The following is a 57671-nucleotide window of genomic DNA, read 5'->3' on the forward strand; positions in this document are numbered from 1 at the left end:
GTCGAATATCAGCAGCCAGACATCATTCAGATGCAAGTGAATGAAACAATGGGCATGACGTATGTGTTTCTACTAAAAAAACTCTTGCTTCATTTATAATAAAGTTTTGATTAAACAAATAAAGTCTTGATTCTTTACAATCCTACATCCCAATAGTGTTTTTACTTATAAAAAGAAAAAACTGAGAAGGTATTCAGAATACTCTCAGTCTCTAAATTAGCTATATATTAAGTTCTATTTATTCTTCTTCATTAACCCTAACATCAAGTTGTTTCTTCTCTAAAAGGCTAAGAACAAGGTTGGTATAATTTTGGATAAACTAAGTTCCTTTGAATGTTGGGAAAAAAGTTGGACTAAAGGTGGTGTGTATGTTTCGTTCTCACCTGGATGGCAGCGGGAATTTCTTTGATGGCAACATCGTAATGTTAAGTGATAATAAAGTTCTGCTTTTTCAGCAGTAACCCGCGTTTTCCCTAATTTTTCAGAAGCAAAACTTTATTCTCACGGAAACCGCAGAAAACGTGGATGTTCTTGGGCTGATGGGTATTTTAGTAGGAAGCAGGACTTTATTATTACTCAACAGTATGATGTTGGGATTAAAGAGATTTTACGTCATGATCCCGATGTTATTATCATTGGTGAAATTCGAGACAGTCAAACAGCGAGACAGGCTCTACGTGCCGCTTTTACGGGTCATTTGGTGATTTCCACGGTGCATGCTAAAAATGTGCTCGGAACGATTAACCGTCTACTTGATTTAGGCATTACTCTTCAAGAACTAGAACAAGGAGTCATTGGTGTAGCGAATCAGCGTCTCATTAAATTTGATGATGAACAAAAGGCTCTTTTTGAACTTTGTTTTGATGATCATCTTGACGTCTTATTCCATCATTTAAATGAAGGAAGTCCAGTTCAACCATCCTATCTCACACTAGATGAGGAGTTTTCACAATGCCAACAACAAAGAGCCTAAAATCATATTGGAACTTAAGTATGCAACAAAAATTTTTATCCCGCTTTAGTCAACTGTTAGAAAATGGCTTCTCGATTGCCGATGCCCTTGCTATCATGAAAACTCTATTTAAAAAACAAGCCGTTGATCCTATGATTATTGCCTGCTTACAAGGTCAAAACTTTGCCGACACCTTAGAAGAGTGCCACTTCGAACATCGGATTATTTACATGATTCGTAGTAGTGAGCAAGCAGGAGCCTTACTACAAGGCTTACAAAAGGCCGCTGATTATAGTGACTTCCATCTTAAAAATCGGTCAGACCTCTCTAAAAAAATTCGCTATCCCCTCACCTTATTTGGCCTCATGAGTCTCATTTTAATCGCCGTGTTTATTCTCTTCATGCCAAAAATTCAAAGCTTTTACGATAGTTTCAATTTATCCGGCAATACTGACTTCTTGCAAACGATCTTTATCATCATTGGATGCTTGATCGGAGTCATCGCTTTACTAACCATCCTCATGACCCTCATTTTGAAATGGCGGTCTATCCCCTTTCAAGCCCACGTCAAACAATGGTTATTTAAACTCCCCTTATTACGTTCTCTCATGCAAAAAATCTTTAGCTACTATTTTAGCAGTCAATGGCTTATCTTCTTAACCTGTGGCTTATCCTTAAAAGAAAGTCTTGAGATGATGCTAAAATTTGAAACCATCCCCTTTATCAAACTCATCATCAAAGAATTCAATCAAACCCTTGAAGCTGGAACACCACTAGAACTTGCCTTCCATCAATCTCCGTATTTTACCCCCTACTTCAGGCTCACGATGGCTCATGCCCTAACCCTTGGAAGTATTCAAGCTGAGCTTGCTTACTACTCTCACTCAGAATTCAAACAGTTATCTGCCTTGCTAAGTCAAAGCTTCAAAATTCTTCAATTCAGTCTGTTAATGCTCATTGGCATTATCATCATCTTGATCTACTTAAGTATCTTACAACCCGTCTTTCAAATGATTGACATCATCTAAAAACTCTAGGAGGAACAACAATGAAAAAATTAAACCAAAAAGGATTTACCCTAATTGAAATGATGATTGTTTTAATAGTGGTAAGTATTCTAACCCTACTCATTATTCCAAATGCAGCTAAATACATTACAAAGGCCAATGAAGATGGATGTGTTGCTTACAAAGCATCTATTGTAGCCCAAAACACAGCAAATTCATTTATTGGAGAACCTACAGTAAGTGAAGATCCTAAAATAATTCAAAAACTTTGTACTAGTGATTCTCTTGTGGATACTAACGATGGTATTGAATAGTAGATAGCGATGCTTAAAAATCAAAAAGGTTTCACCTTAATTGAAGCACTCATCGCGCTTTCTATTACGAGTATCCTTATTTTAGCGACTTCAACCTCTTTCATGAAACTCTATGATTACATTAATCTGAATCAAACGTTAGCCACCATCCAAGCGGATCTCGCTTATATTCGTCAAGCGAACATGATGCCAAAATCATCACAGCTCATCCAACTAAAAATTTATCGACAACAAGGTTACTATGATGTTTCTTCCACCGATGAAAAAACGATCTATTTTCGTCGCTATTTGCCTCCAGGTGTCAGCCTTAATGCTTCTGAATCCATTATCACCTTATCATTCAATATTTTTGGTCATATTGATAAAGGTCAAACCATTGTCGTCAATAGTCGTCATTTCAAAAAATCGATTGTCTTTTCAATCGGCGCAGGAGGTGTAGATATTAGATGAAACTTAAGCGTGAATCAGGATTTATTTTATATGAGTGCTTAATCAGTTTGATTATTTTGGGTGTCGTGTTGAGCACCTTGCTTCAAATGCTTCCGAATCTTTTAATGGCCCGTCATCAACTCACTCAAGAACAACTTATTTTCAATCAAATCTATCAACTTAAAGATGAACTTTTATATCAACAAAAAACATTTCCAGACACCCTATATTTTGACTCCCCGCTTCCTTATAAAATAACCTTTTCACCCCATCAAGTTTGTGCCCATTATCCCTTAGGAGCAACTTATGAAAAAACACTTTGTTTGTAAGCTTAATTCAAAAGGATTTCTATTGCTTGAACATTTAATTGCACTCATCATCACCTCACTATTACTTATTACCTTACTTAGCCTTATTCAAGTCACAAAATTATATGCCTCGAATACTGATGCTGTTTTATTAAATGAACTAGAAGCTCTCGCCACACAAATCCAAATTGAAGCTCGACTTTCCCTTTATTTTTCTTCTCCTAATCATCAAATCCTTAATCTTCACCAATCAAATGGAGACACTATTTCTTACTTTATCTCCGATGAGCGATTGATGCGTCAGGTCAATGGAAAAGGCGGCGAGATTGCCTTGTATCATTGTAAAACCTTAAATGTAAAGGATCATCAAGCTAATTATGCCACCATTCATTTAAAAACCTCTTCTCAAAGTATGACTGTATATTTAAACACCTTTAATCTTCCGCTTCCTACTATTGAATTACTTGAAGATGAGGAGCTTTTAGAAGAGCTAGATGATCTCTCATTCCCTCTAGAAGAAAATAATAATCATTCATTACTAGACAAAGAGTTCTCTGAAGACAGTCTCGATGTCCCCTTTCCAAATGAGGAGTTCTTTGAAGAAAGAGATGATGATCTAATCGTTGAAGATGAAATGATTAATGAGGAGTTGATGTCTGATGATTAATAATGAAAAGGGAAGCATTCTTTGTCTTACGCTTACCATTGCCTTGATTATGGCCACCCTCTTGCTAACCTTATCGCAACAGCTTCAAAGCCAGACCTTACTGTTTGAAAAAAGAAGAGAGTATCTCACGTTGACCTTACTTGAAAAGGAATGTCTGAAATTCGTGCTTGATGAAATCACAGATCCTTTGCAAACAATTCCTAAATATGAATCTTCTAAAACGATTACCCTAAGTAATGGGTCAAGTGCGATGCTAAAATATTCAAATTATACCCAAAGCCTTGATGTCACTTATCAGGTCTACTATAATGAGTATTTAGGTAAAGCAAAAGTATCTTACGATAAAAAAAGTAAAACCTATACACTAGTACACGGGTGATTATTCATGAAATCAATCATTTTAATTGGGATGATGGGCAGTGGCAAGACAACAATTGGTCAAGCATTAGCGGCTGACTTATCTAAATCCTGGGTCGATACCGATCAATACATTGAAGAAAAAGAACAACAAAGCATTTCTTACTTATTTGAACATCACGGTGAATCTTACTTTAGAGATTGTGAAACTCATGCCCTTTCAGAGCTTCTATCACATGTTGATATCATTTCAACGGGTGGTGGAATCATTGTAACTGAGGCTAATCGTCACCTGATTCAAAATGAGGCAACCGTCATCTATTTAAAAGCAGAAATTAAAACCTTAATTCATCGCATTAATCCAACAAATCGTCCACTGCTTCAAGATGAAGACATTCAAACAAAACTTGAAACCCTATATAAAAAACGACATCAATGGTATGAGTCTTGCGCTCATTTAACGATTGAAATTGATGAACTAGGAATTTTAGAAACTGTTGATTATATTAAATCTGCGTTAAAACTTTATTAACCTCCAAAAAAGCAATGTCCAGACGGTTCATTGCTTTTTATTTAGGCACAAAACCTCCCACTTAGAATAAATTAATACTATAACCAAGCTTAAATCAGGGAGTGAAAATATGAGTACTTTAAACGTCCCACATCATTACAAAACCATACAAGCCGCTATTAACGCTGCTCATAGTGGCGATACCATTAGGATTAAACCTGGTATCTATCATGAATCACTTCAAATCATAAAAAAAGAACATCTCTATCTGCTGGCCCACCCTGGAAGCGTCATCCTTGACGGAGAAAATCAAGCTAATATTGGCATTGAAATCGACTCACATCACATCCAAATCCAAGGAGTGCAAATCATTAACTTTATAGCAGGTATTGTCTCAATTGGAAATTATAATACCTTTTACCAAATCACGTGTGCTAATCATCAACAAAGTGGTATTTCGTTTATAGGACACCATAACCAACTTCTGCACTGTCACCTCATGGATAATAAAAGTAGCGCCATTTCATTTTCGGGAAACCATAATATTTTCAAGGCGAATCGAGTTCAAAACTGTTCCCGTGGAGTGGTCGCCTTAGGTCCTTCTTGCCATAATTATTTCATCAAAAATCTTTTAACTCATATCGAAACGTATGCTCTTGGGATTGTCTCAAATGGATCAAAACATCATATTTTTTACAAAAATACAATTGATGATTCGAAATATGGAATTTTAGTTCAAAACGGAAGTTCGCAGCTCGTTAAAAACAATATTAGCCACTGTCATGCTTGCGGGATTTTAATCGGTCACAATCAAGCCACCATCTGTCAAAATACCTTAAAAGCGAATGAAACCGGACTTGATTTATATACTGACTACAGTGAGATTACAGGAAATACCATTCAAAGCGGCCATCAAACAGGTATAAATCTTAATGGTAGTCACAATAAAATCTCTCAAAACGTTGTGGTTCATTACAATAGTATTGGAATCTTAATGAATGGCTATCATAACTTACAAAGCCATAATATTTTACAAGGAAATCAAATCAATCTCATTGAAAATGATTTAAAAGAACCCTTGATCGACGTTCCAAAAGATTTAGAAGACTAAAAAAAGTCGCTATATGAGCGACTTTTTATTTTAAAAATGGATTATGATTTGTTTCTTCTTCAATCGTTGTACAATCACCATGCCCTGGATAAACAAGGGTATTTTTGGGTAATGTTAGCAGCTTTTTCTTAATACCAGTTACTAACTGATCATGATTTCCATAAATAAAGTCGGTGCGACCAATGGATCCTTTGAATAAGGTATCCCCTGTAAAGAGCATGTCACCTTCTTTAAAATAAAAACACAAACTTCCTGTTGTATGTCCTGGCACATGGAAAGCTTGAATGTTTGTATCGATGCAATCAAATTCGGCTCCATCTGCTAAAAATTGATAATCAAAATTAGGATTTAACACAAGACGTTCATAAATCATAGGTGATAAATTAACATCTGGATTTTCAAAATATTCTTTTTCTTTTTTATGCGCATAAATGGGAACTTGGTAATGAGTTGCTAATTCATTGACTGCTCCAATATGATCAAAATGACCATGTGTCAGTAAAATAGCTTCAAGTTCTAATCCTTTCGTTTTTAGGTGTCTAATAATCGTTTGCGCATTCGCAGCCGGATCAATGACGACGGCTTTATTGCCATTTGAGACAAGGTAACAGGCTGTTTGAACAGGCCCTAAAATAAGTGGGAAAACTTTCATTTTTAACACCTCATTGACGACGGAAGCACCCTAATAAATAGGGTGCTTAATCCGAAGTGATTATAATGTTTTTGCTAAATAAGCTGATCCGACGATTCCAGCGTCATTTCCAAGTTCAGCTAATACAAATTCTGTTTCACGAACCGCACTGAATGCGAAGGCTTGGTAATGTTTTTTAATCGTTTCAATTAAGATATCTCCTGCTTTTGAAACTCCACCACCAATAATGATTTTTTCAGGATCCGTTGTTGCTGCTAAGTTAGCCGCTGTTAATCCAATGTAGCGTCCTAATTGATCTACCATTTTGATTCCAACTACATCTCCTGCTTTAGCTGCATCGAAAACGTCTTTTGCCTCGATTTTTTCTAAATCGCGTAACGTTGATGCCTCTTCAGTTGCTGCTAAATATTTTTCTGTTTCACGAACAATTCCAGTTGCTGAAGCAACCGTTTCTAAACATCCTTTTTTTCCACAGTTACATTGATTTCCATCTTCTAAAACAACTGCGATATGTCCAATTTCTCCACCAGCACCGTGAACACCTGCAATCACTTTACCGTCGATGATGACACCACCACCCACTCCTGTTCCTAATGTGAACATGATAGCATCTTTAGCACCTGCTGCTGCTCCTAACCATAATTCTCCTAAAGCCGCAACGTTTGCATCATTTCCAACAGCCACCGGTAAGTTAACTAACGATTCTAACTCTTCTTTAACATTTTTTGTCGACCAACCTAAGTTAACAGCGACTACTACAATTCCTTCATTATTAACAGGACCAGGTACTCCCACCCCTACTCCTTCAACTTCATCTTTGTTAATTCCTTTTTCAGCGCATTTAGCGTCAATTGTTTTAGCAATATCTGAAAGAATATTTTCACCATTATTATCTTTGTTCGTTACAATTTCCCATGCTTCTAATAATTCACCTTTAGAAGAGAATAATCCACACTTGACTGTTGTCCCCCCAACATCAATTCCGAATACGTATTTTTTCATCTCTTTTGTCCTCCTTCTAAGTTTGAATGATCTTACGTTCATTTATGAATATGATTCAATATCTGTCGAATCGAGATTTAATATTTTCGAATAATATTTTAACATAACTCTTCTCAAATATAAAGATGAAACCCTTCCATCCTCAAAAGCTAACCCGTTACATATCATTAAAAAAAACACACTACTTCATAAAAGTAGTGTGTTTAAGGTAACGTTAAATTAACGTACAGAGTCTAACGTTTCTTTTAAAACAGCCACTGATTTAGCTAATTTATCGCGTTCAGATCCTGTGATATTTAATTCAAATACTTCACGTACTCCGTTACGGTTAATGATAGCAGGAACCCCTACGAATACATCATTTTGTCCATATTGTCCATTTAAGTAAACAGATACTGATAATGAACTGTTTTCATCACTTAAAATAGCTTTAACAATACGAGTTAATGCCATACCGATTCCGTAGTAAGTTGCTTTTTTACGATCGATGATGTGGTAAGCTGCGTCACGTACATTAACGTAGATTTGTTCTAAATCTTCAAATTTATATTGTGGGTTATCATTGATGATATCTAATAATGGCATTACCCCAACTGTTGTATGAGACCATAATGGGAACTCAGTATCTCCGTGTTCTCCAACAATATATCCGTGAACGTTACGTGGGTCAACATTTAAGTATTTACCGATTTCATAACGTAAACGAGCTGTATCTAAAGTTGTTCCTGATCCGATTACACGGTGGCGTGGTAATCCTGATTCTTGCCAAGCTACATAAGTTAAAACGTCAACTGGGTTACTTGCAATGACTAAGATTCCGTTGAATCCTGATTTCATGATGTCACGAACAATTCCACGCATAATACGTGCATTTTTCTCAACTAAATCTAAACGTGTTTCACCTGGTTGTTGTGCAGCTCCCGCTGTGATTACAACGATATCAGCTGTACGGCAATCTTCATATGTTCCTGCCCAAATATCCATTTTATGTGGTGCGAAAGGTAACCCGTGGCTTAAGTCCATTGCTTCCCCTTCAGCTTTGTCTTTGTTTACATCGATTAAGACGAATTCTTCTAATCCACCTTGGTTTAACATTGAATAAGCAAAGCTCATTCCTACAAATCCTGTTCCTACTAAGACAACACGTCTTACTCCAGTTTTCATGGCTGTCACCTCTATTTATGTTATTTGAGTGCATCATTTATTTTTATGACTTGAAATCACCTTATTTGAAAATTCAAGATGTAACCGATGCCTCATTTAATTCCATTATATCCTATAATTCATTTATTCACAAACATTATGACCTCTTTTTTTCATTAAAACGTTTTCGTCTTATTTCGATACGTTTTTTGACATTTTGACATTTTTCATTTTCTTCTAAAACATATTTCGTTTAAAAGTGATTCATCGACTTCTTAAAGATTATAACCTTTTAAATTTGAAACCATTTTCTTTTACATGGAACGAAATTCAGCATACTGCTCATTTTATATCGATATCTTATTAAGCCTTCTGTTTTAGAATGAATCTCATACGAAGAAGTTTAACCTCTCTATTGAATCATTCTCTTTTTATTATGCTTCAATTTTCTCCATAACATTCTCGTTCATCTCAAATAAAGCCTTTTTCTAAAAATGAGCAAAAAAAAATCCTGTATAAACAGGATTTTGAAAAAGGAATAGCTCCTTATTTTTTCTCGCGATGAGCAGTTGCTTTTTTACAACGTGGGCAATATTTATTCATCTCAAGACGTTCTGGGTTATTACGTTTATTTTTTTTAGAAATGTAGTTTTCTTCACCGCAAACTGTACATTTTAATGTAAGATTTACTCGCACTAAAATCCCTCCAATCTAATAACAACTTCTACATTATAGCATGCACCACGAAAAAACACAAAGTATTTTTTAGTTTTTTCACACTATAAGGCGAATTATGTTTTTTTTACTCGTGTGTAAAAATTATAACAAATGCTTGTAGATGACTCAAGCATTATTTTTCTGTAATTTTTACTAAAATGCACTTAATTCCAAAATAAAAAAAGAGCATCTATGCTCTCTTTTCATTTTTAACCATTTTTCATGATTTATTCATCTAAAACGGTATTTTCTAGTTCTGATATTCAATCTTCTGAAATATTTGGTGTGCTAGGCTGATCTTGCGTTGGTGTTTCCTCTACTTGATCAGTTTCAGCTCCTCCTTCTGTTTCTCCAACTGGAATTGAGTCTTGATTTTGCGGTGTCGGAGTTGTTTGAATCCGTTGCTTATTTAAGTCAAAATAAGCCTTTAATGCTTCATATCCAATGTTAAGTGACGCTGCATCCGATTGAGTCGGTAATTCTGCCTGTGGAATGACCACTGCAATCGCTACTTCCGGATTGTCAGCAGGTGCATAGGCAATTAAGGTACGATTGTAGACCTCAATAAAATCGCCATTTTCATCTTTTACATAACGCCCTGTTTCAGTATCGCGAAGATATTCCTGAGCTGTCCCGGTTTTTCCGGCTGGATTAAAGTCTGCTTTATAAAAGACCGAGTAACCTGTCCCGCCTGATTCTTGTAAGGCGCGTTTAAATCCTTCATGAACACGATCGTAATATTTTTGATCCATTTGAACGATATTTAATAGTTTCGGTTCAAACGACTTCACCAATTGCTTTCCATCTACTTCCTCATTTGAAGGTAAATACACATCTTTGACAATTTGAGGTGCATAACGACGGCCACTTGTCGCAATAGTTGAGACATATTGTGCTAATTGCATCGTCGTATAAATATCCGCCTGTCCAATTGAAAAGTCAAGCAATTTCCCTGATGTCTTATTCGTTTCAATTAACCCAATTGATTCATTTGGCAAATCAATTCCTGTACTGACTCCAAGACCAAATTGATTAAAGAACTCGCGATACTGATCAAAAGCACTAACGTCTAACACTAATGGTCCTCCTGGGACGTAAGTTCCACCTCCAAGACGAATTGTTTGTAACATGAAATAAACGTTACTTGAGAACTTTAAGGCGTCTGAATCATTAATATAGCCGAGTGTTTTCCATGACTTTTTAATCAATCCACCTTTAAATGATAATGGACCGTCTGTAATATATTGATTGATATCCGTTACTCCGTAATGATAACCTGCTAATAAACTTGCCCCTTTGACAACTGATCCCATTGTAAAGGCATTTTGAATAGTTCCAAGAGAATTATCATATATCTCATATTGTTTTGTTTCTTCGTTATATTCAATGACTTTTCCCGTCATCGATAAAACTTCACCTGTATTTGGATTTAACATGACCACATATGCTTCACGTAAATACTGTGTGGCAACCGGGCGATTCGTTTTAGCCGCTATCAACTCATCTTCAACAATTTTATTGAGCGCTGCTTGAAGCTCGGCATCAAGTGATAAAACTAGCTCATAACCACGTTGTCCCTCATAAATTTCTTGATAGTTTGAAACCTCATTCTCATTTTTGAGTACATATTGAGATTTGCTTCCACGTAATAAAGCTTCGTAATAAAGCTCTAATTGTGAGAGCCCAACGCGGTCATTTGATTGATAATCATGCGCTTTATAATAGCCTGACAAATTGGCTGGTAACCCTTGCTCATACGATGAAACACGTCCATAAATTGGACTTATTCCCGCGACACTTGGATAAGTGCGATCCCAATCGACATCTGTATTCACACCTGGTAGTGATTCTAGATGCTCACTTACAATGGCAATTTCATCTTGAGTGGCTCCTTTTTTAATGATATTAGACGTTAAATTCGTCCCCTTATTCATATTAATATAAATGGCTTGCGTCTCTTTATCATGATCACTTAACTTTTCAAGCATCTCATCTGTAATACGACTTAATTGTAGTTGATAAATTTCATTATCATCTAACTCTTTGATTTCTTTAGCAGTCACTAATTCATTCGCTTCCTCTTTGAAAACCTCAAGATATAAGTCTTTTAAATCACGAGAGGTTAGTTTTGAGAAATCAACCTCGATTAAATTCGCTAATTGACTCGCAATGTCTTTCATTTGTGACTTAGAAACATCTGAGTAAAGTTGATACGTAATGGTATTAACGGCCTCATTATCCACTAAAACATCAAAGTTACGATCATAAATAACCCCACGTGGGACATTTTTTTGGAGCTCAACCGTCGTCGAGCGTTCAATATAATTCGTGTAATCCGGTGAATACGTAACTTGAATTGAATATAGTCGAAAACAAATCACTAAAAACAAAACAATACTGACAATCTTTAAAATATGTATTCGAAAAACTAATGACTTGATTAGCTTTAAAATCTTATCTACCATATGACGCACCTTTCTAAACTCCAAATCTAAACTTCCTCATTATTATATCACACTCACAAAAAGCCATTTGCATTTTTTATGTAAAAATAAAACTAATTTTGACTTTATCTGCGTATAATAAAAAACTGCCTCTAAGTGTGGCAGTTTCCTAATTTTCCTTACTTTTTCAATGCTTCTTCATAGCGTCTTTCCACTTCATCCCAGTTAATAACGTTCCATATGGCTTCCACAAATTCAGCTCGGCGATTTTGATATTTTAAATAATACGCATGTTCCCATACATCAATCAGTAAAAGAGGCGTTTTTCCGATACTCAAAGGTGAGTTTTGATTTAATGTATTCATCACCTCTAACTCTTTGTTTTCAGTTAAAACAAGCCATCCCCATCCTGATCCAAATTGACTGATAGCTGCCTGTGAAATTAATTTTTTCATCTTATCGCAACTACCAAACGTCTGTTTTACGTGTTTAGCTAATTTTCCAAATGGTTCACCCCCACCATTTGGTGAAAGAACGCTCCAATACATGTTATGATTTGCGTATCCGCCACCTTGATTAATCACGCCTTGACGAATATCAGCTGGAATTGCCTCAACATCACTTAGAATTTCTTCAATTGTTTTTCCATCAAAAAATTCTTCATGTCCTTTAACTAAGGCATTTAAATTATTCGTATACGTTTGATGATGTTTCGTGTAATGAATTTCCATCGTTTGTGCATCTAAATAAGGTTCTAGTGCATTATAAGAATAAGGCAATGGTGGTAACATAAAATCAGCCATCAAAAATCAACTCCCCTAAATTTAAGTATTATGGTTTGAAAGACTTCAGAATTATTATATAATGATTGATGGATAGCGTTAGTTTTTCGATAATTTATCCAAAAAAGAGATAAAATGTGGGGTGAGCCCGATGTCTTTAATAACACATCGTCAAAATACAAAAAAAGTTCAAGTAGGTAATCTCTTTATCGGTGGTGCAAATGAAGTCATTATTCAAAGTATGACCACCACTAAAACGCACGATATTGAAGCAACGGTTGAACAAATCAACCGATTAGCTGCCGCAGGATGTCAACTCGTCCGCGTCGCTTGTTTAGATGAAGAAGATGCAAAAGCAGTCAAAGCGATTAAAGAACGTATTAGCATTCCTTTAGTTGTTGATATTCATTTTGACTATCGCTTGGCGTTAATCGCAATTGAAGGTGGCGTTGATAAAATTCGCATCAATCCAGGTAATATTGGAAATGAAGACCGTGTGCGCCAAATTGTTGAAGCAGCTAAAGCGAAAAAAGTTGCGATTCGTATCGGTGTGAATGCCGGTTCATTAGAAAAAGAAATCTTAAAAAAATATGGGAAACCAACGGCGGAAGGAATGGTTGAAAGTGCCAAATTCCACGTTGAAATTTTAGAAAAACTAGGGTTTGAAGATATTATTATTTCACTTAAAGCCTCAGATACTGACTTAGCGATTGAAGCTTATGAGTTAGCCGCTAAAACATTCCCATATCCATTGCATTTAGGAATCACAGAAGCCGGAACGGTCTTCTCTGGAACCATTAAAAGTGCTATTGGACTTGGAATTTTATTAAATCAAGGGATTGGAAATACGATGCGTGTGTCATTAAGTGCAGATCCGGTGGAAGAAATTAAAGTCGCACGCGAAATTTTAAAGAATTTCGGCTTAATTAAAAATATGGCAACCTTAATTTCTTGCCCAACATGTGGTCGTATCCAATATAATTTAATTCCCCTTGCACAACGCGTTGAAGATTATTTAACAACGGTTCCTCATGATATCAAAGTTGCTGTCATGGGATGCGCGGTAAACGGGCCTGGTGAAGCTAAAAATGCTGATATTGGAATTGCAGGTGGACGCGGTGAAGGACTTCTTATCAAAAATGGAGAAATCGTTCGTAAAGTTCCGGAAGCTGAAATGTTTGATACCTTAGTTGAAGAAATTCAAATTTTAATTAAAGAACGCGAAAGCTTAGCTTAAAAATGAAAGGTGATATCTCTTGATATCACCTTTTTATTAATGGGAGAATTGGACAACAAGAAAGATACGCTCTCCTGCCTTGCTAAAAAAGAAACGTTTCGCTTTTTTGCTTACCTCCCCATATCAACACGCAGATTATTTCAGCGTTTTTTTATTAGGCTTGATGAATGAACGTTTCAAGTTCAACTTGTTTACTAATGATATCAGATTCAACCTTATTCTTCATCGACGATAGTTGCGATAAAACTTGGCTCACCTGTCTTTTAACTGAAGAAATGTCATCATAGGAAGCATTAATTTTGGATTGAACTAAAAAGCCCATCAAGAATCCATTAAAAAAGAAATCAGCAACCTTCGTAAAGCCGTCCATCTCAATTTGAAAATTCGTCTTCAATTTAACCTCTGTGAGCTCTCTTTTGAAGCGATTCATTAAGGACTGAGTTTTGCTAGCATTATCTCGCGCTTGATGAAGAGATGAATGTTTGGCAATATCAGCAACCACCCCGCCGCCAACCATGTCAAATACACCAAAACTCTTAGCACTCTTCTAACTGACGCTTTGCCTGAGCATATCTTAATTTTGCTTCTAAAACCTCATTTTCTTCTTTTTTAATTTTTGCTTGATAATTTCCAAGCAATTGATAAAACGTCTTGATAACCTTGTGATGTGTCAAATTTTCAACGTCTAATTGCTCAGCTCTTAATTTTGATTCTAACTCACGCATTTGACCTTCTAATTCCCGTTGACGCTGCTTTAATCATTTTAAACAATCTTCATTTCGTTGATAAGTCGCGACTTGTTCTTGTAATTGATGTCATTCCCTATTGATTCGTGTAAACATTTAACTCCTCCCCCTAAAGCCATTTATATTAAATTCATTATATCCAAAGCGTCTCTCTATTAATATATAATTTCTCTATTTAAAACCCTTTCATCAATGACGTAACCGTTGTCTTAAAAAAAAACGTCATTTTTTAGAACCTTTTGCAATAAACTGCATAGTATAAATGAAAGCTTACATCATTTATACTTAAGGGGGGACGCATGATGTATGATAACATTAAAGCAACCTTAATGAAATTGACCTTCGATGAATTGCAATCTTTGAATCAAAAAAATGATTTGCGCATTGAGGGTTCTGACTTAGAGATTTTCCATCACTTGTTAACCGAACATTGGCAAGAGTTGATGGATGAATCCTCTCTATCTCTGATTGACGATACGCTTAGCAAACATTGCAATCTATATAATCTATCAAAATATCATGAACTCATTACGTCTATCAAACGAAATATCATTTTTAACAAAAGATAATAACAAAAAAGACAGGATAATCCCAATGAGGGTTTCCTGTCTTTTTTGTTATAAACGTCCTAAAATGCGTTCTAAGTTCTTTGGATCAAATTCACCTTTTTTAAACATTTCAATTTCTTGTTTATACGGTGGGACTTTATCTTTCGAACCTTCCATCCCAACATAAGGTGTTTCTAAAATTTTAGGAACTTTCTCAAAATCTTTATGATACATAATATATTTTAACGCATCAAATCCGATTTCACCAAATCCGATGTTTTCATGGCGGTCTTTTTTAGCGCCAGATATATTTTTACTGTCATTGATATGAAAAGCAGCGATTTGTTTTTTTCCAATCAAACGATCAAATGATTCTAAAACGCCAGCGAAGTCATTCACGATATCATAACCTGCATCATGAACGTGGCATGTATCAAAACAAACGCGTAATTTTTCATTATGAACGACATGTTCAAAAATATAGGCTAATTCTTCAAAACTACGTCCAATTTCAGTTCCTTTACCGGCCATTGTCTCAAGTGCAATCGTAATCGCTGTATCTTTTGTTAAGACTTCATTTAATCCTTCAACAATTTTATCAAGTCCCGCTTCCACGCCTGCACCAACATGAGCACCAGGATGTAAAACAATCGTTTTCGCACGCAAGGCAACCGAACGCTCAATCTCTTTAGCTAAAAACTCAACCGCTAATTCAAATGTTTCAGGCTTTACAGTGTTCGCTAAGTTAATAATATAAGGCGCATGAACCACAATATCAGAAATCCCATGTTCATTCATATAGTTCCATCCCGCATCGATATTTAACTCTTCAATTGCTTTACGACGTGTATTTTGAGGAGCACCCGTATAAATCATAAACGTATTCGCTCCATATGAATGAGCTTCCTTAGCAGCTCCAAGTAACATCTCTTTTCCAGCCATCCCAACATGAGATCCGATTTTTAACATCTAGCTCACCTTACTTTCTTTTACGACGCTCTTGACGTTTTACTTTATCCATTTCAAACTTCATTTTCTTTTTATAACCTGGTGTTACTTTTTTCGGTTTACGAACTTTTGCCTTTGCAATTTTATCAATTTCATTTTCTTTCTTTTCACGCTTTTGGCGACTATTACGAGCATTAACCGTTACCAATTCACCGTTTTTTAATTCTTTATAGTTGAATTTAATTCCACGTTCTTCTAACTCTTGTAATAATTCTTCTTCGGCTGAATCATATAATGTAATAGCTACTCCATCATAATTTCCACGCGCTGTACGACCAACACGATGGATATAAAACTCTAAATCCTGAGGAAGTTCATAGTTAATAACATGGCTAACTCCTTCAATATCGATTCCACGTGCTGCAATATCCGTTGCCACGATGTATTGGAAATCTAAATTACGAATACGTTGCATCATTTGACGGCGTTGACGTGGTGTTAAATCCCCATGGATCTGCCCAACTTGTAGCCCTTGTGATGTTAAAGCATTCGAAACTTCTGTGGCATGTTGTTTGGTATTAACGAAGATAATCGCTAAGTATGGATTAATGGTTTTAAGTAAATTTGCCACAATATTAACACGGCTGCGGTGTTTCGTTGGATATAAAATATGATTGATTTTAACCGCTGTTTGTTGACGTGGTTGAATGTGAATATGAGTTGGAACTGTCATATATTTCTTTAAGAACGGCTTTAATGCTTGAGGAATTGTTGCTGAGAAGACCATCATTTGTAAGTCTTTTCCCATTGTACCTGCAATTTGATCGATATCTGTTAAGAATCCTGTTTCAAGTGTCATATCTGCTTCATCAACGACAAACATTTTAGCTGTATGAACTAATAACGCACGTTCATTGATGGCTAAGTCTTTAATACGTCCTGGTGTTCCGATCACGATTTGAGGTTGTACCCCTAATCTTTCAATCGTTTGCTTTTTATCCGTTCCCCCCACATAACGTCCAATTTTAATTGGTGTTTCGCTAAATGACGCTAAATGACTTGCTACAATATAAATTTGTTCAGCAAGTTCGCGTGTTGGGGTTGTAATCACCGCTTGCACTTGTTGCACGTCTTCTTTTAGTGACTCAAAGATTGGAATTAAAAACGCATGTGTTTTTCCACTCCCTGTTTGAGACTGACCAATAATATCTTTACCTTCTAATGCTAATGGGATAACTTGTTCTTGAATTTGAGTTAACTCCTCAAAGTGTAAATCTTCAATCGCTGCCTTTAAGTATGGCTTTATATTTAAATCTTGAAAACGTTCAGACATTAATACCACTCCTTCAATTGTTAGTATGACTAACTTTAATCATTCATAAACCATGATTTCTATCTAAGTTGTAATTCCTTTTTACGCACAAATTCTATCTTACCAAAGTTTGACCACCAAATTCAACCTATATTCTTTATTATTAGGAGATAAACACTAAAATATGATATAATAAGACAAATTATAAAAAGAGGTGACTATCCATGAACGTCATTAAAATTGCTCCACGTGGTTATTGCCAAGGTGTGATCAGTGCTTTAAATATAGTTCAAAGCGCGGCACATGATGAGACACTTCCACGCCCAATCTATGTTTTAGGAATGATTGTTCATAATGAACATATAACAGATGCTATCAATCAACTCGGGGTGATTACCATTGATGATAAGAAAAAAACACGTGCTGAGCTTCTTGATCAAATTGAATCAGGAACCGTTATTTTCACAGCACATGGTATCTCTCCCATCGTTAAACAAAAAGCAATTGACAAAGGACTTTATGTCATTGACGCTAGCTGTAAAGATGTGATTAAAACACATACGTTAATGAAAGAACACATTGACTTAGGGTATGATGTCATTTATATTGGAAAAAATGGTCATCCAGAAACAGAGGGCGCACTTGGTGTTGATGAACATCACATTCATTTAATTTCAAATGCCAACGAACTTGAAAACTTACAAATCTCCAATGATAAAATCATCATTACCAATCAAACGACGATGAGTTTATGGGATGTTTTTTCTCTTTCTGAAAAAATCAAAGAAAAATTCCCAAAAGCGATCTTCATTAAAGAAATTTGTAACGCAACTCAGGTTCGTCAAGAAGCGGTAGCAAATCAAGCAGGTGCAGCCGATTTAACAATTGTCGTAGGGGATCCACACAGTAATAATACGGCCCGTTTATCACAAATTTCAGTTGAACGTGCTAACACACCATCCTATCGAATCGCAGATTTAAGTGATTTAAATTTAGCGTGGTTAAAGGGCGTTGAAACAGTTGCGATTACGGCAGGAGCTTCAACTCCAACTCCAATCACCAAAGAAGTCATTGATTTCTTAGAAGCTTATGATGAATTAGATGCCTCAACGTGGGATACAACCTCACACATTACAAGTGATAAAGTGTTATTTAAACGCAAATAAAGCCAGGATTGTCCTGGCTTTATTTATTTTTCAAAATGTTGATAATCTTTAAGCGATGTCCAATCTCCCCCCCATGTCCAACCATATCGCTTAAAAATCTGATACACACAATCTCCCTGTTTAATCATTCCTTGGATGCATTGATTTCGGTCTACAAAGCTAACCCCATTGCTTGGCAATACAGTGCCTGATTTAATATACGGATTAATCCGTGGGTTTAAATCAATTGCAAGTCCAAGCGCATGCTTTGATAACTTCCCACCATCTGTTATTTCTCTAAAATTAAATCCACTGCTGTTGTTATCCATCATTGATAACTCATCTGAACCACCATAACAGCTCATCACTTTCATTTTTTCAATCGGATATCTCATCCCGTATAACTCTTTAAAAATAGCTAGCACCTCATCCGCTACTTTTTGATTAACAATGATTTCACCTTCATAAATATATCCATCAAAACCAAAATGCAATACCGATAAATAACGTAAATCATCATAACCCAAAACACTTTCATCTAAATAAACCCATTGTTTTACTTCATCACCATATCGTTCTTGTAGTGTCATGATTTTAAATCCTTGCATCTCAATCTCCTCCACTATCTCTTGACCCATAGACATCGACCAATCAACAACACCAAATAACATTTGATAAATCGCTATGAGCCACATGTTTAACCCCTTCTTTCCATCTTTATCATTTTAATCCGTTCAGCTAATAGATATGAATAGTTTTAACCAATCCCTCTTATTTGAAACAAAAAAAGCTGAGAATTTCTTCTCAGCCTTTGACTATGCTTCAAATTGTTTAACTTCTGTTAGGAACTGTTCAGCTTTCATTGAATACATGCTTGCAATCGCCTTGAAATTTAAATGAAGGTCCTCACTTAATCCAATTAAGTCTTTATATAACGCAACATTATGCCATTGTAAGCATTGGAAAGCACGCCATAAATAAAGACGCTTTAACTCCTCGACTTTTGGCTCACGGCCTAAATAAATCGGCAAAAAGGCTAATGCTAACTCGAAATCCTTGTTTCCAACACAAGCCACATCATACATCGGATCATTATTTCCTGCAAACTCCCAATCTAATAAATACGTGTGATCTGCTTCAACCACCATGTTTGAAATTTGGCTATCATTGTGACAAATCACTAATGGAAATTGATCTAAGAAGGAACGATATCCTAAAAATTCTTCTTTTAATTCAAAATATTTCTCAGTATGATACTCACCCTTATCGCTTACCAACTTTTCATAAGCATCTAATCGGTCATAAGGGCGATAATCATTCATCGCTTTTAATCCTGAATCATGAAGTTTATGCAAAACAACTGCCACTTCATCTAAGTAAGGTTGTGCATCTTCTGCTTCACTCAATGGAGTTCCCTCCACAAACTTAGCAATTTTATATCCTTTTTCAACATCGACATAAATCGTCTCATTATTGATTCCTAATGCATCAATAATCGCGATATTTTCTTTTTCTTCTTGGCGGTCAACAAACACTTCTGCATTTTTTCCAGGAATTCTAAACGTATATTTAGCTCCTTCTACTTCAACCACATAAGTGAAGTTTGACATCCCCCCCATTAAACGATGATCAATGATAACATTTGATTCATCTACTCCTAAAGCTTTTGCCGTTACAGATTTGATAATTGATTCCATAAGTGTCACTCCTTCTATCTAAAAAACACAATGTTTAATGATGATCGCGAGAAAACTCATACACTCTCGTAAATGGTTATGTCTTTTTCGTCCTAATTGTAACACAATTATAGATAAATTAGAGCTTTTTTATACGTACAATTTTAAACATGTAAACATTATCATATATCGTATCGATACAATTTAAACTCAAAATTTAGTTAATTAATAGCTAATAATCAAAATCAAATTGATCATCAAACACTTATAACCTCCCTTTTACTGATTAAAAGTTAAGGTGTCTCGCCGATCCCTTCTGGGACTACCTTAAACACCCTATTAATGATTGACCTATTGATCCTGATTCCCCGGAACATTCTCTATTCGAACATTAATCCCATTATTTTACCAAAATAAAAAAATTCTATTAAATAATTTATGCTTATCTAATAGAAAATTCTGTAGTTCCTCTTTTTTAATCCTCAACTCCACGCCACATAAAAAGAGGCAACCATTGGTCGCTCCTTTAAAATTAGACTATTTCTTATCAGATACGTTCAGCTCTCGGCTCACCTACTGATGAAGGATCACTCCACCATACCTGAAGTATCGTTATACTAAAGCGGTAATTTCAGTCACTTAATATCGACTTCTTCTTCTAATATGGTCTTTGCTCACACCTCGACTATCAACTATGAAATCGCCTCGCTTCACTCGGCATATAGTTGCACTAAAGTGGTAAGTTAAGTCACTTAACACCACAAGGAAAAGCCCCATCATTTGAGGATACCCTCTTCGAGGGATGGGCCCCCCCCTAAAATTTTCGAAGCACATAAAAAGAAGCAACCTTTCGATTGCTTCTTTAATCTAGATTATTTCTTATCGTATGGTCTTTGCTCTCGCCTCGACTACCATTTAAGGATAACTCCGCCGAGCACGGAGTATAGTTGCACTAAAGCGGTGAGTTAAGTCACTTAACACCATAAGGAAAAGCCCCATCATTTGAGGATACCCTCTTCGAGGGATGGGGACCCCACAAACAAAAACCAGAGCATTTCTGCTCTGGCTCCAAACCTTTATTAATGGGCCCATTAACAAAGTATTATTCTTCAGTTTTTACTACTTCGCGTCCTTTGTAAGTTCCGCAAGTTCCACATACACGGTGAGATAATTTCATTTCTCCACATTGTGGGCAAGCTACCATACCTGGTACTTCTAATTTGAAGTGAGTACGACGTTTACGTTTTGCAGTTTTAGATGTTCTTCTTTGTGGTACAGCCATTTTGACACCTCCTAATTATCTTGAGTATCATTTAGCAATTTTGATAAAACTGCTAATCGAGGATCTATTTTTTGAACAGGTTCTGATTCGTGCAAATCTTCTTCTGATTCGAATTCGATCCCTTGTTTTTTCATTTCTTCGTAAGCACCTTCTTTTACGACACGTAAAGGTTTCTCTAACATGATATTTTGTAAGATAACCGGTGCTAATTCGACAGTTGTTCCAGTTACTAGGATTTCATCGTCACCTTCTTCATATAGAGCACTATCTAAAACGAAGATCTCAACTGTATCAACGCTAAATGGATATTCTACATCTTCAAGTGTTAATGCACACGGTAATGTCATGCTTCCTTCAATATGAAGGTTGAACACTACTTTTTTACCTTGTAATTGTCCAGTTCCTGTGACTTTAACTTTCGATAGTTTACGAATTTCATCATGATGCTTCACAACATCTGAAAAATCAACTAATTCGTCAATTTCAAAGATTTGTGAACCTTGTTTTATAAGCTGAGCGATAGCCCATTTCATTACAATCACCTCTAATTGCAACAGACTACATTATACATACTTTTTTCTTCATTGTCAACAACTCAAATCAAAAAAAGATGTCGTAGTCTTACTAATCTTAATTTTTTATGTCTAAGCCGACACTTAACCTGAATATAACCATCCATCATATTAATCTCAATGCATCTTTGATATAATAATGAATAGGAAGGTGATACCATGAAGGCCACTGGCTTAATTGTTGAATATAATCCGTTTCATAATGGACATCTGTATCATTTAAAACAGAGTTTAAAACAATCTCAAGGAGATGTATTAATTGTCGTAATGAGCGGGCATTTTACTCAACGTGGCGAACCAGCCGTCATTAACAAATGGGAACGTACAAAAATGGCTTTAGCAAATGGAGCTGATTTAGTGATCGAGCTTCCATATGTCTTTAGTTGCCAGCACGCAGACCTATTTGCTAAAGGGGCTGTTTCTATTTTAACACAAATACATGCGAATGACTTAATTTTTGGTAGCGAAAGCGGAAAAATTGACGATTTAAAAAGATTGGAGTCTATTTCTAAAAGTGAAAACTTTCAAAAAGAGCTTCAAAACTTCATTAAACTTGGGGACAGTGTCCCACTCGCTCATCAAAAAGCGTTAACCTCTTTAAACTTAGATACGACACTCGGAACACTGCCTAATAATACCCTTGGGGTTTACTATATTCGTGCCGTTAACGATTTAAAGAGTAATCTATCCGTCAAAACCATCAAGCGTCTTCATAGTGATTACCATGATGTGTTACCTACTCATCATGAACTCTCGAGTGCTACCTCAATTCGTCATTTAAGAGAAACAGGGCAACCTTATGAAAACTATGTTCCCAAAATAGTGCATCAACTTTTAGAACAAAATTATGAACTAACCAAGACCTATCACACGTGGGAATCTTATTTTCCATTCCTAAAACAGAAAATTTTAACCCTAACGCCTAGGTCTTTAAAAATGATTCATGACGTTGAAGAAGGAATTGAGCATCGTCTATACGCTGCCATGATGGATAGTACAGATTTTGAAGACTTTATGAAAAAAGTTAAAACAAAACGCTATACTAGAACAAGACTTCAACGAATTTGTGCTAACATTTTGACGCATACCACAAAAGAATTGGTACAGGAATTAGACAAAGGAGCGCCTTATATTCGAATTTTAGGCGCTTCATCTAAAGGAAGACAGTATTTAAAACTTCATAAGAAACAAATTAACGTGCCCATTTATAGCAAATTTGATTCAAAGGGACATCCGTTCTTACTTCACGAGCAGGCGGTAACAGCTGCTTATAGTTGTATTTTACCCGAACCTCACTGTACAACTCTCATTCAAGCGGAATTTAAGAATTTCCCGATTTTTTTAAAGAGTTAATCATTAACTTATTTTAGGATTTTGGTGTATAATGAGCACAGAACATTAACAAAGGAGACATCGGTCATGAGTTTAAAAGATCAAATTAAACAAGCATTAGAACAACTAGTTGATCCTAGTACAAATAAATCTCTTGGCGAAACACAAAGTATTCGTCATTTAGCAGTCAACGAAGAGGATTCAATCGTCACATTAATTGTGGCTATCGATACATTAGGCGGATCAGAAGAAAAAACACTAAGCCGTCAAATTGCAAAATTAGTTAAAATTGATTATAAATTCAAAGGAATCAAGTTACAATTTGAGCAACTTCCAAAATCAGAGGAAGAAACACCATTAAATGAAAAGAAAACACAGTACATCGCCATTACATCAGGTAAAGGTGGCGTAGGAAAATCAACGGTTACGGCGAACTTAGCTGTTGCTCTCTCTCGTTTGGGTAAAAAAGTTGGAATTATCGATGCTGACATCTACGGTCCTAGTATTCCTCATATTTTTGAAATGGAGAAAACAGGATTTGAAGTGGATGCCAAAAATCGTATCTACCCACCAAAAGCTCAAAACATTCCACTCATCTCAACAGAGTTCTTCTTAGAAAATGATGAACCTTTAATGTGGCGTGGTCCAATGCTTAATCGTATGTTAAATCATTTCTTTAATGATGTCGTATGGGATAAAGATCTTGACTTTATGTTAATCGATTTACCTCCAGGAACAGGAGACGTCGCAATTGATATTCAAAAATTAATCCCAGAAGCTCACGTAATTGTAGTTTCAACTCCTCACCCAACGGCTTCTCATATCGCTGTTAAATCTGGTTATATGGCGAAATCATTGAAACATAACATCTTAGGGGTTGTTGAAAACATGTCATACTATCCAAATCCAGTTAGCAACACGTTTGATGCCATCTTCGGTTCTGGTGGTGGAGAAAAAGTGGCCACAAAATTAGGGGTTGAATTATTAGCACAACTACCAATTGGTCAACCACAAAACGGACAATCTCAATCTATTTTTGGAATGGATGAAGAAATCGGTCTAGCTTACTTAGGGCTTGCTAATAAAGTAATTAAATCTTTTAAATAATTTCAAAAGAGGGATGATGGTACATCATCCCTCTTTTTTCATCAATTTTATCCATGTTCATAGCAAATTTATCTATACCATAATTCGATAAAGCGCTTTAAAATTAAAACTATCTTGAATATCCAAGGAGAACGCTATGAATTATTATAAAAATGCCTTACAAGTACTTGAAATGAAAATTAATTCCCCAAAACCAATTTCTCATGTTGGGTTAACCCTTCGAGAATCTCGAATCAGGCAACATCAAACGCTCGAATTTGTTTCAGATAAAATTTGTACTCCTGCAACCTTATCCAAAATTGAGTTAGGAATGATTCACCCTTCTCCTAAAATCCTTCAAAATTTACTCAAGCGCCTAACTCTGGATTCAATCCCTGACATAAAAAAAAGTCCCCATCATGACTGGTTGAGTTCATTTCGATTAGTCCTTGATCAAGGTAACCTCCATTATTTAGAATCTATCTATCAAATATCGTCCGAACCGTACCCTTATCAGACGGTATTAAAACAATTCGTGATTAATCTGACTTTATCTCATTTGAATCAGATTCATCTGACCTACGAATACTTATTAAATTTTCAACCTTATATGTCCCTCGAAGAATGTCTCCTCTTCTATCACTTTGTTGGAGTCTACCATTTAAAACTTAAAAACCCAATATTAACCATTAAATATTATCGATTAGCCTTTAAACTTAGTCAGCACTTAAAACTTGAAAATTCACTTCTCTCTTTACACTTAGCCCAATATTATTTCAATTTCAATCATTCCATTCAAGCTATTCATCATCTAAACGATGCTCTCCAAGGCTTTTCAAGTCGATATTTAATGAAATATACCCTTGAATGCGAGTTGCTCTTATGCGAGGATTACATCAAAAATCACGTCTATACGAAGGTTCCTCCCCTCATGTTTAAGCTTTATCATCAACTAAAACTTGATGATCCTTTCCATTACCTTAATCGATTACTAAATTTGATGGGCGACTATTATTTCAAGATAAAAGAATACAATCAAGCCGAAAGATATTATAAAAAAGCGCTATTTTCAGAATCAACTGCACCCTCCTCATTAATGAAATTACTCCATTTATACTATCAGTCAGCTCAATCAACAAAGCAAGTATCTCTGATACAAAAAGTTAAACTAAATAAAGATTTACCTCAAGAAATCATTTATTTGATTAAATACTATGAATTCTTAACTCATGATCCTTATGGTGACTTATTTCGAATTTTTCTACTTAAAGAGGCAATCCCTGTCGCCATCCAATCAGCAGATTTCCATCAATATGAACGTTATGCCACTGCTTTGATTAATCTCTACTTAGAAAAAGGAAAATATAAGATGGCCTTTCAAACACAAGACAAATTATCCAAATACCATGAGTCACTTCTCCTATCCTAATTTTTAATTTTATCTCTCGTGCCAATTACGACAAAAATTACTTTTTCATCATTATATAATTTAACTACATTAATCCCCACCATATAAAACAGTACTATCTTGATGTTTTTCAAATCGGTCTCAATGATTAGATTCCTTTAGTACTAAGATATTCTATCATCGAGGATTTTCCCCATTAGAAGGAAAAAACTAAAGACCTTGTGACTACTTAACCTAGGCACTCATCTAATAAAATGTGGAATCAAATCGTGTGGGGAGCTTCTTGCCCTCAAAGAGGTATCCTCTACTGGTAGGGAATTCAAAAGTTTTTCAATCATAAAAAATACATCTGGATTCATCTTGAGATAGGAGTGTTTGATACGATGAAAGAGTTATTCATACAATACTGTTATTCACAAGAACAATGGGGATTATTCGATCCTGACGTTGATGACTTTATCTTTTATGCTAATTCAATTACAGGCGTTACCACGTATGCCTATGAACTAGCTCCATTAATTAAACCATGTCAAATAAAATTTATCCCACAGTATCTACTCACTAGTTTCACTATTTTTGCAACTTATTAGAACCAAAATAAAAAGGTAGCTTTCGCTACCTTTTTATTTATTGTCAGTCACTTCTTTTTTAGCTTCAAGCGCTGCTTGACTGACAGCATCTACCATATCAGTCGCCACTTCTTTTGTTGTATCCGCCACATTTGAAGCAGCTACTTTTGCTTTATCTTTTGCATCAATGGCTACTTCTTTTACTGTTTCAACAACATTTGATGCAGCTTCTGTTGCCTTTTCTTTTACATCTTTCGCACCGTCTTTAACAGCATCAATCACAATGGTAAAATCATCTTCTAAATCATCACCGAATGATTTGACCTCGTCTTTCACTGTATCTTTTGCTTCTTCAACACGAACAAGCATATCATTTAGCTTTTCTTTGACATCATTCACTTTGCTTTCTAACTCTGCTTTTGAGCTTTCCCAATCAAAGTTATTGACTAAGTCTTTAATTTCATCTAATTTCGCTGTAAAACTTTGTTTCACATCTTCAATTTCGATATCTTTAATTTTATTTTGGATCTCGTCTACTTTGTTTAATAACTCTTTTTGCATTTCTTTACCTGATTTTGGTGTTAATAAAGCCACAGCCGCTGCACCCATTAAGGCACCTAATACAAATACATTTCTTTTTTTCATTTAGATACACCTTCCATTCTTTTTTAAATAAGATAACAAATTATAGTTTATGTATTATCGTTTCATTTTATTTACGAATGAAACAGCTTTAAAGACACCTTGTCCATTTGCGACCGCTTGTGTCACATAGTTTTCGACAACTTTTGTTTTTTCTTGTACATCTTCAACGATTTTAGAACTTTCATTCACTAACGTCGTAGATTCATTCAATAAACGAATTAAAGATTTTAGTGTAAAAACAAGATAAACGGTTAAAACAATTAAACATGTCATAATAACTAAAATTAATAAGTCTGATAACGTGATCGTAAATGTCATAAATTCCCTATCCTTTCAACTCTCCTAGGACCTTAACGTTTAACTCTCCAAGGTAATTTTGTATAAGCATCCTCATACTTCTTAATATCTCCAGCTCCCATAAACACCACAACTGAGTCTTGATGTTGTTGTAATTGTTCAACTGTTTCCTTTTCAATTAAGTTGGCATGATGACATTTGTCAATTAATGTTTGGATACTTACACTCCCACTACTTTCTCGAGCTGACCCAAAAATATCAGTTAAATAAATGTGATCAGCTAAATTTAAACTTTGTGCAAACTCATCAATAAAGGCAGCGGTACGTGTAAAAGTATGAGGTTGGAATACTGCAACTAAATCACGGTCTGGGAATTTCTGGCGAACTGCTTTTAACGTTGCAGCAATTTCCGTTGGATGATGAGCATAATCATCAATAATAATTTGTGTATGGTGTTTCTTTTGGGCAAAACGTCGTTTAACACCTTCAAATAATCTTAGATCTTTATCAATGATTGAAGCTTCTAATCCTTCTAAATAACAAACAGTAATCACCGCTAAACTATTTAATACCATGTGATCTCCGAAAAATAGCGTGTTAAAGGTATGATAAAATTCACCATTAATAAACACATCAAAAGCTGTTCCCTCAGCCGTTTTTAAAATATTTTTAGCGACTACATTATTATGTGACTCTAGTCCATAAGTCATCATATTCGTTGAAGTTTGTAGTTTTTTAACTTCCGGATCATCACCACATGCAATGACCATTTTTTTGGTTTGATTTGAAAAAACATTGAAGGCATCTAAAACGTCATCAATATCTGTAAAGTAATCAGGATGATCATGTTCAATATTCGTAATAATAGCATAATCAGGTCGATATGCTAAAAAGTGTCGTTGATATTCGCAGGCTTCAAAAACAAAGAAACGACTATTTTCTACACCTTTTCCTGTTCCATCTCCAATTAAATATGAAGTTGGATAATTTAAGCGTAATACATGTGCTAATAACCCAGTTGTTGTTGTTTTTCCATGAGTTCCCGCAATCGCAATCGATGTAAAATTAGAGGCTAAATCTCCTAAAAAATCATGATAACGAACACATTTAGCACCTGCTTGTTTCGCCTGAATCACTTCCACATGGTCATCTTTAAACGCATTCCCAATAATCACAACCATATCTGGTTCAATCTTTGATTTTCCGAATGGATATAGGGTGATTCCCTTTGCTTCTAATCCAATTTGAGTAAATAGTTTTTCCTCAATATCTGATCCTTGAACATAGTTCCCCATGTCATATAAAATATGTGCTAACGCACTCATTCCTGAACCTTTTATCCCAATGAGATGATATCTTTGACTCATAATGAATCGTCTCCTATCTCGCTTTAACGATTATTTCTTTTATATTATATCACTTCTATATTATTTGGAAACCGCCTTTTAGTCAAATGTCTGACCTAAAGGCGGTTCAAAAATAAGGGTATTTAATGTTTAAATCCGTGTCTCATCCATCATTGATTCGAACTCTTCACGAGAAATCAAAATCTCACGTTGTTTATTTGATGAATTAGGTTCTCCAATCCATCCATTTAAGACAAGGGTATCAATGATTCGAGCTGCACGATTATAGCCTATCGCCATACGGGTTTGTAAGGAAGACACTGTTGCATATCCTTTTTCGAAGAAAAATCTCATAGCATCTTTTAACATGGGATCACAATCTGTCTTAATCCCATTACTCCCTTTTTCAAACACTTCATCTTCAATTAAATATTGAGGTTTCCCTTGATTTTTCACAAACTCAACAACAGCATCAATTTCTTCATCTGATACATAAGCTCCTTGAACACGTTTTGCCTTTGATCCACTCTCTAAAAGAAGCATATCTCCGCGACCAAGTAAATTTTGAGCTCCCATGTCATCTAATATGACACGAGAGTCATTTCCTTGGGCTACAGCAAATGCAATACGACAAGGAATATTTGATTTAATCGTTCCTGTAATGACATCGACCGTTGGACGTTGAGTTGCCACTATTAAATGAATTCCAGCTGCACGAGCTTTTTGCGTAATACGCATGATATAATCTTCAACCTCTTGTGCAGATACCATCATTAAATCAGCTAACTCATCAATAACAATCACAATATATGGAAGCTTTGGATAGGTCATTTCAAATTCATGACGTCGATTATTAAAGGACTTAATGTCTCGTACTCCATTACTTGCAAATAATTCGTAACGACGTTCCATTTCATCAACCGCCCACTTTAATCCCATCGCTGCCTTTTGGGCATCAACAATCACCGGTGTCACTAAATGTGGAATTTGATTATATGGAGCTAACTCTACACGTTTAGGATCAATTAACATAATGCGGACATCTTCAGGGCTTGCTTTCATTAAGATACTAATGAGTAAGGTGTTAATGCAAACACTTTTTCCTGATCCCGTTTGCCCTGCAATTAATCCATGAGGCATTGTTAAGATATCAACATAAGTGGGTTCCCCTGCAATATCTTGTCCCAATCCGATACAAAGCGGGCTTTCATGTAGCATGAACTCTGGAGTCGATAAAATCTCTTTCAATCGTACCATTTTTCGTTTACGATTTGGAATTTCAACCCCTATAATATTTTTTCCTGGAATAGGTTCAATTCGAAGTTCTTCCACCGATAAACTTAGTTTTAAATCATTATATAGACTTGATATTTTGCTAATTTTAGTTCCTGCCTCTGGTTGAATTTCAATCTGAGTCACGGTTGGTCCTTGTGTAAAATCACCTGTTAGACGAACTTTAACACCAAAATCATTAAAGGTTTGTTCTAAAATATCCATTTTACTTAAAATCCAATCGTCATCTGAGACTAGCTCATCATCTGCATCACTTAATAATGATGCATTAGGTGTTTCATAATAAGTGACCGTTTGTTCATCATCTTCAATCAGTACACTATCTAGGACTTCATCACAGAAGTTCTCATCTTCAAAAGAGTCAATGTCATCTGTCGTCTCTTCTAAGTCATGCAATGGAGTTTCAACTAAAACGACCTCTTCCGCATCACTCGGCATTTGAGAGGGTGTTATGATAATTCCCGCTTCTGTTTGTTTAATTAATGACGTCTTTACTTCAATCTCTTCTTGTTGATGATTAGTTAGATTCTTAATCACCTCAAGCGATGATTCTTGATCTGATGTCTGTGTTGTTGGCGATGAAAGTTGTAAATCATTTTTTGTTTCATCTGCTTCCAACGTATTAGAGTTTGACTTAACTGTATCACAGGGACAAACAAATAATTCATCCTCCGGATTCGTTAAGACATCTAAAACCTCTTCTTCTAACTTTTCAATTGAACTTAAGTTGTTTGTAAGTTCGGCAGTTCCCATTTCTTGATTTTCGTACTGTTGTAAATCATAGTCTAAATCACCTTGATTCGAAAAGGCATTCATTGCATCTTCAACTGTTTCAACAACAGATGATGTTGAAAACTGATATTGTCCATATGCTAACTGAACATACTTCGGCCTTTTTTCCCGACGTCCTGTTATAGGTGAAACAAATTCAACGGGTTTAAATCTTGATGATTTGGGTGAAGAGGTTATTTTAGTTCTTTCTGCTTTTTGTTTCGTAACAGGCAGTTCGATTTCATCTTGCTTCATTACCTGTTTATGACTCGACGATGTTCTCACTATAGTCGATGATGTTCTTATTTCTTTGTTTTCTAATTTTGGTTTTGATGGTGCCTTTTTAGGTACTAAATCTAGTTCATCGCCAAAACCAATTTTTTCAATATCAAAGATTGTACGTTTTTTCATATCTTCACACCCTAAATTACCCAATTGTTTACTCTTAATTATACATGAAAAACCCTGTATTTCACAAGATTGGAAAAAAAAATCACCGATGATTTCCTCGGTGATTTTTATATTTTTTGAATTAAACTAAAGATTCGATAAAGTCTTCAATTTGTTGACGAGTTTTGCGATCTTTATTGACAAAGCGTCCTGATTCAACTCCATTATGAAATGCCACAAAACTTGGAATTCCAAAAATATCAAGTTCTACACATAAATCCATTAAATTATCACGATTCACTGTATAGAATTTAAAATCTGAATATTTTTCAACAATTGCTGGCATAAATGGTTTAATCACCATACAGTCTGGACACCAGTTTGCTGTAAATAATACAATGGACTTACCATTTTGAATTAATTCTTTGAATTGTTCAATACTATTAATTTCCGTCACTTGTATTCCCCTCTTCTGTTGCGACTGAATTTTGAGTTGAATCTTGTGTTGTCTCTGTAAATTCGCCTCTTTTTTCAGTGCTAAAATCAAAATCAATAACATGTTCGCTTTCTACAGTCGAAAGTTCCCCATCCGTGACAGGTTCCATATTTGTTTCAACATGGCCCGACTCATCCATACTCATTGCAGGAACCTCTAGGAGAGTTGAACTTTTAGCATCTGCTGCTTCAGATGTCTCAGGAATGACTTGATTAGTCCCTGTCGCTACAGTAGCTGTAGAAGTTTCTGGTTGTGTACTCTTAACAGTTTTCGCGACTACTAACATATTATAAGTCATATAAGGTGTTTCTTCGTAATCCACAAGAGCAGATAATTTAGTGCCATCTACAAACACAGTTAACAGATACTTTTCTTCCATTTTAACTAATTGAACAAATCCATTTTGTTCACCATTGCTAAAGTTTTTATAAAAGACTTCTTGACCTGCGGATTTATTTTCATCACGAAGCAAATAGTAAGTATCCATGTCTTGACCAATAATATTATACTGATTATTATAGTGCATTATAATCTCATTGTCTTTATATTTAATAATATCATTGACACCAAGTGAATATAAATACTTAAATTGGCGTGGTGTATGATAAGTAATGCTATCATTTTTAGTATTAGATTCCATCACTGAATAATGAAAAGCAGAGTCAATACTCTCTTGCATTTTTGTCTCAAAATTAGCTTCAGTAATCATCGGACGTGACATCAACAATAACCCCACACTTAATCCTGTAATGACTACGCCACTAAAAATGGTCGTGAAACGATTTAACATACGTAAATCATGAGGTTTTATTTGCGTCTGTAAAGGTGTTGTATATGATAGAGAATCGACTTTCGATTCTGAAATTTTCGTTTTAAATCGATCAATTTTTAATCTGTTTTTTAGATTCAGAGCTTGTAATTTTCGTTTCGAAGAGTTGGTAAACTCATTTAGTTGTTGCTTAATTTGGTTTGATGTCGTGTTAGATTGATGCTTGGAATTAGATTTAACATCTTTATTTTGTTTCGACAAAAAATCGCCCCCTTTTAGCATAATACAACTTTATTATACCATAGAGAGCGATTCAATCACAAATTATAATTTTTTACATTCTTGAAGATATAAATATTGTCCCCATAAAAGTCGAATAATATGCACAAAATTTTCTTTACGACCATAAAAATCAGCCGTTAAAATTCCAATAGCCCCTTCGTTAGAACGAACATCGACACGATTTGAATATGCATCAATCACTTCACTAAGTTCTTTTCCTTCTTTCAATGGAGTTACCAATTCTATCGGTAAAGGTAAACGTGTTCCTCCAGCATAAAACACTTGTTGGTCAGACGTTTTTAAAACACCCCAATTTACCAAATAATAAATGCCATTAAGTTCCTCAACACCTGCTTCAAGTCCAATCCCAATATCACCATGAAGACAGGCTAAAGAAGCACGATTAAAAGCTCCTTCCACCGTTTCCTGATCACTAAACGGTTGATTTGACACACCACTTTCTGTTTCTTCACCTATGATTTCATGGCCAAATGGTTCTAAAACTTCTTTAGCGGCATTCACTTTTACTTTATTTGTTGATCCCACAATAATTTTCACAACATAATCCTCTTACTTTTCTTGAGCAAAAACAGCTTCTAAACGGTAAATTGGCTGACCTTTAGCACTAAATTTTTGTTCATATTCTGTCATCACATTCCACTCTAAATCTTCACGCTTATGTAAATCAAGCGCCACATCTTGTAAAATCATCCCGTATTGACTTAAGCTCGCTAACGAGTACTCGAATAATAGACGGTTATCTGTTTTAAATCGGATTGCCCCGTCTTCTTTCATAATCGTTTGATATAATTTTAAGAAGTTTTCATGAGTTAAACGACGTTTTGCATGACGTGGTTTTGGCCATGGATCTGAGAAGTTTAAGTAAACGCCTGCTACTTCATTTTCTTCAAAAATTTCTGTTAACTCATCTGCGTCAATTTTTAATAATTTCAAGTTTGGTAACTCTCCTGCTTCTATCACTTTTTCAAGTGCACGAACCATAACTGAATCAAACTTTTCAATTCCAATGAAGTTTAGATGAGGATTTTTTTGCGCCATTCCAATCACAAATTGTCCTTTTCCCATTCCAACTTCAATATAAAGAGGTTGCTCTTTTTCAAAAACGGATTGCCAATTCCCTTTTAATTCTTTTTCATTTTGAACCACGATATTTGGATGTGCTGCAATTGTTTCTGCTGCTCCCTTAACTTTTCGTAAACGCATATTATCACCGTTGCCTTTCTCATATCTCTAAATAGTTCCTACTATTTTTTACCTTTTTCATCAAAAATCGATATTTTCATTTTAGTTCGAGTCATATTGTATCACAACTTGCCTTAATTGTGAATGTTCCCTACCTAGCATTAAAAAAAGTGGATGACACATCCACTTTTATTTTTCGTTTAATTTAAATGGCAACTCTTCCATGACGAGTGTTCCAAACGGACGATTAGGTCCATAAGTAGAATGAAAATCTGATCCCGTCGTTATAATCAACTGATATCGATTCACTAATTCATCGATACGTTGATAATCTAACGCTTGATGATCGGGATGATATTTTTCAATCCCATCCAATCCAACTTCTACTAAATCTGGAATCATATCATACGACTTTGATTGTCCAGGATGTGCAATAACAGCAATTCCACCATCTGCTTTAATTGCTTTCACTGCATCACGCCCATCTACATACGTAATCACACGATCACAAAGTCCACCTTTTTTAAATAACGGTTTTAACTCATCACGTGTGTAACCTTTCTCTATTAGGACATCAAAAATATGTTGCTTATAAAAGGCAGTACTAGCTTTGGCCTTCTTTGCAACTTCTTCCATCGTTAAGTCATATCCCGCTTCAATCAACTGTTGAACTTGCCATTTCGTATTTTCATCTCGAAGACGATTCGTTTCATCTACTAATGCCTTAATATGAGGCGCCTCTAAATCAAAATTATAGCCTAAAATATGTGCTTTCACGTGTCTATTAAAATCATAAGCACTAATTTCAATCCCTGGAATGACCTCAATGCCAATCATTTTTCCTAATGCAATTGCTTCTTTGAGCCCCATAACAGTATCATGATTCGTAATCGCAACATGCGTTAAACCACGCTCTTTCGCTAATAAAAGGGTTGCTTCTGTACTTAAAGAACTATCTGAAATGTTCGTATGAACGTGTAAATCAGCACGCATTATTTCCACCTCTTCAGTTGATTAATTTAATCTTTTCAACAACTATTACTCTTGGTGTGCAAAAGTTAAAAGGGCTAACTCTTCATCTGTCAACTCACGATATTCACCTAGTTCAAGTGATTCATCTAACTCTAACCCACCAATAGCTAATCGTTTTAAATAAATAACTTTCCCGCCAACACTTGCAAACATACGCTTAACTTGATGGAATTTCCCTTCTGTGATACAAATTTCTACTTCAGTCCATTCATCATTTTTTTGCAAAATTTTCACTTTGGCGGGTTTAGTTGAAAACACCTCACCTGTTCCATCTAAAATTTCAACACCTGTTTCTAGTTGGTTTAGTTTTTCATCTGTCAACTCGCCTGTGACATGTGCAACATATCGTTTATAAACATCTTTTTTCGGAGAAATAATTTCATGGGCCAACTTCCCATCATTCGTTAACAACACTAATCCCTCAGTATCACGGTCAAGGCGTCCTGCAGGTGCTACATCAAACATTAAATAATAATCGTCTAACAAATCAATGACTGTGCGATATCTCTGATCACGAGTTGCACTCAAACAATCTTGTGGCTTATTCATCATTAAATAAACAAACTCACGATATTCCACGACTTCATCAAACACCGTCACACACTGTTTTGATAAGTCGACTTTAACTTTTGCATCTTTAACCACGACACCATCAACTTTAACTTCTTTTGATTTTAATAATTTCTTTACTTCAGTACGTGTTCCATATCCTGTATGAGCCAATAATTTATCTAAACGCAATGTTATATCCTCCAACTTTAATAATTAAACGGTTTTTACCCAAATTATCATAACACATTTACTTTTCAAATCATAGTATATAGTACCTGTAGAAAGGAGGGCTTCGCCCATGTTTGGTAAAAATAAAAAAAATGCTCAATCACCTATTGAAGAAATGGAACAATTTTATCTCAATCAATTTTTAAATAGCCCTAAAACACCACCCCAAGGAGTGAATAGAATGCAATTCCCTAATAATTTAGGACCAGGGCTTCCAGGTTCTCAAGGATTTGGAGGAATGGGTAACCAACCTCAATTTAACAATTTCCAACCTAATCAAATGCCCTTTAATACTCAATCTCAAAATATGTTCCCTAGCAGTCAATCCTTTAATAACCAACCTCAAAACATGTTCGCCGGCAATCAATCCTTTAACAATCAACCTCAAAACATGTTTCCCGGCAATCAATCCTTTAACAATCAACCTCAAAACATGTTTCCCGGCAATCAATCCTTTAACAATCAACCTCAAAACATGTTCCCTACCAATCAATCCTTTAACAGCCAACCTCAAAATCCGTTCCTAAATAATCAATCTTTTAATAACCCAACTCAAAATACATTTTCAAGCAACGAATCTCAAATTGATAGAAGTAGCAACTCATTTCCTGGGAAATATAATGAACTCACCTCTCTCATTCAACCCACACTTGACGAATTAGGTCACGAACCATCCACACTAAACTTACGTCCTGCCACTAGTCAACCTCAAGCACCGGTTCAAAACTATAACCAATCTCAACCTCAAGCACCTGCCCAAAACTATAACCAACCTCAACCTCAAGCACCTGCCCAAAACTATAACCAACCTCAACCTCAAACACCTGCCCAAAACTATAACCAACCTCAACCTCAAGCACCTGCCCAAAATTATTATCAATCTCAATCTCAAACACCTATTCAAAGTTACGAACCACTAGACGATTATCGTGATGAAGTTGATGAAATTTATAACCGTGTCGATAATATTAATATTCGTCTTCGTAAAGTAGAAAGTTATCTAGGTTTTAGACCCGATAACACCATTTAAAAAGGCTGTATCCATTAAGATACAGCCTTTTTTTTATTCACGATAGATAGGATTTTCAGTTGAATCACCATACTCTTTCAATAAATTTTGACGGTATAGTTGATTGACTTCTTGCTCTAATGCTGCTTTTTGATCATCGGTTAAAAGTGATCCAATATCTTCAATCATTTCGGATACAATTTTCAAAGCCGCATCATAATCAACAGTAAGGGACGTACTCATCGTTGACTCCTCTTTGGGATTTTCATGATTTTTAAATCCTGACAACCATGTTTTCACATCACTACTAAACTCGCTTAAAGCATTTACGACATGAGATACCCGTTCCTCTTGAGATTGACTCATAGGATGTGATGAAGAGCCACTACCATTCATCATGACATAAAAAGCAACAACAAACCCTAATACAAAAAATAGAATTGCTCTTTTCATCCGATTCACCCTCATCAAGTTGAGAATATATCTACATTATTCCTTATTTTTTCTTAGATATGCGTCTTTTCAATGATTCAAGTGAAAATTTCGTTCCAAATAGATTCGTCAGTAAATCAAAATACCATGCTAAGGCGAAGTACACGCCTGCTCCTATAACACCTGTAATGGCAACATATAAAATCGAAAAAACATATCGTTCTTGATATGGAAGGATTTGATTTAAAATTAACTTCACTAAAGATACAACGATCCCCATCGCAAACACAAACACAAAAATCGCAACTAAGCGACGAGCCAGTGCTGTCAACTTAAATCCTGTCTTACGTTTAATGACATATAAACTACAACCAATACAGAACGTATAAGCCAGCATGGTTGATAAAGTCGCACCGTCTGCATAGAACATCGGGATTAAAATGACATTTCCAACATACTTAATAAGTAATCCCACAACCAAGAAAGCAATTCCATACCATTGCCCACCTATTCCTTGTAAAATGGCAGTGACAATACTATAAAGTGCCATAAATAATCCGAGTAATGATCCAAGTAAGAAAATTTGTCCTCCCATTTCATTATATCCCGGTGTACTTGAGTTAAAGAATAAAATATAAATAGGCTTAGCTAATAAAGACATCCCAACAACAGCTGGAACTGTAATAAAACATGTCAACTGAATCGCAAGCATTAAATTTTTACGAACTTGTTTCATATTTCCAGAGGTTAAATAGTGTGTTAACTCTGGAATTAATGGCTGCCCAAATGCGATAGCAAATGAAACTGGAATCATAATAATTTTATATAAGCTTCCACCATACATTCCAAAGGCTACCTCTACCTTTTCTGTCGGGAAACCACCTTTAAGCATATATTCATTAAATGTTGATTGATCTACCATTTGTAATAAACTAGTTGTTAACCCTAAAATAGCAAATGGGATTGCATATGAGATTAATTCCGTAAACAACTTCGTATAATCTCGCTCTTCATGCGGAACAGACTGTTTTAATAAACGGTTGAACCCTTTTACATTTTTCAGCCAATAATAGTACAGTGTCCCAAAAGCGATAACGCCAGCTAAAAAAGCAGAAAACACGGAAAAAGCAACCGCTTCTTCAGTTGTTCCACCTTTAATATTAATAATAAAGTAAGAACCCGCTAAAATAAAAACAATTCGAACAACCTGTTCTAAAAATTGTGAAACTGAAGTGGGAATCATATTTTGATTTCCTTGAAAGAAACCTCTAAAGATCGCCATTACTGGAATAATTAACAAAGCAAAACTTATCGTTTGAATCACCATCGTGACATCTTCGACCGAATTGGTTAGCTTACTCTCTCCTGCCAAAACATGCTGTGCATAAAACGGAGCTATATTATAAAGCAGTAAGAAACCAACACATCCTAGACCAATCATAAAATAAATACCATACCTAAACATTTTACGAGCTGTATCATACTCACCCGCTGCATTATACTTAGATACGAATTTAGCAATTCCAACAGGAATTCCGAGGGTAGATAAACTTATGAATAAAGAATAAGGTATATAGGCATATTGGTATAACGCCATACCTGATTCTCCAACTAACTGTTGGAATGGAATAACATAAAGGATACCTAAGAATTTAGTCAAAAACATACTAATACTTAAAACCATCGCACCCTTTAAAAAGCGATTCCCCATATCTTCGACCTACTTTCTACATCAAAACTCTTTCGTTTTTTAATGTCATACCTTATTATTTTACTATAACTCCTGAAACTTTCCAAACAAATTTAAAAAGTTACAAAACCTCTTAAAGAAAGGAAACAATAAAATGATTTCTTACCAGAATAATCTTCCACAAATTGATTCCACTGCATTTATCGCACATAATGCCACCCTTATTGGAAAAGTAATCTTGTCAAAAGAATCGAGTGTCTGGTATAACGCCGTCCTGCGCGCTGATTTAAATACCATTTGCGTGGGTGAACAAACAAACCTTCAAGAAGCTGTCTGCATCCATGTCACTAAAGAACACCCAACCCTCATAAAAAATCGTGTTACGATTGGTCACGGTGCTATTTTACATGGCTGTACAATAGAGGATGATGTTTTAATTGGCATGGGAGCTATTATATTAGATGGAGCCATCATTGAAACGGGCGCCATGGTTGGTGCCGGTTGCGTGGTACCACCTAATAAGAAAGTACCAGCTAATCACCTCGCCCTCGGTAACCCAATGAAAATCATTCGTCCTTTAACCGAATCAGAACTCAAGTGCAATATTGAAAATGCCCTCCTATATGTTGAACTTTCTAAAGAATATCAATCCCAAAAGTAAGGGTATAAGTTTTTTAGAATGTGAAATAATATAGCCGAAAGAACTATTTACGAGGTGATTATTATGAACTTTGACTTAAGAAAAGCTGTTATTGCAAACCTTGATGATTCTAATTACGATGAAATTCGTGAAACAATCATGGATGCTATTGAATCTGGAGAAGAAAAAACACTTCCAGGACTTGGAGTTATGTTTGAAATTTTATGGAACGGAAGTAATGATAACGAAAAAGAAAAATTAGTTTCTCGTATCACAGAATGTTTACGTCCAAAAGCAATTTAATTGTATGCTTTCGAATTAAAAAGTAGAGCAACTCTCGCTCTACTTTTTATTATGGCAAAAACCATATCCATTATTTAACAAACTCGTGTTTTTACAAAATTTTATTCCTGATAAAAATAATATCCTTATATATGTCTTTCTTTCTTCATTCCCTCATTATGTTTGGCTCTTCGTTTTTTATATTCTTTTGTAGCTTTTGGTCGAGTTCCATTTTTGAAGAGAATAGACTATTAACCCCAGTAAAGCTGTCTATTAAAATGTTAAAAATCTTTGATGATTTGAATCTATATCGACTTATGGAATCTAAAGATTTCCTTCACTTAATTATACAAATCGATTTTCTCCCTACTTTACCTCCTCTTCATTCTGTGAAAAGGAATCTATTTGGTTTCTTAATCTAAATTCCTTTTCACTCATTTTATTTACAAAAAACGACAAATATTCAACAAAAACTTAACCTTTCCTTAACAAAACGTTTACAATTTTTATGTTTTTCAGAATAACTTAAAGAACAATCTAAATATTTTTCAATAATTAAAAGCAATAATGAAATATTTTACTTTTTATGTATAATATATATTTGTGTTCTACCATTTCCTAAAATTTTCTATTTGATTTTATAGGAAGCCATTGTTAAAATGTCATTTAGGCTATCTATAGCCAAAATTAAATGGAAAATTTATCTTAATTTCACATCTTTTTGAAATTTGTTTCATAAAGATTATTAATTTATGGGGGTTTCAAATGAAAGAATTCATGAAGAAGTATTTTTATAATTTCTATTTTATATGTATCATCTCATCATTTGTTTTAAACTTTTTAATTGAGTCATTTAGTCGCCATTCTGTGGGTGCGGCCTTTCATTATCTAATAGAATCACCTGTTGTATTTGCATACAACTCGGCCATTATCTTATTAACCTTATCGCTCGTTCTTTTAGTACGTCGTAAAATTGCCTTATTCGCTTTAATTTCTATCATTTGGTTAGCGGGTGGAATTACAAACGGGATTGTGTTAAATAATCGTGTGACACCTTTTACGGCAAATGAATTAAAATTAATTTCTTCGACGTTTGATATTTTACAAAAATATTTTACAAAATTCCAAATGGGATTAATCGTTGTTGGAATCGCCCTTGCCGTTATAGGGATTATCGTGACTTTCTTCTTCGCACCTAAATCAAAAGAAAAAGTAAACTACAAAAAGAATTTATCAATCTTTGCCATTGGAATTGCTACGTTTACTTTCATCACAACGAGTGCAATTAAATCAGAAGTTATTGCAACATACTTTGGTAACATTGCCTTTGCTTACTTAGATTATGGGTTCCCATACTGTTTTTCAAATACGTTATTAAATACTGGGATTAAACGCCCACTGACTTATAATGAAGAAAAAGTAAAAGAAATTTTTAACAGTTTAAATGTCGATACAAATGATAACGAATTTGATGACTCAAGTTTAACGGTTAGTACCGATAACAACTTACAGGTTACTCAAAAACAAGCACCAAACATTATCATGTTACAATTAGAATCATTCTTCGATCCAACTTACATGAAAGATCTTGAGTTCTCATCAGATCCAGTTCCTAACTTCAGAAAATTAAAAGAACAATTCTCATCTGGATTCTTAAGTGTTCCGTCTATTGGAGCCGGAACAGCAAACACGGAATTTGAGACCATTTCAGGAATGAACCTTGAATACTTTGGACCTGGAGAGTATCCATACAAAACTATTTTACGTAAAACTACAGCTGAAAGTATCCCTTACGATTTAAAACAAATTGGCTATACCACACATGCCATTCACAATAATAAGGGAACGTTCTATACGCGCCAAAAAGTCTTTAAAATGTTAGGGTTTGATACCTTTACGTCAATTGAATACATGAACATTGAGGAAACAACACCACTTGGTTGGGCAAAAGATAAATACTTAACACAATCCATCGTAGATGCCTTAAATGCCACTGAAAATCAAGATTATATTTATACGATTTCGGTTCAAGGACATGGGGATTATCCTGATACACCTGTTGAGAATCATTCAACCATCACGTTATCTGGTTTAGATGATCCAGCTCGTTTAACGTCATTTGAATACTTTGTCAACGAAATTCATGAAATGGACCAATTCATTGGAGAGTTAATCAATGCCCTATCGATGATTCCTGAAGATACCGTCCTTGTGATGTATGGCGATCACTTACCAACGCTTGATATTACGGATGAAGAGTTATCAAATGGAGACATCTTCCAAACAGAATATGTCATTTGGAACAACTTCAACTTACCAAAAGAAGATGCAGATATCGAGGCCTACCAATTAGGGGCTCACGTTTTAAACCAATTAGACATCCATACAGGAACACTTGTTAACTATCATCAACAATTCCAAGATAGTGAAGACTACCAAGATAATCTAAAGTTATTACAGTATGATATGCTTTATGGAGACCAATACATTTATGATGGTATTAACCCATTTGAACCCACAAAAATGCAAATGGGAGTTAAAGATATTATCATTACAAACGTCTATAATGATGAAGAAGGAAACTTAATTGTTCAAGGTCAAAACTTTACAGACTATAGCCGTGTTCGAATCAATAAAACTGCTTATGATACGACTTATGTTGATCCTGAAACATTAATTGTTCCAAACTATACAATGGATGAATCAGAATCATTCTATATTCAACAAGTAACAGTTACAAACCATGTTTTAAGTACTTCTGAAAAATTCAAAATCGGATTAGAAGAAGAACAATCTGAACACTTTGAACAAGGATATACAGAAGGATATTCTGCTGGTGTTCAGGCTGCTCTTGAGGTACTTGGATATGATATTAACAACCTTCAATTAGATGGTATTTCGATTGAATCAATCTTAATGCCTCAACAAACAGATGAAACACAACCAACGGATACCACAACTGAAGACGTTCAATAAAAAAAGACTGAGCATCAATGCTCAGTCTTTTTTAATTTAATTTAAATCCACACTCATTACAAAACTTCGCTCCCTGTGCTACTTTATTTCCACACTCAGAACAGAATTTTTTACTGACGCTCTCTGAAACTTTCATTCCACATTCAGGACAAAACTTTGCCCCTTTTTGCAAATGATACCCACATCCTTGACAAGACACTTCAGTTGATTTTTCAGTCGCTTGTTGGGCCTGTGTTGAGGCTATTGAACCCATTTGCTTCATCATTTCCATTCCCATCGCCATTCCTACTCCAGCTTGCGCCATCGACGCCATTTGAGTACCAGGATTTTGCGTCATCGAATCTAACATCGCCATTTTTTGATATTGATTCATATCGCCAACCATTTCATATGAAGCTGTTTTTTCAATCATTTTTTGAACATTTTCAGGATAAGTAAAACTTGAGATTGTAAACTCTGTTACAGTTAATCCAAGCTTTAACAGTTCCATATCTAAATCCATTTTAATCCCACGAGCAATTTCATATGCATTGGCTTGTAAATTAAATAAATCTTTTCCTTCTTTTGAAATCCAACGCATTAAGAGTTGATCGAGTCTTGATAATACACGCTCCTTGACATCATCCACTGTAACCTGTTGTTTCACACCTGCCATACGATCAATTAGCGCTAAATAATCATCTACCTTCACCGTAAATGTTCCAAAACTTCTAATCGGTAATCCACCCTTTAAATTTGGATTTTGCATGTTAATGGCATTTTTAGTTCCCCATCGAACTAAGAACTCTTTCGTATTCACAAACAAAACCTCAGCACGTAAAGGCGTATTAAATCCAAATTTAAAGCCTTTTAACGTCGTTAAAAATGGAACAATTTCCGATTCAATTTCATAATTTCCTTCGTCTTTAAATACCCCTTCAATCTTGCCATTAAATAAGAAAATAGCATCTTGTCCGGGACGAATCACTAAACGACTGCCACGTTTAATTTCTTTATTTCGCCACATCCAAAAAATGACATCATCACGTGTCTCATTCCATTCTACAACATTTGCAAATTGATTATTAAATAAACCCATACCATTCGCTCCTAACTATTAAAATAAACAAAGAATAAATAAAGAGCAAGTGCTCCTAGTATAATGAGTATCGTAATTTTAACCAAGCTATAAGGATACGTCCCGTGCACACGGCCTGTTTCACCATTAATAATATATTGATAGTTTTTTCCTTTATAATCATAATTAGCACACCAAATCGGTAATAACACATGCTTAAACGTCACATTCTGATACTGCGTTCTGACAACAACATTTCTTGCGGTATCGAAACGACACATAATCTCATGATGCGCCATTGATTCTAGTTCTCGAACCATTTTTTGTTTAGCACATGAGAAACCTTCACTTACCCCTAGATAATACCGTTCCGCTAGATAACCTGATAAATATTCTGGTTTATAGGGTTCTATGCGATCGGTATTATAAGGCTCTACCCCACTCATGATTTGATCGGAGTAATGGGCCGAGGCGTTCACCAAAACATCATCAAAAAATTCATGCAACTGTCCATTGACCGGATACCATCTTATCTTTTGAATCGTCTCTTTTTTCCCATTCACTTCACGTGTCTCATAATAATAACGACCGCCTTGGCCTGTATACGTACTATAAGTTTGAGCATCATAGGTCCAATATGGTACATAAACCGCTTGTAACTTATCACTTTGATACAATAACTTTAAATCATTTGGCGCTAACCAACGTCTTTTCATCCAACGACTCATTTCTTCCATGGCCTGATGTTTATCTATTTTAAAGGGTAAAACGCCTTCTGGCTTAATCCCTGCTGATTGCTTTGTTTTAAGAACATGAGAAGAGCCACAATATGAACAATGGATAGCCGTTGACTGTCTATCAACAACCGTTTCGGCTCCACAGCTTTCACATTTAATAACTTCTGCTTCCTCATTCCAATCAGATTGTGCTTCAAGGCGTGACACGTTGGAAAAATCGTATTCTAAAACATCCCCACTATTATCAATTTTTACTTCTGTCTCACAATAGGGACACTTTAATGATTGGGATTTAATATCAAAAATCATATTTCCGCCACAGTTTTCACATGTAAAAACTTCGACCTCTTCTTTTTGGTGCCCATCCATCTTTTCACTCCCTCTCTAAAAAAGGTTGCAACTAGTAGACTAGCCACAACCTGATTACTCTTTAGTTTAATTCATTCTTTAAAGCGGCTAATTCATCATCAATCACCGATGAACTTCCACCTTTGAGGGCTGCTAGCTCATCTTCAACAGCCGAAGAGGGGGCATCGTATTTGCTCATTAACGACTCGACTTCATCAACCGGTGACGCATTTAAATCTGCCATCGCATTCGCTTCATCAAGCATACGGTTGGCTTTTTCCTCCATACGGGCAAATGCTCCTAAGTTCGTTTTAGCTGCTCCTACAGAGCTTCCAATTTCATTTAAGCGCGATTGCATATTCGCAGCTGCTACTTTTGCCTTAATGGTTTCACGACGTGTATTTAAATCATTAATTTCACTGACTAGTTTATCATGCATTTGGCGCATTTTTCTAGCATTTTCAGAAGCCATTTGAACTTTTTGTTCAAGGGTTTGTTGTTTCTCCACTAAGGTTGCTTTTTTAGATAAAAATAAACGGGCATCGTCATCATTTCCTGCCTCAACTGCACGTTTAGCATACGTTAATAACTTATTTACTTCTTGTGTGCATTCAGCTAATTCACGTTTAGAACGTATTTCTTCAGCCATAACTGCTGCGGTTTCTGCTTTTACTTTTCCTAAATCCTCATTTAGATTACGTAAAATCTGATCCACCATTTTACTAGGATCCTCACACTTATCTAATAAGGCATTCATATTAGCTGACATAATATCGGTAAATCTTTTTAAAATGGACATAACCTCACTCCTCATCATCTTAACGCTTAAATTATATGACATTAACCCGAAAAATATTTATCTCATTAAGTTTAATCAATATTTTACTGCTATAAAAACATCTCGTCAATTACTCACTTGTATAATTACCGTATAATTAGATTCCACAATTCTTCAACTCATATAAAAAACCACCCATAATGGGTGGTTTAATCATATTAAAGTATAATCCCCCAAATAATCGTTGTCACAATCGTAATGGTTAACCCAACTAATGACTCGTAAGGGATTAATTTTAAACGTTCATTGATGCTAACATTTGTTGCTCCTGCTGTTGCATGAAAGAATGATCCATGTGGTAAGTGGTCAAGTACAGTTGCCCCTGCATGAACCATTGCCGCTCCACCAAGTGGAGATACACCTGCAGCCATAATAGCCGGTCCAAATGTTGCCGAAGCAATCGTTGTTCCTGCTGTTGTTGAAGCAGTCGCCGCTCCCATTAAAATCCCTGCAATTGGAGCTAATAAGAATTCTGGAATACTTAATCCATTTAATAAAGCAATGGTTGTTGTTTGTAACGTTGATGCTTTAATAATACCTGCTACTGCTCCCGTTCCAACTAAAAGAACTGCAACTGGCATCATTTTTGTTAATCCAAATGTAATATACTCATTAGTATGTTTCCATTTTCCACAAGCAATCACGCCGATGATTCCACCTACTGGTAAAGCAATTAATGGGTCTACTGTAATTCCAGCCAATGGACGTAAAGCTAATAAAAGAATGGCAACAACTGGTCCAATAACCGCTGCAAAGAAGCTTGGTAAGTCGTCTTGATTTTCTTCTACAACGATTTCTGTTACTTTTTCACCTTTATTAATTAATAACTTAACTAAGAAAACCGTCACAATTAAACCACAAATGGCCGCAATCACGTTTGCTCCCATTAAACTTGATAATTCAACACCAAAGTTTTCAGAAGCTGCAATCGTGTTTGGATTTGGAGAGATAACATTTCCACATTTTCCTCCACCAATCATCGCAAGTAAGATTGCCATTTTTGAATAGTTTAATTTTTTACCTAATGCTAAAGCAATCGGTGCTACTGTAATAACTGCGATATCAATAAATACCCCAGCTGCTGTTAAAATCATTGTCGCTAAAGCTAAAGCGAATAACGCGCGTTTTTCTCCTAATACTTTAACAATCTGTTCTGCAATTTTAGCTGCTGATCCCGTTTTGATTAAAACTCCAGCTAAAACTCCAGACGTAATGATACGAATAATGGCCGGCATCATTCCTTTGGCCCCATCAATCATCGTTGAAACAGTTCCATCAAGTCCTGCTCCTCCAACAAGTCCACCAATTAAAGCTCCTAAAATTAAGCTGTAAGCTGGATGTCCCTTTTTAATAATTAAGAAAATGGCTACAGCTAACCCAAGTAGCGCACCAAACGTTGTAATCTGTAAATCCATGTGGTTACTCTCCTTTATGAAATTGTCATTTAGTTAATGGCTTGAATTAAATTAAAGATTTGCTGCGTTGTTTGCTTCATATTTTCGTAAGCAACTTCTGGCTTCATTGCTTCTTCTAAAGACATCGCACTATTAACGATTGAGAAGTAAGCATCCATTCCTTCTTCATTGCATTTTTTCGCATCATTTGTTGTAGCTCCCGCTACTCCAATGACTTTACAATTATATTTTTTTGCAAGCTTGGCAACTCCAATTGGAGCTTTCCCCATTGCCGTTTGATGATCAATACGACCTTCTCCCGTCATAACAAAATCAGCGTCTTTTAATTCTTCTTCTAACTTCGTTTCTTCTAAAATAATTTTAACACCAGATTCTAATGTTCCGCCTAAGAATGCGGTGAACGCAAATCCAAGTCCACCTGCCGCTCCAGCACCTGGTAAATGAGCAAAATCTTGTCCTTTATGCTTTGCGACAACATCTGCAAAATGCTTTAATCCTGCATCTAATGCTTCTACCATTTCAGGATTTGCTCCTTTTTGTGGTGCATAAATATACGCAGCACCAAGTGTTCCATATAAAGGATTATTAACATCGCAAGCAATTTTAAAGTCACATGACGCTAATTCAGGTAACACATTTGTTTCATCAATTGAAACCACTTGGCTAAGACCTTGGCCCCCTTGCATCACTTCTTGTCCATTAGCATCTAAGAATTTAAATCCTAAAGCCATTAACATCCCAAGCCCGGCATCATTTGTTGATGATCCACCAATTCCAACAATAAATTTTTTACATCCAGCCTCGATGCAATTTTTAATCATCTCTCCAACACCATAGGTTGTTGTCACTAATGGATTACGATTTTCTACTGCTACTAATGGAAGTCCTGCTGCTTGGGCCATTTCAATCACAGCTGTTTCACCAATCATCCCAATTTGGGCACAAACTTTTTCATGTAGTGGTCCACACACTTCTACATTTTTTAACTCACCATTCATTCCAGCTACTAACGCTTCTGTTGTTCCTTCTCCACCATCAGCTAATGGTTTTACAACAACCGTCGCATTAGAATTAGCAGCTAAGATACCTGCTTTTGCTGCTTCACCTGCTTCTATTGAACTTAAACTTCCTTTTAATGAGTCAATAACTACAACGACTTTCATGGTGTCAGCTCTCCTTTAAATACATTAATAATTAATCTAAACCTAACTCTAGACTTAAGCATATGATTTGACATTTCACTTTTCGTCAAAAAATGACGAGCGAAAGCTATTATAACACCGGTTACATCTTTTGTATACACGCTTTCAAAAAATTCTAAAATTTACTATATTGCTTTTTTAAAAATTTTTCTATTTTAAAGCGTCTATATCTTTCTTTAGTATGTAGCCAATAACCTATTCTATTTCGTCCATACTAAAAATAATTTAGAAAAAGTGGTGATGAAAATTGTTATTTAAAAACCGTTTTGATGCAGGTGAATTATTAAGTCAACATTTAAAACTCTACCATGATAAAGAGATAATCATGCTTTTAGTCCCTAGAGGTGGAGTTGAAGTGGGCCTTCCTTCAATTAAACATTTTCAATTTGAATGGGATTTGATAATTACTCGAAAAATTGGAGCTCCTCATCATAAAGAAATAGCGATTGGAGCCGTAACTGTCGATGGACAATATTTATTGTATGAAGAATATATTGAACACCTCCACGTTCCGACTGGCTATATTGAGCAAGAGATTGAAAAAGAATTACGTGAAATCAAGCGACGATTAATCACATATCGTGGCCATGATTCCTTTCCAAACGTTCAACATAAAGTGGTCATTTTAGTCGATGATGGAATAGCGACAGGATTTACTCTTTTAGCTGCCATTAAATCGATTAAAGCTCATCAACCCAAAAAATTGATTTTAGCGGTTCCTGTTGGACCAACAGAAACGATTGAAGCCCTCCGTCAATTTGTAGATGAGATTATTTGTCTTCATTCAATCGATCACTTCACCTCAGTAGGAGCCTATTATGAGACGTTTCCTCAAGTCACAGAAGAGCAAATGTCCTATTACTTAGAAGACCTAAAAAAGGTCCATCATCATGTAAAAAGCCTTATCCCACTGGATAAGGCTTTTTATTTAATTTGCTGAACTTTTGTATCTTTTTATCCTTGATCATTAAAGACAACTATAATGATTTTGGACTCACTAATTCTAAATGATAGAAATCTTCGTATCCATAATCCCCGACATGATTTAAGTACGTGCGAATAATCGCACGAGCATTTAGGCCACATCCTCTTAATTCATCTTCTAATTCTTCACTATTATGATAATCTACTAAACGTTCAATGACTTGTTCAAGCGTTGAACGGTCAAGTTCTAATAAGTCAACATTTGATTCGATATACCCACCTTCACGTAAAAACATGACTAAATACATTTGATCCATCTTAAAACCTCCTAACAGCGTTACGCTCTATTATAGCACAAGGTAATCCCCCATAATCAACTGACCTAAACTCTTTTTTAAAGAAATGTGACATCCTGTCATATTTACCTTTAAAACCACCCATAGAATAAGGAATCTTTCCTTCACGCTACTCCCCCAAAGAAAAAGCAGTTCGACTGATTCGAACTGCTTTTTTATCTAATTTTTAAACCATAAAAATTCATAAGGTTCAACAACAATCACTTCATCTTCTAAATGAATCCTTTTATCACTGACAAGGTCTGACATCATCCCACTAAATCCACACTGTTTCATTTCAGTTGTTGGAAGATACAATTTATGTTCGGAGAAGTTAAATAATAATAACATTTTGGCATCATCTTGGAATTTGCCGATTCCATAAACATGGTGATTTGACAAGCGGAGGATCTCATTTTTCACATCCCCAGCAAATAATGGCTCATTTTTGCGAATGTTAATGAGATGCTTTAGCATTTGGAAAACTTGACCCACTGGTGTCGTTAAATCATGACGTTTTTTCGCACGATCCCAGTCCATTGCTGGTCGGTGAACCCAACGCCCTTCACGGCATTTATGTTCATCTTCTAAGTAAGAATAATCATTAATCGTTGCTAATTCATCACAACTATAAAGAAGCGGGATTCCTTGTGATCCTAGTAATAAGGCGTGTATGAGATTAATACGAGCAATGGCTGTTTCAATCATGGCACTATTATCATATCTTAACGCCTGCTCAAGTCCAGCTAAACTTGCAAGTGTTCCATTAATTCTTGCATCACGCGTCACTGGATTATATTGATAAATTTCTCCTGTTGCAAAACTTCCCGGGAACTTTCCGCTATAAAAATCAATCATAAATTGCTTATGATCCACTGGATTTGAGCCCGTTAACCAAATCGCATCCTCACTAAATCCCCATCCAATATCATCGTGACAACGTGCATAATTAATCCAAGTTCCCGATTTTGGTGTCGTGTACCTCTCACTATCCAAACGCATGACACGAGTATCCCGAGTCGCTAACGAATTCCAAATATTCACCATAAAATTCGCATTATACATTAACTCGCACTCGACTTTGTGCTCATCTCCAAAATACTTTACAATCTCATAAGGCTCAACAATCGCTTCTCCAAGTAAAACAAGGGATGGACACGCAATTTCTTTAATCAGATGTAGCAGATGCATCAATTCATGAATCATCGGTAAATTACGGCACGACGTTCCAAGCTCTTTCCACATAAACGGAATCGCATCTAACCGAATAATATTAACCCCTGTATTTGCTAAAAACAACATAATATCAACCATTTGCTCAAACACATAAGGATTCTTAAAATTCAAATCCCACTGAAAATCACTAAACGACGTAAAGACATGATGATTAATTTCTTCATAATAAGTAAAATTCCCCGGGCACTTATCCGGTAAAACCTCAGGCACCGTCTTATTATAAAGAGCTGGAATATCATAATGCTCATACATCATATACATGCTCTGATAAAAATAATTCCCCTCAAGCGCACGTTTCGCCCACTCATGTTCCTTCGCCGTGTGATTTAACACGTAGTCGATGCAAACCGAAATCCCCGCTTCCCGAAACTCGCTTAACATCTGAATAAAATCATTCATCGTTCCAATGCGTGGATCAATATCACGGTAATCTTCTACCGCATACCCTCCATCATTTTCCCCTTCACGAGGCTTTAAAAGAGGCATCAAATGAACATACGTCACCCCTAACTCTTTCAAATACGGAATTTTTTGACTTAAATTTTTCAAATCCCCCGCAAATAAATCCACATAAAGCATCATTCCAATCATATCCTGGGCCATAAACCAATGTGAATCACGCTGATCTAATGCTTTAAGTTCTGCTTGACGTTCCTGATATTTTTTTTCAATCACCCTCATCAGCGACTCAAAATCTTCATCACTCGCTCCAAATTGATCATAGACATAATGATACGTCCACTTTAAGTCATCATAATGCTTCGCTAACCGTTGTTCAAACTCATCTCTTCTTCCCATCCTATTCTATCGCTACTTTTCATGAAAACTCACACCAAATAAGGGAACCTTCCCACACAATCAATAACTATTTAATTCTCCGTCCCCAAATCCCCGTCACATGAAAAGTCGCTACGCTCCTTTCCATTATTATTATTATTCCTATTTAAGATGAATTATAGCATTAAATGAAAAAGAGGTAAATATAGAATGGTATCGATTTCATAAATTTTAGTAAAATAAAAAGCGAGTTAAAACCTCACTTTTCATATCCTGGTTCAAGCAAATATTGATTCTGAATCACTAACTTTCCTTGATCATTAAAAACTAGAATAGATTGGATCATACCAAGTGTTTGAGAATTTGTCTGTCCTATAATTCGCTGTTGAACTAATAAACTAAACGCATCTTGATACGGTTGCTTAATCGGATAAATCACATTCGGTGCCAAAACTTGTGGCAATGAGTTTTCATCGTCTATCTCTACTAAAAATATCATTTGGGTTTGATCACAAAGAACAAAGGCCTGCTCATCATTTACAAGTTGTGTGCTAAATACCAACTGCTTTGAAATCTCATCATCACGACATACCAACTTCAACTGATTTTTTTCTACCTCAACCAATCCTAAAACTGTATAATCTCCACTACCACCTGATTGACCAACCACCAAAATTTGATCTTTTCCTAATGATAAAAAATCCCCTAAATATAAATGCATCGCATATCCACCGAATGGTAACTCACAACTTAATGGTGCGATTTCTTTTCCAGCCACTACTAATTTCAACTGATTCATAAAAAGTCCATCATCTTCTGAATCTCCATAAAGCACAACTTTCTCACATTTGACATTGCCAAATACATCCCCATACTGAATATCTAACAACGTTTGAGCCATGTTATCACTCCTTTTTTTCAGACTAGTATATCTTATGTTAAAAGTCCATAAAGTGTCTCTCATCATTCACAGTTTAATTGAAAATACTCATTAAATAGGTTAAAAAATACAATGACTCCTACATTATGACTTATTTTTTAGGGACCTTCTTGCCCTCTTAAACCAAAGTTATCATTGAACCATCACTTGAATTAAGAGGGAACAGATCCCTTGATAAAATTAGGCTTACGTCTAGTGATCCTCCTATCGCCTCAAATGCCTTGAAATGAAATTCAAATCTTAAACTGATGACCCATCTTTTCACTTCATTATTTTTAAAAATTTGTTCATCATCTTTAAAAAAGAATCTGAATTGAAATAGACTCACTTTTGAATAAATCTCTCCACTTTATTCCATAATGAAATCGATAAGAGGTGATTTGCATGAATATTCTTGAAATTTTAAAACTCCTCGGTTGGGAAATTATTTCCGCGGACAATAAAAAACAACAATATACTATCACTGAAAGTATTGAACGAGTTCAACGTGAAACAGAACAAGATGGAAGAATTTATGGTGAAACAACCGTGACGATTGATGATGTTTCCTTCGATGAGTTTGGCAATCTTTATATTATTTTTCAAGATGCCTATACTGGACATTACGTTGATAATTTTGTCTATAACCGAATGGAAAAAAATGAAATATACATTTAAAAAACGAAGTTCTGATTATCGAACTTCGTTTTTTAAATTCATTGATTAAAGGTTGCTGATTGTAAGTTAAACAATAGATATAAAATACTTTCACGACTATCTGTAATTTTCCATGTGCTATCTTTTTTTATTAAGCGAATCTCAGCCGAACGCTCTGTATAAGTTACCTCCTCTAAACAAGATAGCATCAAACTCTCATCAAAAGAAACAGGAGATGAGTGATCTTGACTTTCTTGAATAAAAGCAGATTGATACTGCATGAGTTCTGCTGCTATATCTGGTCCCGTGACACTCACCTTAACATACGCGACTTCTTTATTCATTTTCTGTGACAAAACTTCAAATTGAATATCTTTTATTAACTCAAAAATTCGTTGATCAACATCCGTTAACTGATCTGTTTTTTTCATTTTAGCATCATTAAATAAACTAAGAAAATCTCCTTCTGTCCCTTTTTGGATTTCACTAAAATAAGATTCTACAATTAACGAGGGTGAGGGTTGCCCCCATCCCACAAGACTTAAAGCAATAAACACGATGAAACTCATCATGAATGCCCATCTAAAACTTCTCATCAGCTTCACTCCTTTTAAAAAGTAAACGATTCTATTTCTTAGTATTTCATAAAAGGATTATTTCATTCATTAATTCACAAAAAAAAATCCCCCTCCCTTTTACACTTTCCCCCTATTAAAAAAGGAGTTGTCGTCTGACAACTCCTCATGTATTAGAATTTTAAATTGGCAAATGCATCTGCAAAGGCTGAATTTAATGGTTCTGCTTGTTTTTCTTGTTCACGTAAATACTTTTGAACATCACGTTTACTTCCTTGTTTTTTCTGTTCTTGCTTACGTTTATTAAAGTTGCTTAGCTTTTCACGATAACCACAAGTACAAGCAAAGATGCGCCCTTCTCCTTCTCCACGAAGCTCAAGTTTTTTATGGCAGTTTGGACAACGAGAATTTGTCACTTGAGACACTGTTTTACGCGTTCCACATTCGCGATCTTGGCAAACTAACATCTTACCGCGTTTTCCATTTACCGCTAACATGGGCTTCCCACACTCAGGACATTTAGTAGTTGTTAAATTATCGTGCTTATATTTAGCGTCGCTCCCTTTTATTTCTTCAACGATTGCTACCGCATACTCACGCATTTGTCCAACAAAAACTTGACGTTTTAATTTACCGTTTGCAATATCACTCAACTTTTGTTCCCACTGCCCGGTTAACTCAGGTGATTTTAAATCGGCTGGCGCCAGCTCAAGTAATTGGCGTCCCTTTGATGTTAAATGAATCTCTTGACCACGTTTCTCGATCATGAAACCATTAAATAATTTTTCAATGATATCCGCACGTGTTGCAACCGTTCCAAGTCCACCTGTCTGACTTAATGTTTTCGCGATTTCTTTATCACTTGAATTCATAAAGCGTGCTGGATTTTCCATGGCTGATAACAGGGTTCCTTCATTAAAGTAAGCCGGTGGTTGTGTCTTTCCTTGTGTCTTAATTAATCTTGAGATTGGTAATTTCATGCCCTCTTCTACAATCGGAAGTACTTGGTCATCATCTGAATCTTCATCAAAGCCGTACACTTCCTTATATCCCGCAGAAATCACACGTTTTCCTTTTGCCGTAAAGTTCTCAGACCCAATTTTAGCTAAAAGCGTCGTTTGCTCGTATACAAATGGTTTTGATAACACCGCTAAGAATCGTTTCACGACGAGGTCGAAAATTTTACGTTCTTTATCACTTAAATCCGTTAATAACACCGTTTGTTCCGTTGGAATAATGGCATGGTGATCACTTACTTTTTTGTCATCTACAAACGATTTATTGGCTACGATTTTTGATTTTAATAATCCGTTAGCTGCCCCACGATAAGGACCAATGGCCACCGCTTTTAAACGATCCGGTAACGTTTCAACAATATCACTTGAGATATAACGAGAATCGGTACGAGGATACGTCAGAGCTTTATGTTGCTCATATAATTTTTGCATAATTGATAACGTTTCTTTCGCTGAGAAACCAAATAAACGGTTCGCATCACGTTGTAATTCTGTTAAATCATACAATCCTTTAGCATACTCTTTTTTCTCAACTTTCGTTACCTTCTCAATGATGGCTGGTTGCTGATTTAAGGTCGTTAATAGGGCTGTCACTTTATCTTCACCAAACGTTTTAACATCTTTTGACTTACTATCTTGCCACGTTAACTTTAATCCATGACTAATCGCACTGATTCCAAAGAAAGGTTTTGATTTAAATTGTTTAATTTCATCTTCACGTTTAGCAATCATGGCAAGCGTTGGGGTTTGAACACGTCCACATGATAAAGAAGCATTATGTTTCGTTGTCAAAGCGCGTGTTGCATTCATTCCAACAATCCAATCCGCTTCTGAACGGGCGATGGCTGAAGCATATAAATTATCATAAAGATGTCCATCTTTTAATGATTTAAATCCCTCTTTAATTGCTTTATCCGTTACAGATGAAATCCATAAACGTTTAATCGGCTTTTTAACCCCAACTTTTTCAATGATCCAACGCGCGACTAATTCTCCTTCACGTCCTGCATCTGTTGCAATAACAATAGCAGACACATCTTTTCTTAACATCTGTTCTTTAACCGCTTTAAATTGTTTTGAAGTTTTTGGCATCACCACTAATTTAAAATGCTTAGGTAACATCGGTAAATCTTCTAAATTCCATGATTTATATTTCACATCGTAAGCTTCAGGATCAGCAAGCGTCACCAAATGTCCAAGCGCCCACGTTACGATATAATCTTTTCCTTCTAAATAACCATTGCCTTGTTTTTGGCAGTTTAGCACGCGTGCAATATCGCGTCCAACGGATGGTTTTTCAGCTAACACTAATTGTTTGCTCATGAGTTCATCCTCCACGTTTTTAAAGTACTCATCTATTGTATCAAATTGTACGCAAAAAGACCATGACTCTCATCATGGTCTAGATTGAAATCATCGTTAGACAATCTCGTTTCATTTCATCTAGTTCATCGCATTCGCTTTGGCAATACCATCTAATTAGCTCCAATTTAAGCCCATTTAAAAATGCTTCGCTTAAACATCCTTTTTTCACCAAATCTCTCATTTCACCTAACAACATTGAGAGTTGCGATTTGTCACTCATTGAATAAGCTAACTTCAGTGAGAATTCATACCACTCCTTTACATAGCGTTGATTTCCCCCTTCCATAATTTCTTCTTTCGATTCAAGAAAACATTGCTTAGCTTCTTCATATTGATCTAATAAAAAATAAATTTTACCCTCTAAAAGTCTAGATAATTGACGTTGGAAGAGCGTTTTTCTGATTTTAATAGCTTTTTGAACTGTAACTAAGGCTTCTTCATAATTCTGATTTAGCATTAATACCCCTCCTAAGTTATGATAAGCCATTCCCTTATAATACTCATATTTTTCCCTATTTATAAAGTCAATTATCAACTCATAAGCTTCTTGATATCTCTTCATTTTGATAAAAGCATAATATTTTAACATTAATGTTCCAGCGAGGGTCTCACTGTCCTGACACTGAATTAAAATTGATTCTATTTCTTCCAAACCTTCTGCATACTTCTCAAGTTCTAAATTTATTAAAGCCATATTATATCGTAAACGGTAGTAATAGGCAGTCATCTTATCATCTGTATACTGGGCAGCCAATGAATAGTACATTAAGGCAACTTTATAATTATCGGTTTCTTTCATATTATGACCTAATTGATGATAACAGTAGGCTAAATTACAATGGATACCATTTGCAACATGAATGGCTTTCATAAAATAATTAGTCGACACTTCATATTGTAGAATAGATTGGTAATGTTCACCCATTCCAACATTTAAACGGTATAAAAGATCACATAAATTAAATTGCTGTGCAATTTTTAATGACTCGTGATAATGCAGTGGGATTCTTTCAGTTTGACATTTTTTTGTTAAATAAGCAAAGGCTTGTTCTTCCTCTGTGTATCTAAACGTTTCTTTTGTATATAAATTTTTAATTTCCCCATTAGTTAATATATAAAATGCATCATAAATTTGATCAATCATTTCGAGTGTAGGTTGCCGTTTTTGGCTTTCAATCATACTTAAATAATGCTGACTAATCCCAAATTTAGAAAACGAAGCTTGTTTTAAAGCATATACTGTACGACATTTCTTTACTTTATCACCTATTCCTAAAAACAACTCTACCCACTCCATCTAGCGTTTATCTTACAATCCATTCTAAACTATTTTTATTTCATTATCTACTTCTTAAACTTCTATTAGCCTGGTAAGTGCTCAATTTAACTCATGAATTACAACAGCTCATAATCTTTTTTTATTCGCTTTCTATGCTCAAACAAACAATAAATGAAATAAAGTACCGTCAGCAAGATGAGGTACTCCAAAACCCATTGAAATTTAATGAAAAGTAAATTAAAGAGAATCAATAGAATGGTGATAAAACAATAAATCCCTAACATTAAACATTTAGAAAGATGTAATGCCGAGCAAGTAACAGCTTGAATGAAAAATAAAAGTAAATTTGTGAGGATAAATACAAGAGAGTATGTCCTACTCGGATACAGGGTTGGATCTTC

Annotated in this window: 59 protein-coding genes; 22 read left to right on the plus strand and 37 right to left on the minus strand. The window is 35.4% G+C overall.

The window, feature by feature from the left end; translation table 11 throughout:
- Positions 1 to 595 precede the first annotated feature (595 nt).
- The 9 genes from J6D32_RS02930 to J6D32_RS02970 all read left to right on the plus strand — a co-directional run bounded on the left by J6D32_RS02930 (position 596) and on the right by J6D32_RS02970 (position 5656).
- On the plus strand, positions 596 to 973 hold the full coding sequence (locus tag J6D32_RS02930; RefSeq protein WP_262951894.1) for an ATPase, T2SS/T4P/T4SS family: 378 nt from the start codon (positions 596 to 598) through the stop codon (positions 971 to 973).
- Entirely contained in the window at positions 952 to 1980 is a 1029-nt protein-coding gene (locus tag J6D32_RS02935) for a type II secretion system F family protein (RefSeq protein ID WP_229040090.1), read from the plus strand. Before J6D32_RS02930 ends, J6D32_RS02935 begins: the two co-directional genes overlap by 22 nt.
- A gap of 20 nt (positions 1981 to 2000) precedes the next feature.
- Complete coding sequence (locus tag J6D32_RS02940) at positions 2001 to 2273, plus strand: prepilin-type N-terminal cleavage/methylation domain-containing protein (RefSeq protein WP_006785812.1); 273 nt, start codon at positions 2001 to 2003, stop codon at positions 2271 to 2273.
- Between the two features lie 9 nt (positions 2274 to 2282).
- Positions 2283 to 2723: a type II secretion system protein gene (locus tag J6D32_RS02945; RefSeq protein ID WP_055164200.1), complete on the plus strand. Its 441-nt coding sequence runs from the start codon at positions 2283 to 2285 to the stop codon at positions 2721 to 2723.
- Positions 2720 to 3031 carry a type II secretion system protein gene (locus tag J6D32_RS02950; protein WP_006785810.1) on the plus strand — a complete coding sequence of 104 codons (312 nt, stop codon included), beginning with the start codon at positions 2720 to 2722 and terminating at the stop codon, positions 3029 to 3031. The genes J6D32_RS02945 and J6D32_RS02950 overlap by 4 nt, the downstream gene beginning before the upstream one ends.
- Positions 3009 to 3677, plus strand: coding sequence for a competence type IV pilus minor pilin ComGF (locus J6D32_RS02955; RefSeq protein WP_055164206.1), 669 nt, complete (start codon positions 3009 to 3011; stop codon positions 3675 to 3677). The genes J6D32_RS02950 and J6D32_RS02955 overlap by 23 nt, the downstream gene beginning before the upstream one ends.
- Positions 3670 to 4056, plus strand: coding sequence for a hypothetical protein (locus tag J6D32_RS02960; protein ID WP_129821405.1), 387 nt, complete (start codon positions 3670 to 3672; stop codon positions 4054 to 4056). The genes J6D32_RS02955 and J6D32_RS02960 overlap by 8 nt, the downstream gene beginning before the upstream one ends.
- Before the next feature lie 6 nt (positions 4057 to 4062).
- Positions 4063 to 4566 (plus strand): shikimate kinase, encoded by a 504-nt coding sequence (locus tag J6D32_RS02965; protein ID WP_009606180.1) that lies wholly within the window; start codon positions 4063 to 4065, stop codon positions 4564 to 4566.
- Between the two features lie 109 nt (positions 4567 to 4675).
- Positions 4676 to 5656: a right-handed parallel beta-helix repeat-containing protein gene (locus J6D32_RS02970; protein WP_009606186.1), complete on the plus strand. Its 981-nt coding sequence runs from the start codon at positions 4676 to 4678 to the stop codon at positions 5654 to 5656.
- 25 nt (positions 5657 to 5681) lie between these two features.
- Here the strand turns inward: J6D32_RS02970 and J6D32_RS02975 are convergent, their stop codons facing one another.
- The 6 genes from J6D32_RS02975 to J6D32_RS03000 all read right to left on the minus strand — a co-directional run bounded on the left by J6D32_RS02975 (position 5682) and on the right by J6D32_RS03000 (position 12417).
- Positions 5682 to 6308 (minus strand): MBL fold metallo-hydrolase, encoded by a 627-nt coding sequence (locus J6D32_RS02975; protein WP_006785805.1) that lies wholly within the window; start codon positions 6306 to 6308, stop codon positions 5682 to 5684.
- A 60-nt stretch (positions 6309 to 6368) separates the two neighbouring features.
- Positions 6369 to 7310 carry an ROK family glucokinase gene (locus J6D32_RS02980; RefSeq protein ID WP_006785804.1) on the minus strand — a complete coding sequence of 314 codons (942 nt, stop codon included), beginning with the start codon at positions 7308 to 7310 and terminating at the stop codon, positions 6369 to 6371.
- A gap of 219 nt (positions 7311 to 7529) precedes the next feature.
- Positions 7530 to 8474: an L-lactate dehydrogenase gene (locus J6D32_RS02985; protein WP_009606176.1), complete on the minus strand. Its 945-nt coding sequence runs from the start codon at positions 8472 to 8474 to the stop codon at positions 7530 to 7532.
- 525 nt (positions 8475 to 8999) lie between these two features.
- A complete protein-coding gene (rpmG, locus tag J6D32_RS02990) occupies positions 9000 to 9149 on the minus strand; it encodes a 50S ribosomal protein L33 (RefSeq protein WP_006785801.1) in 150 nt (49 codons plus the stop codon).
- A gap of 284 nt (positions 9150 to 9433) precedes the next feature.
- The gene (locus J6D32_RS02995) at positions 9434 to 11635 is read right to left on the minus strand and encodes a peptidoglycan D,D-transpeptidase FtsI family protein (protein ID WP_229040102.1); all 2202 of its coding nucleotides are present in this window, start codon (positions 11633 to 11635) and stop codon (positions 9434 to 9436) included.
- 158 nt (positions 11636 to 11793) lie between these two features.
- Entirely contained in the window at positions 11794 to 12417 is a 624-nt protein-coding gene (locus tag J6D32_RS03000) for a superoxide dismutase (protein WP_006785799.1), read from the minus strand.
- Between the two features lie 130 nt (positions 12418 to 12547).
- Between J6D32_RS03000 and ispG the strand changes: the two genes are divergently transcribed.
- A complete protein-coding gene (ispG, locus tag J6D32_RS03005) occupies positions 12548 to 13633 on the plus strand; it encodes a flavodoxin-dependent (E)-4-hydroxy-3-methylbut-2-enyl-diphosphate synthase (RefSeq protein ID WP_006785798.1) in 1086 nt (361 codons plus the stop codon).
- A 154-nt stretch (positions 13634 to 13787) separates the two neighbouring features.
- On the opposite strand, the gene J6D32_RS03010 is transcribed toward ispG, so the two are convergent.
- Both J6D32_RS03010 and J6D32_RS03015 read right to left on the minus strand, forming a co-directional pair.
- Positions 13788 to 14150, minus strand: coding sequence for a hypothetical protein (locus tag J6D32_RS03010; protein WP_006785797.1), 363 nt, complete (start codon positions 14148 to 14150; stop codon positions 13788 to 13790).
- Positions 14151 to 14169: 19 nt separating this feature from the next.
- Positions 14170 to 14358 (minus strand): hypothetical protein, encoded by a 189-nt coding sequence (locus J6D32_RS03015; protein ID WP_055164219.1) that lies wholly within the window; start codon positions 14356 to 14358, stop codon positions 14170 to 14172.
- Between the two features lie 320 nt (positions 14359 to 14678).
- Here J6D32_RS03015 and J6D32_RS03020 point away from each other — a divergent pair, with 320 nt between their 5' ends.
- Positions 14679 to 14948 carry a hypothetical protein gene (locus J6D32_RS03020; protein ID WP_272164341.1) on the plus strand — a complete coding sequence of 90 codons (270 nt, stop codon included), beginning with the start codon at positions 14679 to 14681 and terminating at the stop codon, positions 14946 to 14948.
- Between the two features lie 48 nt (positions 14949 to 14996).
- Here the strand turns inward: J6D32_RS03020 and J6D32_RS03025 are convergent, their stop codons facing one another.
- Both J6D32_RS03025 and J6D32_RS03030 read right to left on the minus strand, forming a co-directional pair.
- Positions 14997 to 15896 (minus strand): deoxyribonuclease IV, encoded by a 900-nt coding sequence (locus tag J6D32_RS03025; protein ID WP_055164222.1) that lies wholly within the window; start codon positions 15894 to 15896, stop codon positions 14997 to 14999.
- A gap of 10 nt (positions 15897 to 15906) precedes the next feature.
- Positions 15907 to 17208, minus strand: a complete 1302-nt coding sequence (locus tag J6D32_RS03030; protein WP_006783620.1) for a DEAD/DEAH box helicase — start codon at positions 17206 to 17208, stop codon at positions 15907 to 15909.
- A gap of 203 nt (positions 17209 to 17411) precedes the next feature.
- Between J6D32_RS03030 and J6D32_RS03035 the strand changes: the two genes are divergently transcribed.
- Positions 17412 to 18353: a 4-hydroxy-3-methylbut-2-enyl diphosphate reductase gene (locus J6D32_RS03035; RefSeq protein WP_055164224.1), complete on the plus strand. Its 942-nt coding sequence runs from the start codon at positions 17412 to 17414 to the stop codon at positions 18351 to 18353.
- A gap of 23 nt (positions 18354 to 18376) precedes the next feature.
- Here the strand turns inward: J6D32_RS03035 and J6D32_RS03040 are convergent, their stop codons facing one another.
- The 4 genes from J6D32_RS03040 to J6D32_RS03055 form a co-directional block, all read right to left on the minus strand.
- Positions 18377 to 19027 carry a M15 family metallopeptidase gene (locus J6D32_RS03040; protein ID WP_009606310.1) on the minus strand — a complete coding sequence of 217 codons (651 nt, stop codon included), beginning with the start codon at positions 19025 to 19027 and terminating at the stop codon, positions 18377 to 18379.
- Between the two features lie 120 nt (positions 19028 to 19147).
- Positions 19148 to 20029: a choline/ethanolamine kinase family protein gene (locus J6D32_RS03045; RefSeq protein WP_009606309.1), complete on the minus strand. Its 882-nt coding sequence runs from the start codon at positions 20027 to 20029 to the stop codon at positions 19148 to 19150.
- 1081 nt (positions 20030 to 21110) lie between these two features.
- Entirely contained in the window at positions 21111 to 21290 is a 180-nt protein-coding gene (gene rpmF, locus J6D32_RS03050; RefSeq protein ID WP_006783624.1) for a 50S ribosomal protein L32, read from the minus strand.
- A gap of 11 nt (positions 21291 to 21301) precedes the next feature.
- Positions 21302 to 21823, minus strand: coding sequence for a YceD family protein (locus J6D32_RS03055; protein ID WP_006783625.1), 522 nt, complete (start codon positions 21821 to 21823; stop codon positions 21302 to 21304).
- 198 nt (positions 21824 to 22021) lie between these two features.
- Between J6D32_RS03055 and J6D32_RS03060 the strand changes: the two genes are divergently transcribed.
- From J6D32_RS03060 to J6D32_RS03075, 4 genes are all read left to right on the plus strand, one after another.
- Positions 22022 to 23215 (plus strand): nucleotidyltransferase, encoded by a 1194-nt coding sequence (locus J6D32_RS03060; RefSeq protein WP_006783626.1) that lies wholly within the window; start codon positions 22022 to 22024, stop codon positions 23213 to 23215.
- 66 nt (positions 23216 to 23281) lie between these two features.
- Positions 23282 to 24301, plus strand: coding sequence for an Mrp/NBP35 family ATP-binding protein (locus tag J6D32_RS03065; RefSeq protein ID WP_006783627.1), 1020 nt, complete (start codon positions 23282 to 23284; stop codon positions 24299 to 24301).
- A 136-nt stretch (positions 24302 to 24437) separates the two neighbouring features.
- A complete protein-coding gene (locus J6D32_RS03070; RefSeq protein WP_006783628.1) occupies positions 24438 to 25709 on the plus strand; it encodes a helix-turn-helix domain-containing protein in 1272 nt (423 codons plus the stop codon).
- A gap of 362 nt (positions 25710 to 26071) precedes the next feature.
- The gene (locus tag J6D32_RS03075; RefSeq protein ID WP_006783629.1) at positions 26072 to 26278 is read left to right on the plus strand and encodes a hypothetical protein; all 207 of its coding nucleotides are present in this window, start codon (positions 26072 to 26074) and stop codon (positions 26276 to 26278) included.
- Positions 26279 to 26311: 33 nt separating this feature from the next.
- Here J6D32_RS03075 and J6D32_RS03080 read toward each other — a convergent pair whose 3' ends face one another.
- From J6D32_RS03080 to J6D32_RS03125, 10 genes are all read right to left on the minus strand, one after another.
- On the minus strand, positions 26312 to 26902 hold the full coding sequence (locus J6D32_RS03080; protein ID WP_006783618.1) for a YtxH domain-containing protein: 591 nt from the start codon (positions 26900 to 26902) through the stop codon (positions 26312 to 26314).
- Positions 26903 to 26956: 54 nt separating this feature from the next.
- On the minus strand, positions 26957 to 27220 hold the full coding sequence (locus J6D32_RS03085; protein ID WP_006783617.1) for a hypothetical protein: 264 nt from the start codon (positions 27218 to 27220) through the stop codon (positions 26957 to 26959).
- 32 nt (positions 27221 to 27252) lie between these two features.
- Positions 27253 to 28566, minus strand: coding sequence for a UDP-N-acetylmuramate--L-alanine ligase (murC, locus tag J6D32_RS03090; protein ID WP_009606783.1), 1314 nt, complete (start codon positions 28564 to 28566; stop codon positions 27253 to 27255).
- 129 nt (positions 28567 to 28695) lie between these two features.
- On the minus strand, positions 28696 to 31020 hold the full coding sequence (locus J6D32_RS03095) for a DNA translocase FtsK (RefSeq protein ID WP_006783615.1): 2325 nt from the start codon (positions 31018 to 31020) through the stop codon (positions 28696 to 28698).
- Positions 31021 to 31141: 121 nt separating this feature from the next.
- Positions 31142 to 31456, minus strand: coding sequence for a thioredoxin family protein (locus J6D32_RS03100; protein ID WP_006783614.1), 315 nt, complete (start codon positions 31454 to 31456; stop codon positions 31142 to 31144).
- The gene (locus J6D32_RS03105; RefSeq protein ID WP_006783613.1) at positions 31443 to 32525 is read right to left on the minus strand and encodes a hypothetical protein; all 1083 of its coding nucleotides are present in this window, start codon (positions 32523 to 32525) and stop codon (positions 31443 to 31445) included. Before J6D32_RS03105 ends, J6D32_RS03100 begins: the two co-directional genes overlap by 14 nt.
- 63 nt (positions 32526 to 32588) lie before the next feature.
- Positions 32589 to 33104: a DUF84 family protein gene (locus J6D32_RS03110; RefSeq protein WP_006783612.1), complete on the minus strand. Its 516-nt coding sequence runs from the start codon at positions 33102 to 33104 to the stop codon at positions 32589 to 32591.
- Between the two features lie 12 nt (positions 33105 to 33116).
- Positions 33117 to 33770, minus strand: a complete 654-nt coding sequence (gene trmB / locus J6D32_RS03115) for a tRNA (guanosine(46)-N7)-methyltransferase TrmB (RefSeq protein WP_006783611.1) — start codon at positions 33768 to 33770, stop codon at positions 33117 to 33119.
- A gap of 168 nt (positions 33771 to 33938) precedes the next feature.
- A complete protein-coding gene (locus J6D32_RS03120; protein ID WP_006783610.1) occupies positions 33939 to 34742 on the minus strand; it encodes a PHP domain-containing protein in 804 nt (267 codons plus the stop codon).
- Between the two features lie 45 nt (positions 34743 to 34787).
- Positions 34788 to 35522, minus strand: a complete 735-nt coding sequence (locus J6D32_RS03125; RefSeq protein ID WP_006783609.1) for a pseudouridine synthase — start codon at positions 35520 to 35522, stop codon at positions 34788 to 34790.
- A 109-nt stretch (positions 35523 to 35631) separates the two neighbouring features.
- On the opposite strand from J6D32_RS03125, the gene J6D32_RS03130 reads away from it, so the two are divergent.
- Positions 35632 to 36591, plus strand: a complete 960-nt coding sequence (locus J6D32_RS03130) for a hypothetical protein (RefSeq protein ID WP_055164241.1) — start codon at positions 35632 to 35634, stop codon at positions 36589 to 36591.
- 33 nt (positions 36592 to 36624) lie between these two features.
- Here the strand turns inward: J6D32_RS03130 and J6D32_RS03135 are convergent, their stop codons facing one another.
- Both J6D32_RS03135 and J6D32_RS03140 read right to left on the minus strand, forming a co-directional pair.
- Positions 36625 to 37023 carry a hypothetical protein gene (locus J6D32_RS03135; protein ID WP_006783607.1) on the minus strand — a complete coding sequence of 133 codons (399 nt, stop codon included), beginning with the start codon at positions 37021 to 37023 and terminating at the stop codon, positions 36625 to 36627.
- Between the two features lie 43 nt (positions 37024 to 37066).
- Complete coding sequence (locus J6D32_RS03140; RefSeq protein WP_006783606.1) at positions 37067 to 38713, minus strand: putative polysaccharide biosynthesis protein; 1647 nt, start codon at positions 38711 to 38713, stop codon at positions 37067 to 37069.
- A 133-nt stretch (positions 38714 to 38846) separates the two neighbouring features.
- Here J6D32_RS03140 and J6D32_RS03145 point away from each other — a divergent pair, with 133 nt between their 5' ends.
- From J6D32_RS03145 to J6D32_RS03155, 3 genes are all read left to right on the plus strand, one after another.
- Entirely contained in the window at positions 38847 to 39353 is a 507-nt protein-coding gene (locus tag J6D32_RS03145) for a gamma carbonic anhydrase family protein (protein ID WP_006783605.1), read from the plus strand.
- A 63-nt stretch (positions 39354 to 39416) separates the two neighbouring features.
- Entirely contained in the window at positions 39417 to 39635 is a 219-nt protein-coding gene (sspI, locus tag J6D32_RS03150) for a small acid-soluble spore protein SspI (protein WP_006783604.1), read from the plus strand.
- Positions 39636 to 40379: 744 nt separating this feature from the next.
- A complete protein-coding gene (locus tag J6D32_RS03155; protein ID WP_006783603.1) occupies positions 40380 to 42590 on the plus strand; it encodes an LTA synthase family protein in 2211 nt (736 codons plus the stop codon).
- A gap of 31 nt (positions 42591 to 42621) precedes the next feature.
- On the opposite strand, the gene J6D32_RS03160 is transcribed toward J6D32_RS03155, so the two are convergent.
- From J6D32_RS03160 to J6D32_RS03180, 5 genes are all read right to left on the minus strand, one after another.
- Entirely contained in the window at positions 42622 to 43668 is a 1047-nt protein-coding gene (locus J6D32_RS03160; RefSeq protein ID WP_129821411.1) for an SPFH domain-containing protein, read from the minus strand.
- Positions 43669 to 43679: 11 nt separating this feature from the next.
- Entirely contained in the window at positions 43680 to 44753 is a 1074-nt protein-coding gene (locus J6D32_RS03165) for a TFIIB-type zinc ribbon-containing protein (protein WP_006783601.1), read from the minus strand.
- Between the two features lie 61 nt (positions 44754 to 44814).
- Entirely contained in the window at positions 44815 to 45531 is a 717-nt protein-coding gene (locus J6D32_RS03170) for a PspA/IM30 family protein (RefSeq protein WP_006783600.1), read from the minus strand.
- 197 nt (positions 45532 to 45728) lie between these two features.
- Positions 45729 to 46985 carry a GntP family permease gene (locus J6D32_RS03175; protein WP_006783599.1) on the minus strand — a complete coding sequence of 419 codons (1257 nt, stop codon included), beginning with the start codon at positions 46983 to 46985 and terminating at the stop codon, positions 45729 to 45731.
- Positions 46986 to 47014: 29 nt separating this feature from the next.
- Entirely contained in the window at positions 47015 to 48148 is a 1134-nt protein-coding gene (locus J6D32_RS03180; protein WP_006783598.1) for a glycerate kinase family protein, read from the minus strand.
- Between the two features lie 286 nt (positions 48149 to 48434).
- On the opposite strand from J6D32_RS03180, the gene J6D32_RS03185 reads away from it, so the two are divergent.
- Positions 48435 to 49127, plus strand: coding sequence for a phosphoribosyltransferase (locus J6D32_RS03185; protein ID WP_055164249.1), 693 nt, complete (start codon positions 48435 to 48437; stop codon positions 49125 to 49127).
- A gap of 37 nt (positions 49128 to 49164) precedes the next feature.
- On the opposite strand, the gene J6D32_RS03190 is transcribed toward J6D32_RS03185, so the two are convergent.
- The 3 genes from J6D32_RS03190 to J6D32_RS03200 all read right to left on the minus strand — a co-directional run bounded on the left by J6D32_RS03190 (position 49165) and on the right by J6D32_RS03200 (position 52360).
- Positions 49165 to 49428, minus strand: a complete 264-nt coding sequence (locus J6D32_RS03190; protein WP_006783596.1) for a hypothetical protein — start codon at positions 49426 to 49428, stop codon at positions 49165 to 49167.
- Positions 49429 to 49626: 198 nt separating this feature from the next.
- Positions 49627 to 51480: an alpha-amylase family protein gene (locus tag J6D32_RS03195; RefSeq protein WP_006783595.1), complete on the minus strand. Its 1854-nt coding sequence runs from the start codon at positions 51478 to 51480 to the stop codon at positions 49627 to 49629.
- Positions 51481 to 51718: 238 nt separating this feature from the next.
- Positions 51719 to 52360, minus strand: a complete 642-nt coding sequence (locus tag J6D32_RS03200; protein ID WP_006783594.1) for a YybI family spore inner coat protein — start codon at positions 52358 to 52360, stop codon at positions 51719 to 51721.
- A 423-nt stretch (positions 52361 to 52783) separates the two neighbouring features.
- Here J6D32_RS03200 and J6D32_RS03205 point away from each other — a divergent pair, with 423 nt between their 5' ends.
- Positions 52784 to 53056 carry a hypothetical protein gene (locus J6D32_RS03205; RefSeq protein WP_006783593.1) on the plus strand — a complete coding sequence of 91 codons (273 nt, stop codon included), beginning with the start codon at positions 52784 to 52786 and terminating at the stop codon, positions 53054 to 53056.
- 38 nt (positions 53057 to 53094) lie between these two features.
- Here the strand turns inward: J6D32_RS03205 and J6D32_RS03210 are convergent, their stop codons facing one another.
- The 3 genes from J6D32_RS03210 to J6D32_RS03220 form a co-directional block, all read right to left on the minus strand.
- Positions 53095 to 53631, minus strand: coding sequence for a hypothetical protein (locus J6D32_RS03210; RefSeq protein WP_006783592.1), 537 nt, complete (start codon positions 53629 to 53631; stop codon positions 53095 to 53097).
- A gap of 152 nt (positions 53632 to 53783) precedes the next feature.
- Entirely contained in the window at positions 53784 to 55949 is a 2166-nt protein-coding gene (locus tag J6D32_RS03215; RefSeq protein WP_155223430.1) for a DNA topoisomerase III, read from the minus strand.
- 79 nt (positions 55950 to 56028) lie between these two features.
- Positions 56029 to 57273, minus strand: coding sequence for a helix-turn-helix transcriptional regulator (locus J6D32_RS03220; RefSeq protein ID WP_229059676.1), 1245 nt, complete (start codon positions 57271 to 57273; stop codon positions 56029 to 56031).
- Between the last annotated feature and the right edge of the window lie 398 nt (positions 57274 to 57671).

Origin of the sequence: Turicibacter sp. (assembly GCF_017941855.1) — a bacterium.
GTDB lineage: Bacteria > Bacillota_I > Bacilli_A > MOL361 > Turicibacteraceae > Turicibacter > Turicibacter sanguinis.

Bases quoted from the DNA above. Each gene is read 5' to 3' on its own strand.
- J6D32_RS02935 (WP_229040090.1), top strand. From the start codon at position 952: ATGCCAACAACAAAGAGCCTAAAATCATATTGGAACTTAAGTATGCAA.
- J6D32_RS02940 (WP_006785812.1), top strand. From the start codon at position 2,001: ATGAAAAAATTAAACCAAAAAGGATTTACCCTAATTGAAATGATGATT.
- J6D32_RS02945 (WP_055164200.1), top strand. From the start codon at position 2,283: ATGCTTAAAAATCAAAAAGGTTTCACCTTAATTGAAGCACTCATCGCG.
- J6D32_RS02950 (WP_006785810.1), top strand. From the start codon at position 2,720: ATGAAACTTAAGCGTGAATCAGGATTTATTTTATATGAGTGCTTAATC.
- J6D32_RS02955 (WP_055164206.1), top strand. From the start codon at position 3,009: ATGAAAAAACACTTTGTTTGTAAGCTTAATTCAAAAGGATTTCTATTG.
- J6D32_RS02960 (WP_129821405.1), top strand. From the start codon at position 3,670: ATGATTAATAATGAAAAGGGAAGCATTCTTTGTCTTACGCTTACCATT.
- J6D32_RS02965 (WP_009606180.1), top strand. From the start codon at position 4,063: ATGAAATCAATCATTTTAATTGGGATGATGGGCAGTGGCAAGACAACA.
- J6D32_RS02970 (WP_009606186.1), top strand. From the start codon at position 4,676: ATGAGTACTTTAAACGTCCCACATCATTACAAAACCATACAAGCCGCT.
- J6D32_RS02975 (WP_006785805.1), bottom strand. From the start codon at position 6,308: ATGAAAGTTTTCCCACTTATTTTAGGGCCTGTTCAAACAGCCTGTTAC.
- J6D32_RS02980 (WP_006785804.1), bottom strand. From the start codon at position 7,310: ATGAAAAAATACGTATTCGGAATTGATGTTGGGGGGACAACAGTCAAG.
- J6D32_RS02985 (WP_009606176.1), bottom strand. From the start codon at position 8,474: ATGAAAACTGGAGTAAGACGTGTTGTCTTAGTAGGAACAGGATTTGTA.
- J6D32_RS02995 (WP_229040102.1), bottom strand. From the start codon at position 11,635: ATGGTAGATAAGATTTTAAAGCTAATCAAGTCATTAGTTTTTCGAATA.
- J6D32_RS03000 (WP_006785799.1), bottom strand. From the start codon at position 12,417: ATGGCTGATTTTATGTTACCACCATTGCCTTATTCTTATAATGCACTA.
- ispG (WP_006785798.1), top strand. From the start codon at position 12,548: ATGTCTTTAATAACACATCGTCAAAATACAAAAAAAGTTCAAGTAGGT.
- J6D32_RS03010 (WP_006785797.1), bottom strand. From the start codon at position 14,150: ATGGTTGGCGGCGGGGTGGTTGCTGATATTGCCAAACATTCATCTCTT.
- J6D32_RS03015 (WP_055164219.1), bottom strand. From the start codon at position 14,358: ATGCGTGAGTTAGAATCAAAATTAAGAGCTGAGCAATTAGACGTTGAA.
- J6D32_RS03020 (WP_272164341.1), top strand. From the start codon at position 14,679: ATGATGTATGATAACATTAAAGCAACCTTAATGAAATTGACCTTCGAT.
- J6D32_RS03025 (WP_055164222.1), bottom strand. From the start codon at position 15,896: ATGTTAAAAATCGGATCTCATGTTGGGATGGCTGGAAAAGAGATGTTA.
- J6D32_RS03030 (WP_006783620.1), bottom strand. From the start codon at position 17,208: ATGTCTGAACGTTTTCAAGATTTAAATATAAAGCCATACTTAAAGGCA.
- J6D32_RS03035 (WP_055164224.1), top strand. From the start codon at position 17,412: ATGAACGTCATTAAAATTGCTCCACGTGGTTATTGCCAAGGTGTGATC.
- J6D32_RS03040 (WP_009606310.1), bottom strand. From the start codon at position 19,027: ATGTGGCTCATAGCGATTTATCAAATGTTATTTGGTGTTGTTGATTGG.
- J6D32_RS03045 (WP_009606309.1), bottom strand. From the start codon at position 20,029: ATGGAATCAATTATCAAATCTGTAACGGCAAAAGCTTTAGGAGTAGAT.
- rpmF (WP_006783624.1), bottom strand. From the start codon at position 21,290: ATGGCTGTACCACAAAGAAGAACATCTAAAACTGCAAAACGTAAACGT.
- J6D32_RS03055 (WP_006783625.1), bottom strand. From the start codon at position 21,823: ATGAAATGGGCTATCGCTCAGCTTATAAAACAAGGTTCACAAATCTTT.
- J6D32_RS03060 (WP_006783626.1), top strand. From the start codon at position 22,022: ATGAAGGCCACTGGCTTAATTGTTGAATATAATCCGTTTCATAATGGA.
- J6D32_RS03065 (WP_006783627.1), top strand. From the start codon at position 23,282: ATGAGTTTAAAAGATCAAATTAAACAAGCATTAGAACAACTAGTTGAT.
- J6D32_RS03070 (WP_006783628.1), top strand. From the start codon at position 24,438: ATGAATTATTATAAAAATGCCTTACAAGTACTTGAAATGAAAATTAAT.
- J6D32_RS03075 (WP_006783629.1), top strand. From the start codon at position 26,072: ATGAAAGAGTTATTCATACAATACTGTTATTCACAAGAACAATGGGGA.
- J6D32_RS03080 (WP_006783618.1), bottom strand. From the start codon at position 26,902: ATGAAAAAAAGAAATGTATTTGTATTAGGTGCCTTAATGGGTGCAGCG.
- J6D32_RS03085 (WP_006783617.1), bottom strand. From the start codon at position 27,220: ATGACATTTACGATCACGTTATCAGACTTATTAATTTTAGTTATTATG.
- murC (WP_009606783.1), bottom strand. From the start codon at position 28,566: ATGAGTCAAAGATATCATCTCATTGGGATAAAAGGTTCAGGAATGAGT.
- J6D32_RS03095 (WP_006783615.1), bottom strand. From the start codon at position 31,020: ATGAAAAAACGTACAATCTTTGATATTGAAAAAATTGGTTTTGGCGAT.
- trmB (WP_006783611.1), bottom strand. From the start codon at position 33,770: ATGCGTTTACGAAAAGTTAAGGGAGCAGCAGAAACAATTGCAGCACAT.
- J6D32_RS03120 (WP_006783610.1), bottom strand. From the start codon at position 34,742: ATGCGTGCTGATTTACACGTTCATACGAACATTTCAGATAGTTCTTTA.
- J6D32_RS03130 (WP_055164241.1), top strand. From the start codon at position 35,632: ATGTTTGGTAAAAATAAAAAAAATGCTCAATCACCTATTGAAGAAATG.
- J6D32_RS03135 (WP_006783607.1), bottom strand. From the start codon at position 37,023: ATGAAAAGAGCAATTCTATTTTTTGTATTAGGGTTTGTTGTTGCTTTT.
- J6D32_RS03140 (WP_006783606.1), bottom strand. From the start codon at position 38,713: ATGGGGAATCGCTTTTTAAAGGGTGCGATGGTTTTAAGTATTAGTATG.
- J6D32_RS03145 (WP_006783605.1), top strand. From the start codon at position 38,847: ATGATTTCTTACCAGAATAATCTTCCACAAATTGATTCCACTGCATTT.
- sspI (WP_006783604.1), top strand. From the start codon at position 39,417: ATGAACTTTGACTTAAGAAAAGCTGTTATTGCAAACCTTGATGATTCT.
- J6D32_RS03155 (WP_006783603.1), top strand. From the start codon at position 40,380: ATGAAAGAATTCATGAAGAAGTATTTTTATAATTTCTATTTTATATGT.
- J6D32_RS03160 (WP_129821411.1), bottom strand. From the start codon at position 43,668: ATGGGTTTATTTAATAATCAATTTGCAAATGTTGTAGAATGGAATGAG.
- J6D32_RS03165 (WP_006783601.1), bottom strand. From the start codon at position 44,753: ATGGATGGGCACCAAAAAGAAGAGGTCGAAGTTTTTACATGTGAAAAC.
- J6D32_RS03170 (WP_006783600.1), bottom strand. From the start codon at position 45,531: ATGTCCATTTTAAAAAGATTTACCGATATTATGTCAGCTAATATGAAT.
- J6D32_RS03175 (WP_006783599.1), bottom strand. From the start codon at position 46,985: ATGGATTTACAGATTACAACGTTTGGTGCGCTACTTGGGTTAGCTGTA.
- J6D32_RS03180 (WP_006783598.1), bottom strand. From the start codon at position 48,148: ATGAAAGTCGTTGTAGTTATTGACTCATTAAAAGGAAGTTTAAGTTCA.
- J6D32_RS03190 (WP_006783596.1), bottom strand. From the start codon at position 49,428: ATGGATCAAATGTATTTAGTCATGTTTTTACGTGAAGGTGGGTATATC.
- J6D32_RS03195 (WP_006783595.1), bottom strand. From the start codon at position 51,480: ATGGGAAGAAGAGATGAGTTTGAACAACGGTTAGCGAAGCATTATGAT.
- J6D32_RS03200 (WP_006783594.1), bottom strand. From the start codon at position 52,360: ATGGCTCAAACGTTGTTAGATATTCAGTATGGGGATGTATTTGGCAAT.
- J6D32_RS03205 (WP_006783593.1), top strand. From the start codon at position 52,784: ATGAATATTCTTGAAATTTTAAAACTCCTCGGTTGGGAAATTATTTCC.
- J6D32_RS03210 (WP_006783592.1), bottom strand. From the start codon at position 53,631: ATGAGAAGTTTTAGATGGGCATTCATGATGAGTTTCATCGTGTTTATT.
- J6D32_RS03215 (WP_155223430.1), bottom strand. From the start codon at position 55,949: ATGAGCAAACAATTAGTGTTAGCTGAAAAACCATCCGTTGGACGCGAT.